Source organism: Lamprobacter sp. (assembly GCF_034860625.1).
Taxonomy (GTDB): Bacteria; Pseudomonadota; Gammaproteobacteria; order Chromatiales; family Chromatiaceae; genus Lamprobacter.
Genome location: NZ_JAYESN010000002.1, coordinates 1 through 55576, shown reverse-complemented (window position 1 = coordinate 55576; position 55576 = coordinate 1). Strand labels below are relative to the sequence as shown.

The window sequence follows — 55576 nt, the reverse complement described above, 5'->3', positions numbered from 1 at the left end:
GAGCTCACGCTGTCTGAGGACGCCGCCTACCTGCACTACACGCCGAATGAGACGATCGAGGGCGTGGAGTTCCCTTACATCCCCGAGTCCTCGGTGCCACTGGTGGCCGATATGTCCTCGACCCTGCTGTCGCGGCCGATCGATGTCTCGCGCTACGGGTTGATCTACGCCGGTGCGCAGAAGAACATCGGGCCGGCTGGGCTGACCATCCTGATCGTGCGTGACGACTTGATCGGCGAGCCGCTGAGTGGCACCCCGACCATGTTCGACTATCGTGTCCACGCCGACAGCGGCTCGATGTACAACACGCCGCCGACCTATGCCTGGTATCTGGCCGGTCTGGTGTTCCAATGGTTGAAGGATCTTGGTGGGCTTGAGGGCATGGGCGAGATCAACCGACGCAAGGCCGAGAAGCTCTATGCGGCGATCGACGGCTCCAGCTTCTACGCCAATCCGGTCGAGCCGGCGTCGCGCTCCTGGATGAATGTGCCCTTCACGCTCGCCGATCCTGAGCTGGATGCCGATTTCCTCGCTGGGGCCAAGGCGGCCGGGATGCTGACGCTGAAGGGCCATCGCTCGGTCGGCGGCATGCGCGCAAGCATCTACAATGCGATGCCAGAGGCCGGTGTCGATGCGCTGATCGCCTTCATGGCTGAGTTCGAGCGGACCAAGGGGTGAATGGGGTGTACAAGATCCAGACACTGAACAACATCTCGGTGGCGGGCCTCAATCGGCTGCCACGCGAGCAGTACGAGATTGCATCCGAATTCAGCCACCCTGATGCGATCCTGGTGCGTTCGGCAAAGATGCACGATCTGCCGGTGCCCGCGAGTCTGAAGGCGATCGGCCGCGCTGGTGCGGGCGTGAACAACATCCCGGTGCCAGCGATGACCGAGCGCGGCATCGCGGTGTTCAACGCCCCCGGCGCCAATGCCAATGCGGTCAAGGAGCTGGTGCTGGCCGGCATGCTGCTGGCGGCGCGCAATATTGCCCAGGGCTGGCAGTTTGCCCGCGAGCTCGAGGGCGATGATGCTGCGATCGGTAAGGCGGTCGAGGCTGGCAAGAAGCAGTTCGTCGGCTTCGAGCTGCCGGGCCGGACCTTGGGCGTGATTGGACTGGGGGCGATTGGCGTCTTGGTCGCCAATGCCGCACGGGCGCTCGGCATGAAGGTGATCGGCTTTGATCCCAGCATCACCGTGCGCAGTGCCTGGAAACTGGAGGCCGATGTCGAGCGGGCGCTGTCGATCGACGACCTGGTCTCGCGCTCTGATTTCATGAGCTTCCATGTGCCATTGACCGACAAGACCCGGCACATGATCAATGCCGAGCGCATCCAGAGCATGCGCGATGGGGCGGTTCTGCTTAACTTCTCCCGCGATGGCATTATCGATGACGATGCCGCGGTCACCGCGCTCGATGCCGGTAAGCTCTACGCCTATGTCTGCGATTTCCCCAGCAATCTGTTGAAGGCGCATCCGCGCGTGGTCAGCCTGCCGCACTTGGGCGCTTCGACCTGCGAGGCGGAGGAGAATTGCGCGGTGATGGTGGCGAATCAGGTGCGCGCCTATCTCGAAGATGGCAACGTCAGCAATTCGGTCAACTTTCCTGAGATCCATCTGCCGCGCAACGGTGGGCATCGGATGGTGGTGGTGAATCGCAACGTGCCGAATATGCTCGGGCAAATCTCGACCGATCTCGCCGAGGATGGCTTGAATATTATCGATATGCTGAACCGCTCGCGCGACGATCTGGCGGTGACGCTGATCGATATCGACAAGCCCTGTCAGGAGCAGACGGTTCAGCGCATTGCCGGCATTGATGGTGTGTTGTCAGTGCGTTGCCTGCCTGATGCCGTGCAAGCCTGAGACGATGTTGGCCCAGGGTGATCGAGCGGAGGTTTCTGTGATCAACAGGTGTTACCGGGACTCATGACCAGCGACGATCAGCTCCAACAGGTACGCGAGCGGATCAACGCTATCGATGCTGATCTGTTGCGGCTGATCTCCGAGCGCGCTGCTTGCGCCCAGGCTGTGGCAAAGATCAAGGATGCTCACGGCGACTCGGTCAAATACTACCGACCCGAGCGCGAAGCCGAGATCTTGCGCCGGATCAAGGCCGAGAATCCCGGCCCGCTCGACGGCGAAGAGGTCGCGCGGCTGTTCCGCGAGATCATGTCGGCCTGTCTAGCGCTCGAGAAGCCCCTCAAGGTTGGTTACCTAGGACCTGAGGGTACTTTTACTCAGGCTGCGGCGCTGAAACATTTTGGCCATTCGGTCCATGCCCAGCCGTTTGGCGCCATCGGTGACATCTTTCGCGAGGTGGAGGCGGGCGCCTGTGACTATGGCGTGGTACCGGTCGAGAACTCGACCGAAGGGGTCGTCAATCACACGCTTGACATGTTCATGCGCTCGCCGCTGCTGATTGCTGGCGAGGTGACGCTGCGCATTCATCATCATCTGCTGTCGAATGCTCAGGATCTGAGTGCGGTGCGCAAGGTCTACTCGCATCAGCAATCATTGGCCCAATGCCGCGGTTGGCTTGATCGGTATCTGCCCAATGCAGAGCGGGTAGCGGTCAGCACGAATGCCGATGCGGCCAAGTTGGCGGCAGCGGACACCCATGTGGCGGCGGTGGCAAGCGAGGCGGCGGCAGAGCTCTATGAGCTGCAGGTACTTGCTCAGCGCATCGAGGATGAGCCTGGCAATACTACCCGGTTCTTGGTCATCGGCCCCGAGGATTCGCCGCCGAGCGGGCATGACAAGACCAGCATGCTGCTGTCCTGCCGCAATGAGGCGGGCGGTCTGAATCGATTATTGACGCCCTTTGCCAAGCAGGGCCTGAGTCTGACCCGAATCGAGTCGCGCCCTTCGCGCCAAGGCGTGTGGGATTATGTCTTTTTTGTCGATGTCTGCGGGCACCGGCAATCGCCCGAGGTTGCGGCCGCGCTCGCTGAGCTGAAGGGGGCGGCTAACCTCTGCAAGGTGCTTGGCTCCTATCCGGAGGCGGTGCTTTAGGAAGAGTGAAGGGTACGTTGTCGCTGCTGAGAAGTGTTATCCGTGACGAATCAGTTTTTGGACCTTGCCGTGCCGCAGATTGCGGAGCTAACGCCTTATGTGCCGGGAAAGCCGGTGGCTGAGCTTGAGCGTGAGCTCGGTATTTCTGGCTCGATCAAGCTGGCGTCCAACGAGAATCCGCTGGGTTGCGGTGAGGCAGCACGCGCTGCCTATGTGGCGGCGGCGGCTGAGCTGGGCCGCTATCCGGATGGTGGCGGGTTCGCGCTGCGACGGGCGATCGCGTCGCATCATGGCGTCGAGCTGGAGCAGGTGACGCTTGGGAATGGGTCTAACGACGTACTCGATTTGGTCGCGCGCGTCTTCTTGCAGCCAGGCCGGGAGTCGGTGTTCTCCGAGTACGCCTTTGCCGTCTACCCGATCGCGACCATGGCCGTTGGCGCGCGCGCGCGCGTGGCTCCGGCGCAGCATTTTGGCCAGGATCTCGAGGCGATGGCGGCACTGGTCAACGAGCGCACTGGGGTGGTCTGGATTGCCAACCCGAACAACCCGACTGGGACCTGGCTCGCTGCCGAGCCGCTGCGTGCCTTCTTGTCGGCGCTGCCTCGGCACTGTATGGCCGTGGTCGATGAGGCCTATTTCGAGTATGTCGACGAGGCCGATTATCCGGATACGACGCGCTGGCTGAAGGCTTTTCCGAACCTCATCGTTACCCGCACCTTTGCCAAGATTCATGGCCTTGCCGCGCTACGGGTCGGTTACGGCCTGAGTCATCCGCATGCTGCCGAGCTGATGAACCGGGTGCGGCAGCCCTTTAATGTGAATGCCCCGGCACAGGCTGCAGCGGCGGCGGCACTGGCTGATCTTGAGCACGTTGAACGCTCGAGAGCGCATAATCGCCTCGAGATGGCGCGTTTGAAGGCGGGTCTCGATGATTTGGGCCTCGATTCGATTCCATCGGTGGGTAATTTTTTGACACTCGACCTTGGCCAGCCCGTGGGCCCCATCGATCAGGCATTGCTGCGTGAGGGCGTGATCTGTCGGCCGGTTGCGAATTATGGCTTATCGAGGCATCTGCGCATTAGTATAGGCCTGGCCGAAGAAAACGACCGCCTGCTGGCGGCACTCGCTCGGGTGCTCGACCAAATGAACGCTTCTGGAGCTGGGTGATGATCAAGCGCCTCGCAGTGATCGGCGTTGGCCTCATCGGTGGGTCATTGGCGCGAGCCTTACGGGCGGCTGATGCCGTGGGTGAGATCATTGGCTGCGGTCGCTCTATAGAGAACCTTGAGCTTGCGCTAGAATTGGGTGTGATTGACGATTACGCTCGAGATCCAGCGGATGCCGTCGCGGATGCCGACATGGTGTTTATCGCTGTGCCTTTGGGGGCGATCGCAGGGGTTTTTGCGCAGATCAAGGAACGGCTTCCGGCACATGCCGTGGTGACCGATGGTGGCAGCGTCAAAGGTAGCGTTTTGGTCGATGCTCATCGCGTCTTCGGTCGGGTTCCGCCATGGCTAGTGCCTGGACATCCAATCGCAGGGACCGAGCGCAGTGGTGTCAGCTCGTCTTTTCCTGAGCTGTACCAGAATCGACGGGTGATCCTGACGCCAGTTCCAGAGACCGACCCATGGGCGGTCGCACGGGTGCGAGCGATGTGGGAGCAGGTGGGCTCCGAGGTGACCGAGATGAGCGTCAAGCATCACGATGAGGTGCTTGCCGCGACCAGTCACCTGCCGCACATGTTGGCGTTTTGTCTGGTCGACAGGCTCGCACGGATGCAGAGTCATGATGACATTTTTCGCTATGCCGCAGGCGGCTTTCGCGATTTTACTCGCATCGCGTCATCGAGTCCGGAAATGTGGCGTGATATCTGTCTTGCGAACGCCGATGCCTTGAGCGCGATGCTAGGTTGCTTTGGCGACGAGATCCGTGAGCTCGCAAACACCATAGACTCTGCTGATGCGGAGGGCCTGCTTGCGCTCTTTGAGCGCGCTCGCGCGTCGCGCGAGCGTTATGTCGATGGGCTAGAACCTTCCTCCGGTGGGGAGTCAGGGATGCTTGGTTAATGCCGGCATTCGTCCATGTGCCTTGAAACGCCTGGGATTAGGGCGACTAGAAAGGTCACTGCTAGGAGTAGCGCAGCAGACAGGACCAACACCAAGGCGAACTGGCTGGTCGGTATACTGAGCGCTGTCGTCATGGCGATGACCCCAAGCAGGACGCCAGTCGCCAGTAGCGCGGCAGAAAGCAGGACGGCAGCACGCATGGTTCGACAATTGATCAACATTGCCAGCCTCCGGTTTGTTAGTGAATAAGTAAATACTAATTCACTGATGCGCTTTTGTCCAGAACCCTTGCTCGCAAACACTCAAGATTGTCGACCCGTTCAAACTTTCAGCGCGATTGCCAGAGCGCGAGCCCTGCAGTAGCCTAGCGGGCGGTGTCGTAGGTGCCGACTGCTGATCGTTCGGCGGGGTGCTTTGGATGCTGCCTGTAACCTTGATGCGGGAACGTTGTGATGATCCGGCAACAGGGTGTCTTACCACATTGCGATCAGGCCGCCTCAGCGAAGGGCCGATCCTCTAATAGCGGGAATCGATTGCTGATGGAGAACGAGACTAACATTACCTGGCACGAGCATCGGGTGACCCGTGAAGAGCGTGAGCGCTTGCATGGCCACCGTGGTTGCGTGATCTGGTTTACCGGCCTCAGTGGATCGGGCAAGAGTACGCTGGCGAATGTGCTCGACCACATGCTCTCAGCCCGTGGGGCCAAGAGTGCCGTGCTTGATGGTGATAACGTCCGACACGGACTGAATGCGGGCCGTAGCCTTCTGAAGGAGACTCATGGCGACGAGTTTGCCGAGCGCTTTGGCTTGGGCTTTACCGCCGTTGATCGGGAAGAGAACATCCGTCGTATCGGTGCCGTGGCGCAGTTGTTCTGCGAAGCCGGGACCATTGCGTTGACAGCCTTCATCAGTCCCTACCGGGTGGACCGGGACCGCGTTCGGGCGACGATGCGCGACGGAGACTTCATCGAGGTGTTCGTCGATACGCCGCTTGAGATCTGTGAGCAGCGAGATCCCAAGGGGCTCTATAAGAAGGCGAGGGCGGGCGAGATCAGCCACTTTACCGGCATTGATGATCCCTACGAAGCGCCCGAGGCGCCCGAGTTGACCTTAAAGGCGAGCGAACAGACCCCAGAAGCCCTTGCAGGCGAAGTCATTGATTATCTTGTCGATCGGGGCATCCTCAAGGCGTCCGCGACTTGAACGATCGGGCCTGAATACTGGGTTGACTGGGGTTGAGTGATCCTCATGAAGATCTGCATTGTTTCGGACAGCCATGACCGCGGTCCCATGCTTGCGACGGCGATTGCCGAGGCTAAGACCCGTGGCGCGGAATGCGTTCTGCATTGTGGCGATCTGATTGGGACCAACACACTACTGGCGTCGCTTAAACTGAACCTGCCGATTCATGTGATCCACGGCAACAATCTTGGTGATCCAGTCTCGATTTCGCGTCTGGCGTGCCGCTCAGAGGGGCAGCTCTCCTACTATGGTAACGATGCGAGTCTCGAATTGGCGGGGCGGCGTATTTTCATGACCCACTACCCGCACATTGGTCAGGCCTTTGCCTGTGCGGGCGACCATGATCTCGTCTGTTGTGGGCACAGTCATGAACCGGGGGTCAGCTGTGTGGATACGGTAAAAGGCGGCAAGACCTGGCTCGTCAATCCTGGCACCGTAGCCGGACTTGGCGCCCCCGCTGCGACCTGGATCTTCGGCGATCTTGAGCAGATGGCATTCGCTATCCAACAGCTCGAGTAAGGCCTGAGTCACTGTCCACTCTCTCCTTCCTGATGATGACCGGACAGAGGCTCTCAAATTGGGAAGTCGTTGATGGATGCTTTCTTGGAAGGCTCTGGCCGCGCGAGCGATGTTGATCGCGCGGCGGATGGACTTATGGGCGTTTGGGCGTCGAGTACTTTTGCTCCTTCTGAAACGACTCCCAGATTGTTTCATAGCCGACAAAGCCTTTTTCATTGGCGTCCTTCTGGCGCGTGATCAGATAGCGCGCGCTGCCCTCGGGAACCTTGGGTCGGGTTTTGGGTGCTTCGCTCATAACCTACCTCTATAAAAGGGTGAAAACGGGAGGATCGGAAAGTTGACGCCAGCCCCTCCCAGATGACTGACGATCCCATGAGAATGTGGCCATGCCGGTGTATCTGGTACCGGTCAATGGAGTTCGCGCAGCCTGCCTTTGAGAGCGAAACCGGTGAGATCAGGGCCTGGATCAATCTTGCCACCTGCTTCTCGCTCCTCTTGCGTTGCATCCCGAACCTTGATGACCTCCAGGCGAAAAATGACTTCTCTGCCGCACAGCGGATTGTTGCCGTCGATCGTTAATGTCGTGTCATCTTTCCGGGTCACCAAAAAGCGCTTGGTTTCACCCCTGTCATTTTCCATAAGAATCGTCGTGCCAAGCTCCCGGTATTCCTCGGGAACATTCTCGATGTAGTCGGTAATGACCAAGGATTCATCTCTTGGGCCATATAAGCTGTCCCCATCGATGGGCACTTCAATGATGTCGCCCGCCGATTTGCTGGCCAGCTCGTCCGCGACGGCAGGTGATAAGACTTCGTTGGCTCCATGCACATAGCCGATCGGAAATTCGACCCCAGTCAAGACCTGTCCGGTTTTTCCATCGAGAACCTGGTAGGTTAGCTCCACGTACTTATTGTCTTCAATCTTTTCAGGCATGGTCATTAAAAAACGGATGCAGCAAAGATCTTTACTTCGTCGTTTTCGTAGCCTAGAACCATGCGTCCGAGCCATTCGCCTTCTTTCTTGGTGCTGCGGACGCGAAATAGGCAGCTCACATGCTCGCCACGACGAATAAAGCCAAGAAAATCATAGTCTGTTGAAAGGCTCCTTGTGAGCTCGCTTTTTGCGAACTGCTTGCCTACTTCGACTTCGTTGAGGCCAAGTAATAGGTGATAGGAAAAATGACGGATAAATTTGCCATACTGGCCCTTATTTGAGTACTTAATCAGGTCATCCCACATCGGGATGGCGATCTCCAGTAACTCATCGTCGGTTTTCTCAATGATGTTCATTGGCAAATCTCAATCCGCAAACAGGCTGGCAGCCGATCCTAATCTCAAGACCATGACAAAAGCGCCATTAATCTTGCTTCTGAGCGAGGCCTGACAAGGCCCCCGAGTGATCGGGGGCCCCAGTCGACTCAGTCGGCCCTCAGGCTGACGATTTAGGCAGCCTCGGCCTCAGCCTCATCGACCAAGTGGTAGCAAGGCGCCTTTTCCATGGTGTACTCGCCGGTGTTCGGATCACGACGCGACACCGTCAGTACATGCCAGTTCTCATCATCCAGCTTCATCGCATCGCCGCGGTAGTAGTAACCGGGCCAGCGTGTCTCCTTGCGGAATAAGGTGTGCTGCAGCACGGACTCAGACGTCCGCATGCGGTGCTTCAACTCCCATGCGCGCATCAGCTCATGGATGTCTTCTGCTGCGATTTTCTCAAGATCTTCCTCGAGCAGCTTGATCTTCTTGAGACCGATATTCAGCAGCTTTTCGTTGGTCATGTAGTTGACCGTGACACCGCCAGCGTACTCGTCCATCAGCTTCTGCAGGCGATCCAGGCCCTGACGCGGGTTGATATAGTTCGGATTGACCGAGCCAGCCGTGATCTCGTTCCGATAGACCTTGTAATGCTCCATCGGCTTAAAGATCTCTTGCTTGCGACGATTGATCTGCGCGTCGGAGACCTGAATGCCTTCCGCCTTGCCATCATCGATGTACTTGCAGGCGGCCTTGGCCGCAAGACGACCTTCAGTGAAGGAGCCCGAGGAGAAGGCATGCGGAGTGCCGCCGACGGCATCGCCGGCACCAAAGAGACCGGCCACCGTGGTCATGCGGTTGTAGCCCCAGAAGTACTCATCGGGTGAGACGTCTTCAGGGCCAGAGCACCAAGCGCCGCAACCGGTCGCATGAGAGCCCATCACATAGGGCTCTGAGGTCGTCAGCTCCGGGTTCTCGTATTTCGGGTCGACATCAGTCGCTGCCCAGAGTACGGCTTGGCCAACGGTCATGCCGAGGAAGTTATGCCAGCCGATCTCTTCGAGATGCGGGTCCTGGAAGGCTTCCATGGTCACCATGTGGATCGGACCGCGACCCGCATTGACCTCATTGATGAAGGCGTGGTTACGCAGGCAGGTGGGAATCGGGCGATGGGTTCTGTGCGAGGCCTCGACGTCGAGGTATTCCTTGCCCACCATCTCCTGAAGTGCCGGGAACCACTTGGATTCGTACTCTTCGCCCAGGCCATTCTGGGTATAGGTCTTGAGGTGCAGGAAGTAGGCGCCGACCGGGCCGTAGCCATCCTTGAAGCGCGCCAGGACGATGCGGTTCTCCATCTGTGTCATCTTGGCGCCGGCTTCAATCAGCAGACCATAGGCGGAGCCCGACGACCAAGGGGCATACCAGACACGACCGGCCCCTTCGCCGACCGAGCGTGGCTTGAAGATGTTCGATGCGCCACCGGCGCCAACAATCACCGTCTTCGACTTGAAGACATGATAGTTGCCTGTCCGAACGTTGAAGCCGACGGCGCCAGCCACGCGGTTCTCCTTGGCTTCGTCCATCAAAAGATGGGTCACGCAGATGCGGTTGAAGACCTTATCCGCAGACTTCTTCGCGGCCTCGGCGACGATCGGCTTGTAGGATTCGCCGTGAATCATGATCTGCCAGCGCCCTTCGCGCTGGTAGGCGCCGGTCTTAGGGTTGCGCATCAGGGGTAACCCCCACTCTTCGAACTGATGCACCGTCGAGTCAACGTGACGAGCCATATCAAAGAGCAGATCTTCGCGCACCATGCCCATGAGATCGATGCGCGCGTAACGTACATGATCTTCAGGGTTGTTCTCCCCGAACCGGGTTCCCATGTAACAATTAATCGCGTAGAGGCCCTGAGCGACAGCGCCTGAACGATCAATATTTGCCTTTTCGGCAATCACAATCTTTTTGTCTTTGCCCCAGTACCGAGCTTCAAAAGCGGCACCAGTGCCTCCCAGACCTGCACCGACCACCAGTACGTCAATGCCGTCTTCAACAATGGTTTCGTGACGCATCAGTAGTAAACCCCTTCTTTCATTTTCAGGCCGTTGGACTTGAGCGTATGCAAGCCGCCATCATCAAGACGAATGTATTTCGGCTCGTTGAAGAGTAGTTGACTGTCACGCGCCTCGTTGCTCGGTTCAGGTTCGTCAGCGAGTTTAGGAATACCTTGACCCCAGGGTTTCGTAGTGATTGGAGCCAGCAAATTCATGTCCTTTTTGCCATTGCGGAATTTGATCCGCCAGGCAATGACCCCTTTCTCTTCATCTCGAAGCACGCGCACCGAGTGGCCAAGTGGGGCGAAATCCGCATAGCCGCGCACGTCAATCGCCTGATGCGGGCAAGCCTTGACACAGGAGTAGCACTCCCAGCACATGTTCGGCTCGATGTTGTAAGCGCGGCGCACTGTCTGATCAATGTGCATGATGTCGGACGGGCAGATGTCGACACAGTTTCCGCAGCCGTCGCAACGCGTCATGTAGACAAAAGTAGGCATATGAATCCCCTTGATAGGTGTTCTTGGGCAGCCCTTTTAAGGTGCATAAAAGCAACATTTAAAATCAGCGACTTACGATTCCATGTGAATCTGCCGGTCACCGAACCACGCGATCCGTCGCAAGCACCTTGACGAAGAATCAGGGGCTTGCAGTCAGGTGAATTTCGTCACCTTAAAAGGGCTGGTGTTCTTGGGCGATCGTCTGATTAATAGTGACTCGGCGCTTCGCGATTGATGCCAAGCCCCATATAGGGTGGTTTCTCGCCCATGTATTCCGGAATATCCGGATACATTTCTTTGACTGCGGGGTCGGTGAGCTCTGGAATTTCTGGCAGATTCTCTCTCGAGCCATCGGCCTTGATCACCCGCTTCTGATAGGCCGCAGCGGGCTTGAAGAACATGTGCGCGAACTTCGACCAGTAAACAGTGCTAAATAGGAAGGTGGTCGCGGCGATGAACAACACGAAGAACAGGGTAGCGAGTCCACCGATACCAATGGATTGAAGCAGCGACCAGATCAAGCCGAAGGTGGCCATGGCAAGGAGCGACAGGATGAAGAGGTCCGCGCGCACAATGCGGTACCAAGGGTTGCCCTCGGCGGAGACGTCGACGCGGATGCGGAACCAGAACCAATAGCCTCCGAAGCAGAGCATCAGAGCGCCCAGATGCCAGAGAAGCGGCCAAATGGCAGGGGCTTGGTCAGCCGGCGTCGGGTAGCCAAAGATGAGGATCGCTGTGGTCGCCACGAACAGGATGAACCCGTACATGGTGAGCAGGTGGGAGAGCCTACGTTGTGGGTTAGCGAACTCGCCCGAGGTTAGGACCTCCTTGGCGAGTGTTTGAGCGGCGAGTGATGCCTTTTCGGCACCGCTCAGACTGCGCTTGGCTTGTGTTTTCGCCTTGCGCGTGTTCTCGAAAAAGTACTGGGCGTTCTTTTTGAGCACCATATCGACGATCGTTCCGCCAACGACCAGCAGGATCATCAGAAGGATATAACCCTGCATGATTGCAGTCGGAATGAAGGTGGAGACTTCAGCAAAAGGATTCGTGGTGAACATCGACGTCGGTTTCCTCTGTGACGGGTTTCCGAACCACCCATCGTGGCTGATCCGGTATCGGCATACAAGTCAATCTTTTTTTGGGCCGTATAAAACTTCCTGCAGAGCCCTGTGCGAAAAGATGGCTGTCGAGCCTCGGTGAGGGTGGGCGCGTTCTGCCTTGGCAGGGGTTAGCTGATCGACTGATAATAGTCCATCAGGATCTGCGCGACCTCGGGGCGCGAGAACTCGGGTGGCGGCGCCTCGCCACGACCCAGCATTTCCCTAACCTTGGTGCCAGACAACAGGATAAAGTCGTCTTTGGTATGGTCTGGGGCATCGCGCATCATGACCACGCGGTTGAGCTTCTTTGAGTAGGCCGTGTGGTCGGCACGGAACACCTCGATCGCAAGCGCTCCCTCTGGCACCTCCTCATCGAAGATGTTCTGGGCGTCGAAGGCCCCGTAGTAATCTCCAACCCCCGCGTGATCGCGGCCGATGATAAAATGCGTTGCGCCCATGTTCTGGCGGAAATAGGCATGCAGCACCGCCTCACGGGGGCCCGCATAAAGCATGTCGAAGCCGTAACCGGTGATCATGACCGTGTTGGGTGGGAAGTAGAGTTCTGCCATCTTGCGAATCGCAGCGTCGCGCACTGGCGCTGGAATGTCGCCAGGCTTGAGCTGGCCAAGGAGCATGTGAATCACGACGCCGTCGCCGTTGACCGCCTCCATGGCCATCTTGCACAGTTCCTCGTGCGCGCGGTGCATCGGATTGCGCGTCTGGAAGGCAACGGTCTTGGCCCAGCCGTGCTCCTGGATCTGGTTGCGGATCTCAACCGCAGTCCGGAACGTGTCTGGGAAGTCGTTCTGAAAGTACGAGAAGTTTAAGACATGAATAGGCCCCGAGATGGCCGTTCGGCCTTGACTATTGAAGGTCTTCACGCCCGGGTGCTCGGCGTCCAGGGTGCGATAGACCTTCTCGGTCATCAGTGCCATCTGGGCGTCAGAGAGGGTCTCGATCGCCTCCACCTCCATCACGGCCAGCACTGGGTGACCCTCGACGTTCGGATCGCGCAGGGCAATCCGCTCGGCGCCCCGAATGGCGTCTGCGGACTCCAGCAGGCAGAGCACGGGCACCGGGAAGAAGCGGCCCTCAAGCGTTTGCATGCTCTCGGCAACGCTGATGGCGTCGGCCAGTTTCATGAAGCCCTCGAGCGGACTGAAGTAGCCAGCCCCCATCATGACGGCATTGCCGGCAGCCTGGGAGCTGATCATGACTGATGGCAGGGACTCTGCCTCGTGGGCGAGCTGATGGTGGCGTTCTGAGTCGTAGACGAACCTCGGTTGAAGCTCGTCAGAGCCGATGGGCTTGATCATGGTGTTGGCCTCCTCATCAGGCACAGATGCGGACAGTGGTGATCACGCCCATACTGCAGGCGTGGCGTTAATTTTTGCATTCAAGCGCTTGTTATATAAGCTATAATGATATTTAGAGAAGACGACCGAATGGTTAAACTAGCAGAATTTAAAGGGTTGTGCTCAGCGATTCTTTTTTGCCGATGACAAGGCGAGCTTATGGGCTTCTGGCTTGCTGAGATCGTTGTCAGCGCGCAATGCGCCTTAAACTGATGAAGCGTCGGGGCCTGATCGAATCGATACTGCGGACCCCTGAATGAGGATCGACTCCTGAAACCACCATCGGACCCCAAGGCCTCAGCCAGTTGTCGAACGCCGACGCTAGCCGTTGTGATTCCTACCTTTAATGAGGTGGAGAATGTTCCTGTCCTGATCGATCGTCTGCAATCAGTGCTGAGTGGGATTGCGTGGGAGCTGATCTTCGTCGACGACGATTCACCAGACGGGACCGCAGAGCGCGTCCGGGCGATCGCCCGGTCCAACCCCCGCGTCCGTTTGATTCAACGGATCGGTCGCCGGGGGCTCTCGTCGGCCTGTATTGAAGGGATGCTCGCGACCTCGGCACCCTACATCGCTGTGATTGATGCCGATCTCCAGCATGACGAGTCGCTGCTACCCAGGATGCTGGAGAAGTTGCGCAAGGAGCCGCTGGATATCGTCATTGGCAGCCGCTACGTCGCTGGCGGTAAGGTGGGTGACTGGGATGCGCAGCGTGCATCAATGAGTCGGATGGCGACGCGCATCGGGCAATTCTTGATCAAGGCTGACCTCAAGGACCCCATGAGCGGTTTCTTCATGCTCCGCGCCGAGGTGCTACAGGAATGCATGCGGGAGCTGAGCGGGGTGGGCTACAAGATTCTGCTCGACCTGTTCGCTACCTATCCGAGGCCGCTGCGGTTTCTCGAGCTGCCCTACCAGTTTCGCGCGCGGTGGTCTGGCGAGAGCAAGCTGGACGAGGCAGTGCTCTGGGAGTACTTGCTGATGCTGATCCAGAAGTGGGTCGGCCCGATGATCCCGGCTCGCTTCATTGCCTTCTCGCTGATCGGTGGCAGCGGCGTGTTTGTTCACATGCTTGTGCTCTGGCTCAGCTTCAAAGGGCTCGGCACCAGTTTCCTGGTTGGCCAGAGTGTGGCGGCGTTGGTCGCGATGACGACCAATTTCTTCCTCAACAACCTGTTCACCTACAGCGACATGCGCTTGCGCGGCTGGGACATGCTCCGCGGCTGGCTCTCGTTTGTTGCGGCTTGCAGCGTCGGTGCGCTGGCCAATGTTGGTGTTGCTAGCTGGATCTTCGAGGCCCATTCGCTCTGGGTCCTGTCGGCACTCGCTGGAATTCTGGTGGGCGCGGTCTGGAACTATGCGGTGACGGCGGTGTACACCTGGAGGCGACCGAAGGCGGCCTGAAACCCCCGATGTGAAGCATTTGGAAACAGCTTGTAGCCGGCTGTATAAGGACGATACGGTTGCCACTGGCTGTTGCTAAGCGCTAACCTTGCTGCGCCGCACAAATCAGTCTAAGCCCAACTCTCGAGCGTTCAAGCCTCTCATGGTCAAATCTCGCCCCGTTTTCCTCGAGCTCTGGCGTATCCGGCTGCCGATACCCGGCGTCATCTCGATCCTGCACCGCATTAGCGGCCTGTTGATGGTGCTCGCGATTCCAGTGTTCGCCGCGCTGTTCGCGCAGGCCCTCTCCGGCAGTGCTGGGTTTGCCTCGGTCGAGGCATTAGCGGGCAGTGCCCTAGGACAGTTGGTCTTGCTGCTGCTGGGCTGGTCGCTCCTCCACCATCTGTTCGCCGGTATCCGCTATCTCGCGCTTGATCTCGGTTGGGGGCTCGACCGCCCGAGCGCCCGCAAGACCGCCTGGACGGTACTCTATGGCGCCTTGGCGCTGACCCTGATCGGGGCGGTGGTGCTGCGATGAGCCGGCGCGCTTCTGGCCTCAAAGCCTGGCTGGTGCAGCGTATCAGCGCCGTCTATCTGGGCCTGTTCGGGCTCTACCTGGCACTCTACTTTGCCTTCGCGCCGCCGCAGGACCATAGCCAGTTGGCCGCTTGGGCGAGTTCGCCCTGGGTGGCGGTCGGTCTACTGGTCTTCATCCCGCTGCTGCTGGCGCATGCCTGGGTCGGCATCCGTGATGTGCTGATCGACTATATCAAGCCGATTGGCCTACGCGTCGGGCTCTTATCGCTGTTCGCGCTGGTGTTCCTCGCCTCCGGCCTCTGGGCGCTGCAGGCCTTGATCTTGGTTCAGATTGGTTGATCCCTATGCCCGCTGTCCGCTCTCTTCCCCACCGACATTTCGACGCCCTGATCATTGGCGCCGGCGGCGCTGGCCTCAACGCCGCGCTGCGCCTCGCCGCCGCCAATCTGCGCGTCGCTGTGGTCTCGAAGGTGTTTCCGACCCGTTCGCACACGGTGGCTGCACAGGGCGGTGTCAACGCGGCACTGGCCAATGCACTGCCCGATAATTGGCACTGGCACATGTTCGATACCGTTAAGGGTTCGGACTACCTGGGCGATCAGGACGCGATCGAGACCATGTGCCGTGAGGCGATCCCGACCGTCTACGAGCTTGAGCATGCCGGCGTGCCCTTCTCGCGGCTCGACAATGGCAAGATCTACCAGCGTGCCTTTGGCGGCCAGAGCCAGAACTTTGGCGGCGAGCAGGCGGCACGCACCTGCGCCGCGGCGGATCGCACCGGCCACGCCATCCTGCACACGCTGTACCAGCAGAACCTGCGCGCCAAGACCCATTTCTTCGACGAGTATTTCGCGGTTGACCTGATTCGTGACGATGAAGGGGTTGCCATTGGCGCGCTGGTGTTGGATATCGAGAGCGGCGAGCCGCTGATCATCGAAGCCAAGACCACGCTGCTCGCCACTGGCGGCTATGGCCAGGTGTTTCGCACCAATACCAACGCCTTCATCAATACCGGCGACGGCATGGCGATGGCGCTGCGCGCTGGGGTGCCACTGCAGGACATGGAGTTCTATCAGTTCCATCCGACCGGCGTTGCCGGCAAGGGCATGCTGATCACCGAGGGTGCGCGCGGGGAGGGTGGCTATCTGGTCAACGGCGAGGGTGAGCGCTTCATGGAGCGTTACGCGCCGAAGGCGCGCGATCTCGCAAGCCGCGATATGGTCTCGCGCTCGATCGTCACCGAGATCCGCGAGGGCCGTGGCTGTGGACCCAATAAGGATTACGTGCTGCTCAAGGTCGATCACCTGGGCGCCGATGTCGTGCATCACCGCCTGCCTGGGATCACCGATATCTGCCGGGTGTTCCTCGGCATCGATCCGGCCAAGGAGCCGATCCCGGTGTTCCCGACCGCGCACTATGCGATGGGCGGCATCCCGACCGATCGCCATGCGCGCGTTGTTGCACCGGCTCGGCATGGTCCCGAAGAGGTGGTGCCTGGGCTCTATGCCGCGGGTGAGTGTGCCTGTGTCTCGGTGCATGGCGCCAACCGCCTCGGCGGCAACTCGCTGCTCGACATCCTGGTCTTCGGCCGCGCCGCAGGCACCGATATCCTGAGCTATGTCGCCGAGCATCCCAACCACCGACCGATGCGCGATGAACACATCGAGCCGGCGATCGCACGGTTAGCCCGCTGGGAACGCCAGGGCGAAGGCGAAAGGGTCGCGGATGTGAAGGCCGAGCTCCGCCGTTTGATGGAGGATCACTGCGGTGTCTTCCGCGATCAGCCGACCATGGCCGAAGGCGTCGAGAAGCTCAAGGCGCTGCGTGACCGGGTCGAGGGCGTGCGCCTGCGCGATCACAGCCAGACCTTCAACACCGCGCGGATCGAGGCACTCGAGCTCGATAACCTGGTCGATGTCGGTATGGCGACGCTGATGTCAGCGCTCCATCGCGATGAGAGCCGCGGCGCCCATTCGCGGGTCGACCACACCGAGCGCGACGATGAGCGCTGGATGAAACACAGCCTCTATCTGCGCGAGGGTGATCGCATGGACTACAAGCCGGTGCGGACCAAGCCGCTGACGGTCGAGTCTTTTCCACCAAAGCCAAGGGTCTATTGAGGCTTGACCAAATCAGGATCAGGTCGCATCACGATCAGCCTAGAGCAAGACTTGCCCCATTTCAGGACCGACCACGCATGTCCATCACGATCAGCGTCTACCGTTACCAGCCCGATAGCGACCCCGGCTCGACCCCGTCGGCCGCCGGCGCCAAGCCCTACATGCAGACCTTCGAGGTCGAGGCCGCGCCAGGCATGATGCTGCGCGAGGCCCTGCTCGCGATCAAAGAGCAGGACGAGACCTTCGCCTTCCGTCATTCCTGCGGCGAAGGCGTCTGTGGCTCCGACGGCGTCAACGCCAATGGCACCAACTGCCTGGCCTGCATCACCCCGGTTGCCGACCTCAAGCAGCCGATCCAGGTGCGTCCGCTGCCCGGACGGCCGGTGATCCGTGATCTGGTCGTCGACATGACCCAGTTCTACGAGCAATACCGCGCGGTCGAGCCCTATCTGATCCGCAAAGACCCGCTGCCCGAGCAGGAGATCCGTCAGTCGCCCGAAGACCGCGACAAGCTCGATGGACTCTACGAATGCATCCTCTGCGGCTGCTGCTCGACCGCCTGCCCCTCGTTCTGGTGGAACCCGGACAAGTTCCATGGCCCCGCGGCGCTGCTGCAGTCCTGGCGCTTCCTCGCCGACAGCCGCGACCAGGCCACCGAGGAGCGATTGGATGCGCTCGAAGGACCGTACAAGCTGTTTCGCTGCCACAGCATCATGAACTGCGTCGAGGTCTGCCCGAAGGGCCTGAATCCGACCAAGGCCATCGGCCAGATCAAAGAGCTGATGCTCGAGCAGTCGGTGTGACGAGCCCTAGCTGGATGCCTCGGCAGTTCCTTGACGGCCCAGCAAGCGCAGCGGTTGGTGGTTGACCCCTTGGACGCAAAGCCTGAGAGCCTTGCTGCTAACGCCTTAGACGCAGCGCGCGAGATCCAGCGCCTGCGCTGGCAATGCCGGCGTGGCATGCTGGAGCTTGACCTGCTGCTCAACCAGTTCTTGGAACAAGGTTATGCCGAGCTTGATCCCGCCGGGCGCGCCGATTTCGAGCGTCTGCTCGGCTACCAAGACCAAATCCTACAAGATTGGCTCATCGGGCAGGCTGTGCCCGCAGATCCCGCACTCAGCGGATTGGTGGTGTTGATTCAAGGCTGTCTGCTTGAGGCTGCGCGTCCTTAAGCTTTGTCGAGCCATCGCGTAAACAGATGGCTACTGGATAGCCTACTGCTGAGCCCTACTGCTTGAGCCTCACTGCTCTAGCCACTGGCGAGCGGTCTCGCTTCAGCGACCGGCGGCTCAGGGATTGGACGACCGATGAAATACCCCTGCGCGAAATCGATACCCAACTCGTAGAGCACCTTGAGGATGGCCTCTGATTCGACGAATTCGGCGATGACCTTCTTGCCCATCCTGTGCGCCATCTCGGTCGTCGCACGCACGAAGATGCGATCTTCCAAGTTCCGCTCTAGGTCGCGGATAAAGCTGCCATCGATCTTCACGTCGTCGACCGGCAATTGTTTCAGGTAGGCGTAAGAAGCAAAGCCGCTGCCAAAGTCATCCAGAGCGAAATGGCAGCCGAGTGCGCGCATGCTTTTGATCCGCGTGACTGCGGTACTCATGTTGTCGATGGCTGCCGTTTCAGTGATTTCGAGCGTCAGTCGCTGTGGATCGATTTTCGATGCCTGCAGCAGACGAGCCAGCTCGGCATCGATCGAGGTATCCGCGAGCGCCTTGGCGGACAGGTTGATGCCTAATGAGAGATGCGGATGGATGAGCAGTACCCGAATCGCCTCGGCTAAGACCCAGCGATCGATGGCATTGATGAGGCCGGTGCTCTCGGCGACGGGGATAAACTCATCGGGGCTGACCAGCCGTCCATCGGCGAGCTGCAGGCGCAGCAGTCCTTCGGCACGCCAGATTCTGCGGTCGGCAAGGGCCATGAGGGGTTGGTAGTAGAGTTGCAGCCGATCCGACTCGATCGCTTCGGTGATCTCTCGATTCCAGAGCACGCGCGCATTAGCGGCGGCGCGCGCGGAATCCTGGTTGGAGTAGAGGTGGCAGCGATGATGCTGCTGCGCCTTGGCTTGGTACATGGCCAGATCGGCATTCGCCATCAGCGTTTGCGGGTCGTTTCCATGCTCCGGAAAAAGCACGATGCCGATGCTCGCGGAGACTTGGTGTCGATGGCCTTTGGCTTGCACCCTGGTCGTGCGGATGCGTTCTTGCATCAGGTCGGCCAGCGTCAGCGCGAGCTCCGGCGTGGCCGCGGGGAGCAGCACAGCGAACTCGTCGCCTCCAAAGCGGCCGATCTTGTCTGCTTCGCCGAGGCATGCCGCTAGCCGTTTGCCGATGCGACAGAGCAAACGATCGCCGATCTGGTGTCCGCTGGTATCGTTGACATCCTTAAAGTTATTGAGATCGATGAACAGCAAGGCACCCTGCTGCGTATTATCTGCTGATTGCGCGATGGCCTTGGTCAGCTCTTCATCGAAGCGGCGACGGTTGAGCAGGGCGGTCAAGGGGTCATGATCGGCGAGCCAGCGCAGCTCCTGTTGCGCCGTTTCGCGCTCGGTCTGCATCTGCTCCATGCGCTGGTTCAGGCGCAGTGCGACATCCAGGGTTTCATCGATCTCATCGCGCAGCCGGGTCGTGCTTTGAGCCGTCTGGAGTTGCTCGGCGAGCGTCTCGAAACGGTTTTCGGCCAGTAACGGCAACAGCCGGGATAGCGTCCGGATGCGGTTGATGGGGCGTTGCATGATCAGCAGCAAGAGCATCTCGGCCACCAGCAGACCGAGGAGGCCGATCAGCAGGCTATGCTGGGACAGTTGGGTAAGGCGTTGCCGTTCGTCAGTGATCTCATTGACGATAAAGCCCATCAGGGCGTTGCCAGCCGGGTCGATGCGAAAGATCTCGAACCAGTGCTGTTCGAGTTGGACCCTCAGCGGGGCCTCTGAACGGCTGCTGAGTAACGAGGCTGTCGGAATCGATGTGAGCAAGGGCAGAACCTGCTCGGCCTGGGTCGCCCCGAAAAATTGCAGTTGGGGGGCCGGCAGGGCTGGGCTGGCTGAATCTTCATCGGCACGCCGAGCGATCGCGAGATCGGCATCGGTCAGCTCACGGAACGCCAGTAGGATGCTGGCCATGGTCCGCCCAAGGACCAGGCTACCGGCGGTTTCGCCCTCCCAGAGCACCGGCGAGGCCAAGTATTGGTGGCAGGCATCCTCAGTGCAGCGGATATGCTCGCTGATCTGTTCTGGCTGTTGCCGGACCTCGCGCAGCACCGAGGCCGGCAATGGCGATCCATCCAAGGGCCAGAGCGTGTGCGATTCATCACCGATGGGTATCCAGTGCACGGAGCGGATATCCCATTCCAGATCCAGCAGCGTGCCGTCGACCTGCAGCGCGTTGCGCAAGTGGTCGGTGGTCGAGCACTCGTTTGTCGAGGCTTCGATGCGCGGCACCATGCTGGCCAGCTGAGCCATCTGCTGAAAGCGATCGGCAATCAGGCTGGAGAGGTGCTCGGTCTGGCGGTGGCGCAGATAGGCTTGGTTGCGCTCGTATTGATCGACCAGGGCCTGCCGCGCGTAGAGCGTGAGAGACAGAATGACGGCCGCCATCGCCAGGCTGATGCCAGTCAGTACTTTCCAGCCGAGGCCGAAGAAGGGGCGAGGATCAGCACTGAGCTGGGTTGCGAAGGGCTTATCCACATCGCCTCCAGCGGGTGGCTGGCTTAGAACCTGAAGCCCGCTTGAACAGCGAACAAATCCCAATGCTTGTCGTATCGACTAAAATCGGGGTTCTCGATCTCAGACAGGATGAAGTTGCCGTTGTGGCGCTGATATTCGGTCTTGAGCATCCATTGATGGTTGATGTCCCAGCGAAGGCCGAGACTGAGGATGTGCGACGAGGTGGCATGACTGGGGACCAAGCCCAATGTCTGTCGCTCGAGTTGGCGGCCGCTGCGGTCGTCGCGGTCTGCAAAACCTTCCTCGTAGCGCAGCATGAGCTGCCATTTGGGCACCGGATTGTAGGTGACTTGTCCATAATAGCCTTCCGCGGTCGCGTTCTGATCCGGTAGCGCAGGGCCAAAGTCCCTCCATTCGATCGGTTCGGCCATATATTCCGCAGTGAAGCTCCAGCGCTCGCTGTTGTACTGAGCGGAGGCGACCCAATACAACACATCGACCTTGCCAGGCCCATAGGGAATCGGGCTGCCTTGTGTTGGATCGAACTTGAGGGAGACGGCAGCGCCGCTCAAGCCGAACTTCAAGCGCGTGTCATGGGATTGATACCAGAGGCCTGCGAGCCAACTATTATCGCGGGGCTCGATATCGCCGGGCTTATCGCCGAGCAAGAAGGCGGCTTCGACATTCTCGTCGACGACCGGTGATCCGGTCGCCAGGTTGAGCGAAAACAGGCCGAAGGGTTGGTAAGTCTCGGCATAGAGAACGACGCCGTCGGAAGACAGCACCAAGTTGCGGACCTTGTCGAAATAGACCACCTGAGGCAAGAAGATGCCGGGATGGGTAAAGGACACATCACGCGTCTCATTATAGAGACCAAGACGGTTCTTGATGCGGCCGATCCGGGTGCCGAAGCGGACGCGATCCGTGGTCATCAGCGTGATGTCCGCGAGCGCAAAATCGATCTCTGGCTGACCGTCGCTCATCTCACCTGCGCGACGCGAGAGCAGCTGACCGGCGAGTAGAAGCCGCGGGCTCAAGCGCCACGAGGCATTCAAGCCGATCTCGGTGAAGTCGAACGAGGTGTTTGGGCTGTCGCCGTAGAATCGGTTGGCGCTGGTACTCACCATGGCCTGACTGGCGAAGCCATGCAGTTGGATTCGGTCGTTGCCTGGCTCGGTTGCCTGGTCGGCGGCGCTGCTGCTGGCTGCGACCAACAAGAGCCAGGTCGCGAGAAAAGTGCGTATGCTCACAGCTATTCGACCTCGATGCCCTTGATCCCTGGTGTGCTCGGTAGCTGGCTCACATAGCCGATGGCGCCGGGCGTTTGCTGAACGCGCTGGAGCATTTCCGATTCACTGGCCACCTGAAGCGGCGCCTGGCCGGTGCCGGAAAAGACCTGCCGATCCCAGGTCTGCCGGAGTTGGTGCGGGAAGACGCCGAGGGCGCTCTTGGCGAATGTCTGGTGGAGTGGGGAGTCGTCCGGGAGGACGAAGACAGCGACGGGTCGTTGATCGGACCATTGGTTGATCCGCATGGTGAAGATCAGCCGTGCGCGATTGCGATCAATGGCGCTGATCCCGACATCCTGGTTGACGATGAGCTGTTGGCCCTGAGCGGGACCGAGTACGCAGAGGCCCAAAAAGAGGCCGAAAAGCAGCGACAAGATCAGCATTCCCTGCGGCGGTCGTGGTATGCGCGGCCGCAGTTGTTCGGGGGCATTCGAGAAATCCTTTAGGCGCACTGGCTAGGGCACATCCAAGCATCTCCGACTCAGTCAGGGCTGAAAAGCGCTTGCGATCCTGAGACCGTCCCGCTCGCATGGTCTGCTTCTCATTCGACCCCGGATTCGCTACAACTGTACTGATGAATAGCAATGTGATGCAAGCCTGTTGGATACCCTGGCCTATCGCAGCGACACCTTTAAGCCGTTGCCGGGCCGCTGTTGATGCCCTCCACTAATGTCCTCTTCAAGGTCGCTCTCAGCGCTTGGCTCCTGATCGCTAGCCGAGCCTTGGCCCTGAGCGGCGGAGCCCTGGATACCGAGCAGCATCATGCGGGCGTGTTGACGATCCGTGCCGACCCGCTGTTGGTCTGCTCGGCGGTGAAGATCGGCGCACGTACTCTGCTCACCGCTGCGCACTGTGTGGTCGATGAGCGCAGTGGCGAGCTCAAGTCCGCCTTTCGGACGGGCGCTGAGATCCTTGTGGACAACGCCACTCAGCAGGCCGACCACGAAAGCGCCAGTCGCGTTATCGTCGATGAAACCCGACTGCCGGAAGCCTATCGGGAAGGGCTGGCGAAGTTCGCCGACTATCGCCGTCGGCGCCTTGCTGAGCTGAAAAGCCAATCCTCGGCCTTGCCGATTGAGCAGCTCGAGCAGGGGTTGAGCATGCGTTATCATTTCGCCGAGCGTTATCCTGACCTGGCCCTGATTCAGCTCCGCACCACAACCCCGGAGATCCCGCACTACCAGTTGGATTTCACACCGCTTGAAGCCGGTGCCGAGGTGGAGTTGGTGGGTTTCGGCTGCAGCCGGCTGGGCGATCGCCTCTCTGCCGAGCGTCGCTCGGGCTGGTCGCGGGTGATCAGGGTTGATGCGGTCAACTTCTATACCGAAGCTGGTCAGCGGGTAACCCAGGCCCCATCGCTCTGTCCTGGTGATTCCGGCGGCCCAGTGTTGTACCAGGGCCGCGTGGTCGGCGTGCATGCTGTGGTGTATGGCCTCCATGCTCGGCATGGCGCGCGCTCGAATATGGCCGTCAACCTTGTGCCTCTGGCAGACTGGCAGGCTTGGCCTTGAGCCTGAAAAACGCCGCTCGCGAGGCATCGCCCTGCCACTGTTGTGCTCCGATCGAGACTCGACCCCTGGTGGGTCAGCGGTCTTTATCCGCAGTATTTGCAGGGTTAAAACGGGGGTGCCACTCCCGATCAGGCCGTGTATGTTCATCATCCTGTCATCGATAAAGGATCGAGCTTGCTGCTATGGTTCGTGTCGCCATTCCAATGAACTCATCGGTCGGGGCCGAGGCTCCCGGTCCGATTCCGCTGACCCATCATCAGATCCTAGAGCTGGTTGCTCCGTTCAGTCGGCAAGGTCGTCAGGTCGATCTGGCCGCCAGTGATCGTGCCCAGCGTCTGCTCAGGTTCAAGCCGGTCCGCCATCCGAATCTTCCGCTGGATGGTGAGTCGCTGACCGAGACTCTGATTCTTGAGCATCCAGAAGCGACCCATTTCCGCCTGCGTCGCATCCTCACCGACGATGCCGGACTCAGCTCGACCCTCGACATTGAGGGAACTGATCCTGGCCTGCTGCTGGCACAGGTGGAAGCCGTGGATATCTCTCGCCAGATCGTCGCCGTCGAAGAGGTCAACATTGCCCGCAGCTACCGGTTGCAACCGGTGGCAGCAAGCGAGCATCAGCCCGCCCACTGGCGCCCGCAACTGGTTACCGCAGAGACCAGAACCCAGGGCGCGGTGCTCAGCCTGAACGCCAAGACCGGGCGTAAGATGCCGGCTGACTTCGAACTGCGCGCCGAGGATGATCGGCGCCTGCGGGTGCCCGCTGACCTCTTCGCCGTGCTCGGTTGGGACTGGCGCCCGATGCGCCAACTCGGCAAGTTCTGGCGCGGCAGTGTGCGCATCGCTGCCGACGAGCCCGAGCGGACGCTGGATATCGAGGCCAAGTTGTCGCAGGCGGTCAGGCATCTGGCAAAGACCCTGCGGTCTGATCCAGGGGATTTCCATGCCCACTGGCAGTCGGCACGCTGGCGCGTCACCTTTCAGCGCGCCATCCCAATGCTGATTGGGGTCGGGCTGTTAGCCGCGGCACCCCTGATCCAGCTGTTTTCGCTCGAGACCGCGTCGTTAGCACGCATGTTTATCTTCCACGCGCCGCCATTGCTGCTGATCGGCATCTTCATGATGCGCGAGCTACCCGTGATCGAGATCCCGCCGATGCCACGGCGGCTGATTGGCCGGGACTGGATCATCGATGAGCGTAAGGGCCACATCGGCAACACGGCAGTCCAGGGTGCCGAGGCGGGATGAATATCCCACCGGTCTCCATTGCGGCCGCCAAACAGGCGCTGATCGAACAGTATGCCGACCCCATCCTGCGCCATCGCGCCTCGATGCTCTGGGGGACACGCGGGGTGGGTAAGTCCTCGATCGTGCGCCAGGTCGCCGAACATTTCGGCGTGCCGCTGATCGATCTGCGCCTGACCACCATCGAGCCGGTCGACATCCGTGGCGCCATCTATGCCGACGACAGCCAAGGCAAGACGGTCTGGTTTCCACCTGAATTCCTGCCAACCACCGATCAGCCCGAGGGCATCCTGTTCCTCGATGAGCTCACTGCGGCTGATCAACGGCTGCAGATCTCGGCCTACTCGCTGATCCTCGACCGCCGCGTCGGCCATTACCGGCTGCCCGAGGGTTGGCAGGTGGTCGCTGCTGGTAATGCGAGCTTTCACGGCGCGGTCAGCCACGATATGGGCACCGCACTCGCGGATCGGATGTTCCACTTCAACGTCCAGACCGTGATCGATGCCTTTCTCAGTCACGCCGTGATTCAGGGTTTTGCGCCCGAGGTCATGGCCTATCTCAAGGTACGCCCGGATAAGCTTGACGACACCCAGACCCAGCTCGCCAATGATCATTTGATCGGCGCCAGCCCGCGCGGTTGGGAAGACATCTCCAATGTGATTCGCTCCGGGCTCTCGGAGCAGGCCAAGCGGGTCTTCGTGCAAGGTCGGATTGGCGCCGCCAATGCGGCTGAATTCTTTGGCGTGCTCAAGGAAATTCGGGCCGGTGTTGATGTGGTCGCGCTGCTTGAGGCCGAGCCGGGCGAGGCCACGGCCGCGCTGCTGCCGACCAACCTGGATGCGCTCTATGGCATGATCTACGCACTCTTGGCCGCGGCCAGCGACCGGGAGCGTATGGCGCGCGCGCTCGCCATCATCGAGCAGCTTCCGGAGGCCCCGGCGCGGGAGCCGCTGCCGATCCGCGAGGCGCAGACGCTGGCGATGGAGCTGCTATTGGAGAAGGCGCTAGAAACCGGTCTTGAAGGCGTTGTGCTCGAGAGTCCGGCCTATCGGCGCTATAGCGAAGCGCGCGAGCAGGCTGGACTCAGTGGCTAGCCTCATCTACAGGCTGTCTCGAGACCCTCATCGCTGTCCATGCAAGCCTCCCTGCATACGCACCGCGGCACACGCGCGATCCAGAAGCTGGTCGAGTACGCACCCTCGACCGGCGGCTTGGCACTCTGGATTCGGCATCAGGATGTTGATGCGCTGCCGGTGGGTGCTGAGCATGATCCGGGGATGCCTATTGGCGTGAAGACCGCGTCATTACTCAGCGCCGCCAACGACGGCCGCACCATCTTCTACACCCCAGCCTTCGCGGCGCTCAGCCTGCCGCTCCAGATCGGCCAGGTCGCGCATCAGGTGCTGCATGTCGCGCTGCAGCACGCGCAGCGGGCGAGGGCGCTGGAGCGACTGCTCGGCGAGGTCGATCTTGGGTTGTTCAACATCTGTGCTGACGCCATCGTCAACAGCACCCTCAGCCATCTTGCTTGGCTGGAACTGCCCAGTACTGCGGTCAGCTTGGAAGGCCTGCTCGCTAGCACCCTGAATTGCCAACAGAGCCCGGCAGCCGCGCTACTGGAATGGGATCTCGAACGGCTCTACCGCGCCATCGACGATCGCCGTCCGCGCCTGCTCCTAGGCCGCGGCGATCAACACCGAGCCACCCCCCGGCGAGACGGCAAGCGTGGGCAGCGCCGTGGCTGCGACGGTCGCGATGCCGAGCATCAAACGCCAGGGCCAGACCAGCAGGCCAGACCACAGTCAGTTCAGCCGGCCGATCGCAACGCTTCCCGCGAAGACGGTGCCCGCGCCAGTCGCGTGCGCTGGCTCGGCGCCGACACGCCCCGCGATCTGCTCCCAGCCAACGAGGCGTCTCGTCCCGAGCAAGAAGCCGAACAGGCGCGCGAATGGCGCGAGCGTCTGATTCGCGCCCATGCTGGCGACGGCGCCCACTCGATGCTGCGCGAGCTCATTGCCGACCTGCCCAAGCTGCGCACACCCTGGGAGCATCTGCTGCGCACGCTGCTCACCCGTGGTCTGGCGCGCACCCCCGATCAATCCTGGTCACGTCCGTCGCGATCCTACCTGGCCAATCAGGGCCGAACCCCTGGCGGTCAACGGTTACCTTGGGAGCCGGGTCGCACCGCCTCGCGCGCGGTGCCGCGTTTGGTGGTCATGGTCGACCTCTCTGGCTCCATCGATCCGCCATTGCTGGAGCGCTTCGCCCGCGAGATCGAGGCCATCAGCCGCCGCCTCGAGGCCAGCCTGACCCTCATCGCCGGTGACGATCGCGTCAGCGGTGTTGCCCAGTTCGAGCCAGGTGGCTCCAACCTTCGGGAACTGGTCTTCGACGGCGGCGGTGGCACCGACTTCAGCCCGCTGTTGCGCGAGGCCGAGCGCTACGCCCCTGACATCGCCGTCTTTCTCACCGATCTCGACGGCCCCGCCGAGTACAAGCCCAGCTACCCGGTGATTTGGGCTGTGCCCGCGATCCATGCCAATGCCCGACAGCCCTTTGGGCGCAAGCTGGTTTTGGAGTAGTCGCCGAGCCGACGCTAGGCGCACACACATCGGCTCCCCTGGGCTGGGTCCTGGAACGAAGAGCAGGCCATTGGCGATTCGGTGATCGGCTTCAGGCCCTTGGGTGGACGCGCTCCTTGGACTCAATCGGCCGCGCTGCCCAAGGCTAAGATTAGAGAATCCCCTCTCTTGCCAATTGCTGGGTCAGCACTTCGATCTGGACGTCAAGGTCGTCGACATCCCGCTCCAGCAGCACCTGATGTTGTTCGCGGAAAGCCGCCTCCACGGTCTCCAATGCATGGCGGAAGCGTTGGTCCAGTTTGGGAGCGGCGACCTGCCCATGGGTCTTGGCGTAGCCTTCGACGACACGCTGCACGCCCTCAAGATAGACCGTCAGGAACTTGCGTGCTCGCCATAGATCGCGCGGATCATCCTCGACGCGTTCGAGGATCTGTCGAGCCAAGGCTGTAATGTTGGCGAGCCTTGTATCCAGCTCTGGCTGGCGGATCTCCAGCCGCGCCTGCTCGATAGCGGTAATGGTCCGCGCGGCCTCGCGCAGCGACGCTGCTCCTTGGGCGCCCAAGCCAGGCGGGCGCCGCAGCCGGCGCTGGAAGGAGACGTCGAGACCATAGACGAGAGACAGGCCCAGCAGTGTCACCAGCGCGAAGGCGAAGGCGATGCCCGGATGATGTCCGGCGCCGAGCCAGGCCGTGATGCCGCTGCCGAGCGCGAGTAGGAGTGCGCCAAAGGTTTTTGGCGGAAGGAGCCGCCAAAGCGCAACGCCGATGACCGCTCGTTGGTCAGCGAGGCCTCGCCGGACCAGCAGTGCACCACCCAGCATCAAGCTGTAGCCGATGAGGTCGCCAAGCAGCATCCCGAGCTGTCCGCCGATGAGGGCAGCGAGTGCTGCGACGGCTGCAGGCAGCGGTAATACAAACAGGAGCCAGTCCGGTTGGGCAACCGTTGAGGGAGCCATATCGCTCTCGGCCTTGCTCTGTCCGCTCAGTCGCCGCCACAGCAACGCAAGTATCACGAGGATGATGACCAAGAACAGGACAATCAGCAGCAGGCGTTTCATCTTGGCTGCCTCATGCCGCAGTCGGGACCGAAGTGACTACGGCTGAGCCACTGCAAGAGGCCAGCAGCGCCTGCGAAGAGGCGATACCGAGGCCCACAATCAAGAGCAACAGGCCGAGGATGCGGCGCTGGCGATCCGACATGACGACAATCTCCTGCACGATTAAGGTCGACGCTTAGGCGGGTGACGACGGTGACGAGGACGCATTGGGAATTGCTGGCGCGGCGCGCGGATGGATGCTGGATGACGCTAGAAAGGCTACACTAGCGCATTTTTCGCGTTATTGCGTAGCCTATTCATCGCCGCATTGCCATGAAGACAGATTCCAAGATCACTGATGTGGTCGCCTATGTCGCTGACGTCGGGCGCCGAGCGCGCTCTGCCGCGCGCGCGATGGCGCGCGCTGAGACGCGTGCCAAGAACGCAGCGCTGCAGGCGATCGCCAATAACCTCAACACGCAGCGCGAGATCCTAACGCGGGCCAATGCCGCCGATCTCGAGGCGGGCGCGGCCAAGGGACTGGACACTGCTCTGCTCGATCGCTTGGAACTGACTCCGGGCCGCATCGACGCGATGATTGCCGGACTCGAACAGATTGCCGCGCTGCCCGATCCGATTGGCGCCATCACCGACTTGGACTATCGTCCGTCGGGGATTCAGGTGGGGCGTATGCGGGTGCCGCTTGGGGTCATCGGCATCATCTACGAATCGCGGCCGAATGTGACCGCTGATGCCGCCGCGCTCTGCCTCAAGGCCGGCAACGCGACCGTTCTGCGTGGTGGCTCCGAGGCCTTTGAGTCGAATCAGGCGATCGCTGCCAGCATTCACCGTGGTCTGCGCATGGCGGGTCTGCCAGCGGATGCGGTGCAGGTGTTGGCCACCACCGATCGCGCTGCCGTTGGCGCCATGATCACCAATCCAGAGCATATCGACGTCATCATCCCGCGTGGCGGCAAGAGCCTGATCGAGCGGATCAGCCGCGAGGCGAGGGTGCCGGTGATCAAGCATCTGGACGGCATCTGCCATGTCTATATCGATGACAAGGCCGATCCAGACAAGGCGGTGGCGATTGCAGTGAATGCCAAAACCCAGCGCTACGGCACCTGCAATACCATGGAGACCTTGCTGGTCGCCGAGGCCGTCGCGCGGCCGCTGCTCTCGCGCATCGGTGCGGCGCTGGTAGCCAAGGGGGTCGAGATTCGCGGCTGCGAAAAGACCCGTGAGATCCTCGCGGATGCGCGTCCTGCGACGGATGCTGACTGGGGGACCGAGTATCTGGCGCCGATCCTCTCGGTGCGCGTCGTTCCTAGCATGGACTCGGCCATCGAGCACATCGAGGTCCATGGCTCACATCATACCGATACCATCGTCACCGAAGACTACAGCCGCGCTCGGCGCTTTCTGCGCGAAGTCGACTCGAGCTCGGTGATGGTTAACGCTTCTACTCGCTTTGCCGATGGGTTTGAATACGGGCTTGGTGCCGAGATCGGCATCAGTACCGACAAGTTCCACGCCAGAGGCCCGGTTGGCCTTGAAGGCTTGACCTCGCAGAAGTTCGTGGTGCTGGGCGATGGTCAGATTCGCGAATAGCGGCGGCTTGATCATTGCGTTCGGCTTCCAGCCCTCTGGTTCTCGATGATCGGTCTGTTCGGAGGGACCTTCGACCCCATCCACTTTGGCCATCTGCGTGTGGCGCTCGATGTCGTTCAGCACCTCGATCTTGAGCAGCTGAGGTTGCTGCCGCTGGCTGCTGCCGTGCATCGGCGGCAACCCCTGGCCTCGCCGGAGCAGCGCATGGCGATGCTGCAAGCTGCAATCCGCGATGAGCCCTGTCTGGTTGCGGATGATCGAGAGCTCAAGCGCGGCGGACCCTCGTACACGGTTGACACCCTAGTTGCAGTTCGCGAAGAGTTGAGTGCTCAAGCCCCTCTCTGCTTGTTGGTTGGCGCTGATGCCTTTGAAGGCCTGCCAGACTGGCATCGGCCGCTGGATATCCTTGAGCTCGTGCATCTGGTCGTGATGCAGCGGCCTGGGGCGCCGACCGCCCGTGATCCTTGGCTCCGCGAGCAGGTTGAGCAGCGCCGTACCGATCATCCCGCGGCCTTGCGCCTTCAAGCCGGTGGGCTTATCTATTTCCAGACGGTGACGCAGCTCGACATCTCGGCAACCCGCATCCGCCGGCTGCTGGCGCGGGGCAAGAGCCCGCGCTATCTGCTCCCGGATGCCGTCTTGGCAATGGCGCGTGTCCAGGATTGCTATGCTGTACAGCAGGACCAGGCCTCATCAACCTTGTAAGGCCTGATCATTCGATCGACGTTGCTCGCCAGATGGTCGACGTTGTCAAACCCAATTCAGCGCGCCGGCGCCCCGCACTCGGACGCCTTTAAGAGGACTGTTAATGCAGCTAGAGCACTTGAAAGACCTCGTGGTCGAGGTTTTGAACGACATGAAGGCCCGCGACATCAGCGTGATGGATGTGCGCGGCAAGACCGCGGTGACCGATTATATGATCGTCGCATCAGGGACCTCTGACCGGCATGTGAAGGCCATCGCTGAGACGGTTGCCTATAAGGCCAAGGAAGCCGGTGAGGCCCCGCTTGGCACCGAAGGTGTGCAGGAAGGCGAATGGGCGCTGGTCGACCTTAACGGCGTGGTCGTGCATCTGATGCTGCCGAAGGTCCGCGACTTCTACAGCTTGGAGCGGCTATGGAGCGCGCCCTCACTCGTGTCGCGCCCCGCCGCCAGTGTCTCGGCCTGAGATCACCCTGATCGCGGCGATGGCGCGCGGGCGCGTCATCGGCCGGAACAATGCCATGCCTTGGCACCTGCCGGCCGATCTTGCGCACTTCAAGCGCCTGACCTTGGATAAACCCATCATTATGGGCCGGCGCACCTGGGATTCCCTGCCGGGCCTGTTGCCGCGACGGCGGCATCTGGTGATTTCCGCTGATCCTGATTTTCGAGCGGCCCTCACCCAGGCCGAAGCCGCGAGCTCCCCCGAGAGTGCCTTGGAGCGTGTCGGCTCCGTGCCGGAGGTCATGATCGTCGGCGGTGCGAGCATCTACCAAGCCTTCCTGCCCTTGGCCGATCGTCTGCTGTTGACCTTGATCGACGCCGAGATCGCGGGTGATACAGCGTTCCCAGCCTGGTCGGCAACGGAGTGGCAAGAAACGAAGCGTCAGTCCCGTTCCCGTGATGCGGCTAATCCATACGATCTTGAATTCGTCACGCTAGAGCGTGCAGTAGCGCTTCCTCAACCCGGTGTCAAATAGCCCGCGCAGTCGATCTCGATCAACTTCAGCGGCTTCTTGCGCCGGACTCTCAGTGCGCTGAGTCGCCCACCCCAGAGGCAGCCGCTGTCGAGTGCCCAGCAGTTGTTCTCGGCGAGAAAACCGATGGTTGACCAGTGGCCAAAGAGGATACGCTCTGCGCATGTGCGCCGATCGGGCACGCGAAACCAGGGCAGGGCACCAGGCGCAGGCTGTTCGAGACCACCTTTTTCTTTCAGCAATAGCTCACCCTCGGCGGTACACCAACGCAAGCGGGTGAAGCAGTTGGTGATGAATCTCAGGCGGTCCATGCCGACCAGTGCCGGGCTCCAGTGTCTAGGCTCATTAGCGTACATCTGCTGGAAGAAGGCGATGTGCTCCGGGCCCTGGAGGACCGCTTCGAGCTCATTCGCACAGGCCTGGGCTTGGGCGAGATCCCATTGTGGCGGTAGCCCGGCATGGATCATGGTGAAGCCCTTGTGCTCGCTGTGATGCAGCAGCGGGCGGTGGCGCAGCCAGTGCAGCAGTTCATCGCGATCGGGCGCCTTAAGGATTGCATCCAGGGTGTCCTTCTTGCTCGGCCGGGCGCCGGTGAGGGCAACCGCTAGCAGGTGCAGGTCGTGATTTCCGAGCACGACCAGAGCGCGCTCGCCAAGGCCCTTGATCCAACGCAGTACGGCGAGCGAATTGGGACCGCGGTTGACCAGGTCGCCGACACACCAGAGCTGATCCTTGGTCGGGTCGAAGCCGGCCTTATCGAGTAGGTGGCGCAGTTCGTCGTAGCAGCCCTGGATGTCGCCAATCGCGTAGGTCGCCATAATCGTTTGTCGGCCTGTGCCGCCAGTCGAGTCGTCAGCCAGTCGCGATGCGACTCCCAAATGGTCTTAGTGTAGACCGCTGCGGTCACCGAGCGAGAACGGGCGAATCACGGCGTCGAAACGGGTTCCATCATCGGCGATCATGTCATAGCTTCCGTGCATACTGCCGAGTGGCGTCGCGATCTGGGTGCCGCTGGAGTACTCGAAACTCTCGCCAGGCTGCAGATGCGGTTGCTCGCCAACAACACCGGCCCCCCGTACCTCCTGCGTTTTACCGTTGGCATCGGTGACGATCCAGTGCCGGTTCAAGAGTTTCGCTGGCACCTCGCCTTTGTTGCGGATGGTGATGGTGTAGGCGAAGGTATAGCGGCTGCTAACCGGGTCCGACTGCTCGGGGAGATAGCGCGTGAGCGCCTGGACATCGATCTGATAACGTTCGTTTGTCTCGTCGTGGGCCATGGTTCTCGGTCCGTCATACGGAGGTCTGAGCGCTCGCGGCAGCGAGCGGCTCGGTTTGTTCGTCAGGATCTATCACCTCTGCCAAAGCCGATCACACCGCGCTTGGAGGCCTCGATGAAGCCGACGATCTGATCCGTCTCTGGACTTGGGTAACGATCTTTAGCCTCGCTCAACCCTTCCGCGAGCCGCCGACCTGAGCGGAAGATCAGCCGATAAACGGCCTTGATCAGGGTGCGCTGTTCAGCCGTGAAGCCGTTGCGTTTCAGCCCCACCAGGTTGAGCCCGACAAGCAGGGCGCGCTGGCCGTTGGCGATCACAAAGGGTGGGACGTCTTTTGTCACGCCAGTGAGTCCGCCGATCATACTGTAGGCACCGATGCGCGCGAACTGATGCACCGCTACCTGTCCGGAGATGAAGCAATGATGCGCCAACTCGACATGGCCGGCGAGGGTTGCGGTATTGGCGAAGATATTGTCATCGCCAACCAGGCAGTCGTGTCCGGCGTGACTGTAGGCCATGAAATAGTTGCGGTTGCCGATGCGCGTACCGGCTTCGCTCTTGATCCCGCGGCTGATGTTCACGCACTCACGGAAGCAGTTATCGCTGCCAATAATGAGCGGTCGGCCACGCTCTGAGGTGAAGCCCAGATCCTGCGGCTCGCTGCCGAGCGTGGCGCCATGGCAGACCCGGTTGCGCGGGCCGAGTCGGGTGTCGGTGTAGATGCGCACACAGCTCTCGATGCGGCACTCGGCGCCCACGACGGCGCCGGCCTCGATCAGCGACCAGGGGCCGATCTCGGCGCTCGGATGGACCTCGGCGCCGTCTTCGATGATCGCGCTTGGATGCACCGCCATGGATTGGACTTTGTCTCTAGGAGTACTGCTGGGACGAGTGCTTGTGGCCTAGTGCCTGCGGCCTAGTGCCGGAAATGCCGCATGCCGGTGAAGAGCATGGCGATGCCGTGCTCGTCAGCCGCTGCGATGACCTCATCGTCGCGCATTGAGCCTCCAGGTTGGATCACCGCGCGAATACCGGCTGCTGCGGCCTGATCGAGTCCATCGCGAAACGGGAAGAAGGCATCCGAGGCCAGCACGGCTCCAGCGACCTCGAGTCCGGCCTGCTCGGCCTTGATGCTGGCAATGCGGGCTGAATTTACGCGGCTCATCTGACCGGCGCCAACGCCGATGGTCATGCCATCGCGCGCATAGACGATGGCGTTCGACTTGACGAATTTCGCCACGCGCCAAGCGAACAGCAGATCCGCGCGCTCGGCCTCGCTCGGCTCGCGTTGGGTCACGCAGTTGAGCGTTGCCGTCAGATCGAGATCGGCGCCTTGCACCAAGAGGCCGCCGCGCACGCGTTTGAAATCACGATAGGGCTGGCGCTCCACCGGCCAGGGGCCGCAGCGCAACAACCGCACATTCTTCTTCGTCGCGACTGCCTCCATGGCCTCGGGGCTAACCTCGGGTGCAATGATCACCTCGACGAACTGGCGCTCGACAATGGCCGTGGCGGTTGCGCCATCGAGCCGCTCATTAAAGGCGATGATGCCGCCAAAGGCCGATTCCGGGTCGGTGCTGAAGGCGCGCTCATAGGCGCCGAGCAGGGTTTCACCGACGGCGACACCGCAAGGATTGGCATGCTTGACGATCACGCAGGCCGGTACCTCGCTGAACTGCTTGACACATTCGAGTGCGGCGTCAGTATCGGCGATATTGTTGTAGCTCAGCTCCTTACCCTGCAACTGCTCGCTGGTGGCCAGGCTTGCCTCGCAGCCGCCACGGCCGACATAGAAGGCGGCGGTCTGGTGCGGATTCTCGCCGTAGCGCATCGTCTGGCGCTTACGAAACTGCATGTTGAAGGTGCGCGGCAGACCTTTCGGCTTGCCCTCTGGATGCTCGATGATGGCGCCCAAATAGTTCGCGATCGCGCCGTCGTAATGCGCCGTGTGCTCAAAGGCGCGCACGGCTAGATCGAAGCGGGTCTGATCATCCACCGCGCCGCCATTCGCCTCCATCGTGGCGATCACCCGATCGTAATCGGCTGGATCGCACACCACGGTCACATCGCGATGATTCTTAGCCGCGGCGCGGATCAGCGTCGGGCCGCCGATGTCGATGTTTTCGATCGCGGTCGCCAGGTCGCAGTCAGGACGTGCAACGGTGTCCTCGAACGGATAGAGGTTGACCACCACGAGATCAATCGGGCGGATCTCATTCTCGCGCATCACCTGGTCATCTTCACCGCGCCGCCCGAGGATACCGCCATGGATGCGCGGATGCAGCGTCTTCACGCGCCCGTCCATCATCTCCGGAAAACCGGTGTACTCGGCGACCTCGATCACCGGCACGTCTTGCTCGGTGAGCAGCCGCGCCGTGCCGCCGGTGGAGAGGATCTCGACGCCGCGCTGACTCAATGCAGCGGCAAAGGTGGCGACCCCTGTCTTGTCAGAGACGCTGATCAGCGCCCGCTTGATTGGTTTCATTCTGATTTCTCCAGGTGCGATTCGCGCCCGGCGCGCACCTGCGCTGCCAAGCCTAGTCGGTGCATTGCTTGAGCTTCTTGCGCAGGGTGCCACGGCTGATGCCCAAGATCGCTGCCGCGGCGGACTGGTTGCCCTTGGTGTGCTCGAGCACAGCCTCGAACAACGGCTGCTCAACCTCGTCCATCACCAGTCGGTAGAGCCCCTGGATATCATGGTCGCCCATGCTGCAGAGGTAGCTACGCAAGGCGTTCAGTACGCATTCTCGCAGCGGCTGACTGTGGTTCTGCGCATCATCCAGAGCGTCTGGCACCGCAAAGCTGTGCATGTCATTCATCAATTGACCCCTTGCCGACCGTTCCGGTTGATAGCGCGCGCCAGCGATCCGGGGTCGACTTGGCATCGGTTGAGTGGGCCGCCTGAGCAAACGCTTCCGACAAGCGACGTTCGGCGAAATGCTCGCTTAGCAGAGCGCACTGGGCCGCCGCCGCTGTTGTTGCCATCAAACGGTGACGCAGACGTTCGAACTCGGCGCACGAAACAGAGGTGCCGCCCAAGTGATCCAGATACCAGCCGATATGCTTGCGTGCGATCAACACACCGCGTTGTTCACCGTAGAAACGGTAGAGTCGGTCCAGGTGCTCCAGCAAGAGAGTCCCAATCCACGCCAGCGAGGGTGCCCTTGGCACCTCGGAGATCGGGGTTGGGAGCTCGGCATTGGCCGATTGCTCCGGAACAGCAAGCCTCTGAAGTTCGGTTGCGATGCTGCCAAAGATCCATGGCCGACCCAGTGCGGCGCGCCCAATCATAATAGCATCGGCGTCAGTCCTGTTCAGCACCTCGATCGCCTTCGTCGCCCCATCGATGTCGCCATTCGCCACCAACAGCAAATCGGGGCACTGATCGCGGAGGCTGGCAAGGCTATCGAATTCTGCCTCGCCCCGATAGCCGCAGGCGCGTGTGCGGCCATGGACGCTGAGGAGCTGAATCCCGCTTGCCTGCGCAATGCGTGCGATTCGCGCCAGGTTTCGTGTCTCAGGGGACCAGCCGGTGCGCGTTTTCAGCGTCACCGGCACATCGACCGCGCTGACAACGGCCTCGAGGATGCGCCCAACCAAGACCTCATCGCGCAACAGCGCTGATCCGGCTGCTGCCTTGCAGACCTTCTTCGCCGGACAGCCCAGGTTGATATCGATGAGCTCGGCGCCGCGGTCGGCGTTATGGCGCGCGGCTTCGGCCATCTGCCGCGGATCGGCGCCGGCGATTTGCACGGCCATAGGGCCAGGTTCGCCGCGGTGGTCGCTGCGCTCACGGCTCTTGCGCGTGTCGCGCAGTGCCGGGTTGGCAGATAGCATCTCAGAGATCGTGAGGCCGGCACCCAGCCTTTGGCAGAGGCCGCGAAAGGGTTGATCAGTAACGCCGGCCATGGGTGCCAGGATCAACCGATTCGGGATGCTGACGGAGCCGATTTGCAACGGCTGCAAGAGCTTGCTGGCATTGACAGCAGAGGGGTCAGCAGCGTGCATGATGTTCCATCCTATCGCCGTTTTCAGCGCTGAGAAGCCGTGCATCAGCATCTTCAGGCATCGCGGGTTGCCGTAGGCGATCAGCCTGATGGAGACACTGAGCAGCTTGGACGGCTGCATTGCTGGCTCGCGCAAGCGGCCAGGTCGCGCGTTGCGCCGTGCGCTTGCGGACGTGGCAGTGAGCAGCGGACCTGCTATCGCTGCTGGGTCGATGCGCTAGGGTTTGGTCCGACGTCGGCCGCTGATCAAGACCCAATCCTCGCGCACAAGCGGGGGGTCGAGGGCAAATTCGGTGCGATAGGCCTCACTGACAGTCTCGGCCTGATGCTGCAAGATGCCTGACAACGCGAGCAGCCCACCTGGCTGGATGAGCGGGCTCAGCGTCGGCGCTAACGCGACTAAGGGGCCAGCGAGGATGTTGGCCACGAGCAGATCGGCCGCCTCCCTCGGCATCCGCTCCGGCGCGTCGGTCGCGATGCGGTCGGCAACGCCGTTCACCCGCGCGTTTTCAAGGGTTGCCTCCAGCGCCTGCGGATCATGATCAATGGCCAGTGCCCGCGCTGCGCCGAGCTTCAATGCGGCGATGGCGAGGATGCCCGAGCCACAGCCAAAATCGATCAGTGTGCGACCGGTAATGGCTGAGCGATCCAGCCATTCAAGGCAGAGCGCCGTGGTGGCATGATGGCCAGTTCCGAACGCGAGCCCAGGGTCGAGATCGATCACCACTGCATCGGCTGCCGTAACAACCTGGCCGCGCGGACAGACCCAGAGTCGGTGACCAAAACGCTGCGGCTGCAGCCCATCGAGCCAGAGCCGCTCCCAGACTTGGTCTTGGAGTCGATGCAGGCTCGGTGGGGCGAGCGCCTGTGCTGCGAGCATTCGTGCGGCCGCTTCGGCCTGCGCGCTGCCTTCTGGGCTGGCGTCGAATAGGGCGGTGATGCGCAACTGGCACCAAAGCGGCGTCTCGCCGGGGGCGGGCTCGAGCACCTGCTGTTGAGCCACAGAGCCAGCATCAGTGCACCCGTCGTCACCCTCATCGAGGGTCACTGCCAATGCCCCGGCGTTCTCCAGCGCGGCCTCCATTAGTGGCGCCAGCTCGCGATCCGCCAGCAGCTTGAGCTCGATCCAGGCCATGGCAAGGGCAGCCGGTGCCGCGGTCAGAGACCGAGCTTCTTTTCGAGATAATGGATATTGATGCCGCCCTGCTGGAAGGCCGCGTCCTTGAGCAACTGCCGATGCAGCGGGATGTTGGTGTTGATGCCTTGGATGATGGTCTCGCGCAGCGCATTGTTCATCCGTGCCAGTGCCGACTTGCGATCCTCTCCGTGGGCGATTAGCTTGCCGATCATCGAGTCGTAGTAGGGCGGCACCACATAGCCGGCATAGATGTGGGTATCGATGCGCACGCCTGGGCCGCCTGGGGCATGGAACTCCTCAATCGGGCCCGGGCTTGGCATGAAGGTCTCTGGATGTTCGGCATTCAGTCGGCACTCGATGGCGTGGCCACGCGGAACGATATCGCTCTGCTGATACCGCAGTCGCTCGCCGCTGGCGACGAGGATCTGCTCCTTGATCACATCCACGCCCGTGATCATCTCGGTGACCGGGTGCTCCACCTGCACTCGGGTATTCATCTCGATGAAATAAAATTCATCGTCTTGGTATAAGAACTCGAAGGTGCCGAGTCCACGATAGCCGATCGTGCTGCAGGCCTCGGCGCAACGCTCACCAATCCGCTGCCGTTGCTCGGGCGTGATGCCTGGCGCCGGCGCCTCTTCAATGACCTTTTGATGCCGGCGCTGCATGGAGCAGTCGCGCTCGCAAAGATGGATGGCGTTGCCAAAACTGTCGGCCAGCACCTGGAACTCCACATGGCGTGGGTTCTCCAGGTACTTCTCCATGTAGACCACGTCGTTGCCAAAGGCGGCGCCGGCCTCGGCCTTGGTCAGCGAGATCGCATTCAGTAGCGTAGCATCCGAGTGCACCACGCGCATGCCGCGCCCGCCGCCGCCGCCAGCGGCCTTGATGATGACCGGATAGCCGATCTCGCGCGCCAATTGCAGCGTGTGCTTGGCGTCGTCATCGATCGGGCCATCGGAGCCGGGTACGCAAGGCACGCCAGCCTGCTTCATGGCGCGGATCGCCGAAACCTTGTCGCCCATCAGCCGAATGGTGTCCGGTCTCGGGCCGATGAAGACGAACCCGGAGCGCTCGACACGCTCGGCGAAATCCGCGTTCTCCGACAGGAAGCCGTAGCCAGGATGAATAGCGACGGTATCGGTGACCTCGGCGGCGCTGATGATCGCCGGGATATGCAGGTAGCTGTCGCGCGACTGGGCCGGGCCGATGCAGACCGACTCATCGGCCAACAGCACATGCTTCAGCTCACGGTCGGCCTCGGAATGGACAGCGACAGTTTTGATGCCCAGCTCGCGACAGGCGCGCTGGATGCGCAGCGCGATCTCGCCGCGATTGGCGATAAGGATCTTCTCGATCATTCGATCACGAACAGCGGTTGGTTGTACTCAACGGGCTGGCCATTCTCGACCATGATCTTTTTGATCACGCCAGCACGCTCCGACTCGATCTGATTCAGGATCTTCATCGCCTCGATGATGCAGAGAATATCCCCGACCTTCACCTCTTGACCCTCCTCGACGAACGACTTTGCACCAGGTGAGGGTGATCGGTAGAAGGTGCCGACCATCGGTGAGCGCGCGAGGCAGGCATCGTCAATCTCCGGGGCGCGGGGCGCGGAGGCTGGCACTGCGCCTGCTGCTACCGGGCTCGCGGCGGCAGGAGGTGCCTGCATCATGAACTGGGGGGCCCCGCTGCCATGGCGACTGATGCGCACAGATTCTTCACCTTCGTGAATCTCGATCTCTGCGACGTTCGACTCATCGAGCAATTCGATCAGCTTTTTGACCTTGCGGATGTCCATGACAGTTGATCTTCTCGCCGTGGATTAATGCTTGTTGTGAGAGATGCGGTGCTTTCGGCGGCGTTGGTTGCCTGCGGTCAGGCAATCGCCAGCCTAGGCTGAGCCACCGAGCCGGTGCAGCGCCGCGGTTAAGGCCAGGCGATAGCCCTGAGCGCCCAGCCCAGTGATCACGCCAGCGGCGATATCGGAAAAATAGGAGTGGGCTCGGAACGGTTCGCGTTTATGCACATTCGACAGGTGTACTTCGATGAACGGGATGCCAACGGCGAGCAGTGCGTCTCGTAAGGCAATGCTGCTGTGGGTGAAGGCCGCAGGATTGAACAGAATAAAGCCGACCCCGTCCGTGCCGGCTTGATGAATGGCCTCAATCAGGCTGTGCTCGGCGTTGCTTTGTACTATCTGCAGCTCGTGTCCAGCGGCCTCGGCGTTGGCGCGGAGGCTGTTGCCGATGCTCGCCAGCGTCTCACGCCCGTATTGACCCGGCTCCCGGGTGCCAAGCAGGTTCAGGTTTGGGCCGTTTAAGCAGAGGATCTTAGCCATGGCAGGTGTCGAAATCGCGGCCAATGGCTGCGAACCGTCGAAAAAAAAGCCTATTGCGTACGCTCAGACCGAATGCGCACAGGGTAAGGTATTCGGCGGCATTTTACAAAGCCGTCGTTGCACATCGAGTAGCGAACACCGCTTTATCGACGCCGTTGCCGACCGGTTAAAGCTTGTTTAGCCGACCCCTGTTGGGCCGACCCCTGGGTTAGTTGACGCCTAGCAGCCGCGGTCCCACCTCGGTTTCGAGCACGCGAGCGTCGAGTTCGCCGGTATGGCTGAAGATGCGCCGACCCAGCGGATCAAAGCCAACCGTGAACGGCAGGCCGCCGGTGCGGTTGCCGAGCGCGCGCGCGAGCTCGACGCTGTCGCGCTTGCCAATCAGGATGGGATAGTTGAGGACATTGTCCTCAAGGAAGGCGGCGACCTCATCCGGGCGGTCAATCGCGATGCCGACCACCTGCAGCCCCTGATGTCCATAAGTCTGCTGCCAGGCGTCGAGCAACGGGATTTCGCGCAGGCAGGGCGCACACCAGGTGGCCCAGAAGTTCAGCACCACCACCTTGCCAGCCCAGTGATGACTGCTCAGCTCACGGCCATCAAGGGTGGGCAGACGCAAGTCGGGGAGGCTGTCCAGTAGGCCCTGCTGAGGGCTTCGCCGACGCGACTCCGTCTCCTGGTCAGCAATCTCGAACCAGCGTTCGCCGAAAAGGGCCAGGCCGATGCTGACCGACCCTGCCAGCACCGTGACGGCGAGTACCTTAGCGGCATTCACTGAGGGAACTCGTTGAGATGAGCCGCAAACTCCTTGGCGGGAACAAATCCGACCAGACGCCAGCCGCGCTGCTCTTGCCCGCTGCTGTCGAAGAACATCATGGCTGGTGGCCCAGGAAGACCGAAGCGTTCCTGCATCAGCGCCTTATCCTCGGCATCGTTCGCGGTCACGTCTGCTTGGAGGAGTACAAAGCCTTGCATGGCCTGTTGCACCGCGGGGTCTGGGAAGGTATAGCGCTCCATCTCTTTGCAGGACACACACCAGTCTGCATAAAAGTCCAACATCACTGGCTTGCCGCTGGCGCTGGCCTCGGCCACCGCCTGGTCGAGATCAGCCACAGTTTTAATACGTTGGAACGCTGGATGCGCGGACACCGTCCCGGCTCCGCCGGCGGCTGGCGCCAAGCCACGCAGTGGCTGAAGGCTGTCCTTGCCGCCGGCAGCAACGCCGACCAGCATCAGCACGCCATAGACCAGCAAGGCGATGCCGAGTGACTTCCACAGCTTCGACCAGCCACTGGCCTCGGCGCCTTGCTGGGTGAGGGCGCCTAGGTAGACGCCAGCGCTGATCAACAACAGGCCCCAGAGTGCCATCGCGAAGGCTACTGGGATCACGCGCTCGACCAGGAGCACTGCGACTGCGAGTAGCAGTACACCGAATACCGCTTTGACCGCATCCATCCAAGCGCCAGCACGCGGCAACAACTTGCCTGCCGAGGTGCCGATCGCGAGCAAGGGCGCGCCCATGCCAAGACCGAGGCCGAGCAGGGCGAAGAAGCCGAGCACCGCATCACCGGTCTTGCCGATGAAGATCAGCGCGCCCATCAAGGGTGGGGCAACACAGGGGCCAACGATCAGTGCGGAGAGGGCGCCCATGATGGCGGCGCCAGTGAGCGTGCCACCTTGCTGCTTGTTACTGAGCTGGGTGAGCTTGGTCTGAACGCTGCTCGGCAGCTGTAAGTCGTAGAAGCCAAACATCGACAGCGAGAGCGCCACGAAGATCGCGGCAAAGGAGGCAAGAACCCAGGGGTTTTGGAACGTTGCCTGCAGGTTGGCACCAAACAGGCCGGCAATAACGCCGACGATGGCATAGGTGAGCGCCATCGCGAGGACATAGGCAAGCGAGAGGAAGAAGGCCTTGCGGGTGGTGATCTGGTCGCCCTGACCGGCAATGATACCGGAGAGGATCGGGATCATCGGAAAGACACAGGGCGTGAACGCGAGCAGCAGCCCGAGTACGAAGAAGATCGCCAAGGCACCAAAGATGCCGGTATTGGCGAGGCGTGCGGCGATCTGGTCCTGTTCCGAAATGCGCTCTGGTGGCGCTGATTCGCCCGCCTCTCCAGCGGATGGGGAAGCGCGGGCAGGCGCTGCAGTTGCTGGCTCGGTCAGCGCCACAGTGGTCTCGGCAGGCGGAAGATCGAGCGTCAACCGATCAGTGACCGGTGGATAACAAATACCACGCTCGGCACAGCCTTGATATCGTGCCACCAAGGTCACGCTGGTCGCCTCGGCGCTGCCGCGCAGTAAAGGCACCCTCAGATCGACCTCGCCCTGATAGATCGCGATGTCGCCGATGGTTCCATCCGGGCGCACCGTTTCAGGCTTGATCTCGGCCTCGGGCAGCTCGTAGGTGCCGATCTGGACGCCCTCAGCATCCTCGAGCGAGAGTTTGATCTCTTGCTGATAGAGATAGGTCTCGGGCGCAACCCGCCAACGCAACGCTAGCGTTTGCGCATCCTCGACCATGGCCTCGAGCTGGAACGCCTCCTCGGCTGAGAGGATGTCATCATCAAAGCCGAAACCGAGCGCTTGCGCTGGCAGCGCGGTCAAGCGCGCGCCTGTGCTGTTGCTGGCTAATGCCTCTGAGGATTCATGACCATCGTCCGTCAGCCCCATTGGGGCTGCTGTCGATGGCTCAACGGCGGCGAGACGTGGTAGCTCGAGCAGGATGCTCTGGCGCTGCGGCGGATAGCATAACCCCGCGTCGGCGCAGCCCTGTGATTGGGCCTCGATCCGCACCACATCGCCTGCATCGTCGGCGCGGGAAACCGGTAGCCTTGCCTCGACCCGATCTCGATAGATCTCGACCTCGCCGAAAAACTGATCCGTCTTGGTCTCCGCGGGCGGTAGCTTGGCCTGACCAAGCACGAACCCTGGCGTTTTGCTCTCGAATCGGAACTTGGTGGCGTACAGATAGTAGCCTGCCTCGATATCCCAGCTCAGGGTCACCGCGTCTGGACCCTGTGCCCTACCGCCGATCCGGAAGGCTTGATCGGGCTGTAGAAACTCGTCCTCGGCTACAGCTCCTGTTGACAGTGCCAGGCCAAGACTCAGGAGCAGCAGCCCGATGAGGCCAAACGCGGCGCGGAGATATGCCGGGTGGCTTGGGGTGTTCTCCCGCTGCTCGACGGCTTGGTTGCGGGCGCGCTGCCGCCAGTCAGGAGTGGGATCGATCAATCGTTGTTCGCAGTGCATTGGCGGACCCAGTCGAGATAGTGCTTGTTGCCGGTGGTAATGGGATGACTGATCACCTCGGGGACCTCGTAGGGATGCAGCGTCTCGATGCGTGCTGCAAGCGCGGCGACTTGGCGTTCTGTCGTCTTGATGATCAGTAGCACCTCGGTGTCAGTCTCGATCTTAGCCTGCCAGCGATACACCGAGACTAGGCCGGGTACCAGGTTGACACAGGCGGCCAACCGCTCGGAAACCAGGCTCTGCGCGAGCGACTGAGCCGTCTGTGTATCGGGGCAGGTGCAGAAGGTCAAGTAGACCGCTTCAGGGGGCGTTTGAGTTCCCATCGGGTGGCATTGAATATGATTGAAGGGCTGCGGTTTTAAGGGCGGCGGATGAGGCGCATAGGATGATGCGCATAGCCTAACGGAAACCGAGCCTCGGGGCTGCGGTGTTTGAATCGGGCAAATCCGGACAAACGTCCGGGTCATTGCGTCGGCCGAGTGATGCCAGGCGCCTGACTAGCGAGACCTGATCAATGTGGATTTTCCTTCTTCTGTTCATTTTTGCACCGCTGATCGAGTTGTACTTCCTGATCCAGGTTGGCTCCGTGATCGGTGCGCTACCGACTATTCTGCTGTCGATTCTGACCGCGGTCATGGGCGGCTACCTGGTGCGTCGGCAGGGCTTGACCGTACTGATGCGGGTGCGCGCAATGTTGGATCGCGGCGAGACGCCGGCGTTAGCGCTTCTTGATGGTGCCGTACTCTTACTCTGCGGCTTTGCCCTGATGTTGCCTGGGTTCATCACCGATGCGGTCGGCTTCTTACTGCTGGTGCCGCCGGTTCGCCATGCGTTGATCCGTCGCTATGTTGATCTGGTGCCAGTCCAAGGCGAGGTCATCGTTCGCGAGGAGCGCTCGAGCCAGCGCACGATCGAGGGCGAATGGCGCCGCGACGACTAAGGGCCTGTTCGCATCCCAAGCGATGCGATCTGAGGCGCTGTGCTGGCACAGGCACAGGCACAGGTTGGCATGGGCACCGGATGAGGCCGAGGTTTCTGTTTGCGCAAAAAGTACAACTGCCCCTTGACACAGGGCAGATGCTGCCTATTATTAGCACTCGCTCGAGATGAGTGCTAACACCCGACCGCGATGGTCGGTTGTGGGCAGCACCAACAGTTCGACGCCGGCGTCGGGCAGAGCCCGTCCCGGTTCACCATCCCTATCGTCAACTAACGACCCTGAGGACTTCCACTCATGAAGATTCGTCCCTTGCATGACCGCATCGTGGTCCGTCGCATGGAAGAAGAGCGTACCTCCGCTGGTGGTATCGTGATCCCTGATTCGGCGGCTGAGAAGCCGATCCAAGGCGAGGTCATCGCTGTCGGCAATGGCAAGATCATGGATAACGGCGACACCCGCGGCCTCGACGTGAAGGTCGGCGACAAGGTCTTGTTCGGCAAGTACTCCGGCACCGAGGTCAAGCTCGACGGTGAGGAGTTGCTAGTGATGCGCGAAGAAGACGTCATGGGCGTCGTCGAGGGCTGAGCGGCAAGCTTGCCACATCCGCATCTCTATCCGCATCTCCACCCGCATCGCAAACGATGCGTATTCGATAGCGTTCGACACCACACAGATTTGATTGAGGAAACAACGCGATGAGCGCAAAAGAAGTCAAGTTCGGCCTAGATGCCCGTAACCGTATGGTCGAGGGTGTGAACATCCTAGCCAATGCTGTCAAGGTCACCCTGGGCCCCAAGGGCCGCAACGTGGTGCTGGAGAAATCCTTCGGCGCCCCGACTGTCACCAAAGATGGCGTCAGCGTTGCGAAGGAGATCGAGCTTTCCGACAAGTTCGAGAACATGGGCGCGCAGATGCTCAAGGAAGTCGCCTCGCAGACCAGCGATATCGCGGGCGACGGCACCACCACCGCCACCGTGCTGGCGCAGGCGATGGTTCGCGAGGGCATGAAGGCGGTCGCCGCTGGCATGAACCCGATGGACCTGAAGCGCGGTATCGATAAGGCGGTTGAAGCAGCCGTTGGCCAGTTGAAAGAGCTGTCCAAGCCCTGCTCGAACAACAAGGAGATCGCCCAGGTTGGCACCATCTCCGCCAACTCTGACGACTCGATCGGCGAGATCATCGCTGAGGCGATGGAGAAGGTGGGTAAGGAAGGCGTCATCACCGTTGAAGAAGGCAAGTCACTGCATAACGAGCTCGACGTCGTCGAGGGCATGCAGTTCGACCGCGGCTACCTGTCGCCGTACTTCATCAACAACCAGCAGAGCCAGACCGCTGAGCTGGAAGATCCCTACATCCTGCTGCACGACAAGAAGATCTCCAATATCCGTGATCTGCTGCCCGTGCTCGAAGCGGTTGCCAAGGCCGGTCGTCCGCTGATGATCGTCGCCGAGGACATCGAGGGTGAGGCCCTGGCCACCCTGGTCGTCAATAGCATCCGTGGCATCATCAAGGTCTGCGCGGTTAAGGCTCCAGGCTTCGGCGATCGCCGCAAGGCCATGCTGCAAGACATCGCCATCCTTACTGGTGGTACCGTGATCGCTGAAGAGGTCGGCCTGTCGCTCGAGAAGGCGACCCTGAACGAGCTCGGCTCCGCCAAGCGCGTGCAGATCAGCAAGGATGAGACCACCATTATCGATGGCGCCGGCTCCGACTCCGAGATCAAGGGCCGTTGCGACCAGATCCGCGCCCAGGTCGAGGAGACCACCTCCGACTACGACCGCGAGAAGCTGCAAGAGCGTTTGGCCAAGCTGGCTGGTGGCGTGGCGGTGATCAAGGTTGGCGCCGCGACCGAAGTCGAGATGAAGGAGAAGAAGGCGCGTGTCGAGGACGCACTGCATGCGACCCGTGCAGCTGTCGAGGAAGGTATCGTCGCCGGTGGTGGCGTTGCGCTGGTCCGCACGCTGAACAAGATCCGCGGTCTGACAGGGATTAATCACGACCAGGATGCCGGTATCAAGATCGCCCTGCGTGCGATGGAAGAGCCGCTGCGTCAGATCGTCATGAATGCCGGTGACGAAGCCTCGGTGGTGCTGAACAAGGTTGCCGAGGGCGAAGGGAACTACGGCTACAACGCTGCAACCGGCGAGTACGGCGACCTGGTCGACATGGGTATCCTAGACCCAACCAAGGTCACCCGTACCGCGCTGCAGAACGCCGCGTCGATCGCTGCGCTGATGATCACCACCGAGGCCATGGTCGCCGAGGAGCCGAAGGACGAGCCGGCGATGCCGGGTGGCGGTGGCATGGGCGGCATGGGCGACATGGGTATGATGTAAGCCCAAGCCGGGTGAGAGCCTAGAGGCTGCAGTCTATTGGTTATCGCTAGGCTGTGCTGCATTGGCACTCCAAATAAGCCCCGCTTCGGCGGGGCTTTTTTGCGTTCGGCCTCTGATCCCATGCCTTTGTCTGGCAGTGGCTAGACAGCAAGCCTGGTGTGCCTGTGTGCCAGAAACGCAACATGAAAAGGTGCAGAAATGTGCCATAATTTGTTGCAGACTGCTTTTTGAAACCGATACCTACGGAAGTGTCCTCAGATGCCTTCTCGTTGCTTGAGCTGGTTTAGGCTGGCTGCATTGGCATTGCTGCTGGTTGCGCTCAGCGCGCAAGCGGCCGGCCCCGAGATCCATTCTGGCGCCGTGTTGATCATTGATCACGAGGGCAATCGGCTCTTCGAGCGCAATCCAACCGAGGTTCGGCCGATCGCCTCAATCACCAAGCTGATGACAGCCATGGTGGTCATCGATGCCGAGGTTCCGCTGGAGGACCGTATCACCATCACCGAGGCCGATCGTGATCGGCTGCGCTGGAGTCGTTCGCGGCTGCGCATCGACGAGGCCAAGTTGTCGCGCTTAGACCTCTTACGCACGGCACTGATGTCTTCTGATAACCGGGCTGCTGCGGCCCTTGGGCGAACCACCTTCGCCGGAGGTACCCCAGCCTTTGTCGAAGCGATGAACGAGAAGGCGCGTGCTCTCTCGATGCTTGACACCCGCTTCGCGGACGCAAGCGGCCTTGATGGTGGCAACCAGTCGACAGCCGAAGATCTCGTGCGTCTGCTCAATGCCGCCGCAGGCTACCCCTTGATCCGTGAGATCACCTCCACCGGCGAGGTCCACATTAGCCCGCATGCTGGACAGGGTCCGCTGCAGTATCGCAACACCAACCCGCTCACCCGCGATGCGCGTTGGACGGTGGAGCTGTCGAAGACCGGCTACCTCAACGAAGCAGGGCGCTGCCTGGTGATGCAGGCAGTGATCGAAGATCGACGCGTCTACGCCATCTTCCTCAACGCCCAGGGCAAGCTCACCCCGATCGGCGATGCCAACCGATTCCGTGAATGGCTTGCTGAAGCGCACCAGTTAAAGAACGCCAGTCTCAGCGCTCGACACCAATGAGTTTAGATATCGCCCAAGGTCGTGCATTGTTACTCATTTTGGTGGCTGGAGCTGGAGCTGCTGGTAACGGTAGCGCCACATGAAACTGCTGGTCGAGATCGGCAACACCAGCCTGAAGTGGGCGCCGCTTGAAGCCCATGCCCATGCGCCAGGGCCGATGACGGCAGCACGACACTCTGCTGCACTGCCCATCGATGTACTGGCCAGCTGGGAGCAACTCGAGTTTGTCGAGGCGGTGCTGGTTGCCAGCGTTGGCCCGGCGTCCGTGGTTGAGGCAGTCAGTTCCGCAGCATCTGCCTATTGGCAGTGTCCTCTGGACCGTATCGAGACCCAAGCCGAAGCCTGGGGGGTTCAGATTGCTTATCAGGAGCCGGCGCGGCTCGGCGTCGATCGTTTTCTCGCGCTGATCGGGGCCCATTGGCTGACTCAGCGGCCCGACCTGATGCAAGCCAAGCCTGATTCAAGCCCAACAGCGATGGACACAGCAGATGCTGGTTTGGAGCCGCCACGGAGACCCGATGAGGGTTGTGCAACCCTGATCATCGATGCGGGTACGGCAATCACGTTCGATGCACTGCTCGCCAATGGCCGCCACCGAGGTGGTCAGATCATGCCGGGCATCACCCTGTTGCGCGAGAGTCTGTTGCAAGGAACCCGACTGCCCCCGCATCAGGCCCAAGATCATCACGACCCCTGGGGCCTAGACACCGGTCCAGCGATCTCAGCCGCCAGCCTCCAAGCCCCAGCTGCACTTGCCGAACGCCTAGGCAACAGGCTCCAACAAGAAACAGGCAAGGTTCCGCGCCTGATCATCACCGGCGGCGACGCAAACCGGCTTCTACCCTTGCTGCGCCGAGAAGCCTACCTACAACCCGACCTCGTCCTGCTTGGGCTTGCCCGCTTCGCATGATGCAGCCGTGTTGGTTCCGCGCTTGGTCCGGCAGAGCCTGTCCTATACAGCAGAATCCAAGAGCGCAGAATGGCAATAACCAGCGCCTGCACATTGAGCGAAAGGCGCGTCTCGCTTAAACTCTCAACCGAAATAGATGCCAATCTAAACTTCCACCCGCAAACCGCCAGGTTTGCGTACCCGAGCATTGCTGGCGTAGCTCAGTTGGCAGAGCAGCTGATTTGTAATCAGCAGGTCGTCGGTTCGAATCCGTCCGCCAGCTCCATATAAAACAATAACTTAACCAGAGTTCACCGGTAGCCGTTTCTGGCTGCTGCCTATCTGGTAGCCGTTCTGTAGCCGTTAGTGCGTTGGCTTCCACCCCGCGTCTCCTTGGAAGAGGATGGCCCTGATTGGACCAAATCACTTCCCAGGTCGACATCGACTGCTGCACCCAGTCCCATTAGTCCCTCTGACGTCGAGTCGGAAAACGACGGGAGCACGCACGAAAAGCGTTAGCATCCTGTAACCCGTCGCTGAACCATCGCGCTCATGATCCGTCGTCACCGAAAGACCCTCGAAGACGAGATCGCCCGCACGGAAGCGCGACTGTCGGAACTCGAGCGCGAGCGGGATCGCGTGTCTCGCCATCTCACCGAGCTTCGTCAACAGCTATTGGCGGAGACCTCGGTTCAGGATCGAGCAGATCGGCAAGCGCCTGCATCCATCCCGCAGTATCCAGTCCCAACGACCCCTGACGAGAAGATCGCCCTGTTCATGGATCGCTTCCAGGGCCGCCGCGATGTCTACCCCAAGCTCTGGATCAACGCGAGCAAGGGACGCAAAGGCTACTCACCGGCGTGCGGCAACGAGTGGGCTCGCGGCCTCTGCGCCAAGCTCGACAGCAAGCCCAAGGTGAAATGCGGCGACTGCCAACATCAGGCGTTCCTGCCAGTCACTAAACAGGTCGTCCGCGATCATCTGCAAGGGCGTCATGTCATCGGGGTCTACCCGATGCTTGCCGATGAAACCTGTCGCTTTCTTGCGATCGATTTCGACAAGGCCGGCTGGCAGAACGACGTTGCCGCCGTTGCCGAGACCTGCCGGAACCACGCGGTGCCCTCCGCGATCGAGCGCTCGCGCTCCGGCAATGGCGCCCACCTCTGGGTCTTCTTCAGTGCTCCCTTACCTGCGACGACAGCCCGAAAACTCGGCTGCTTCCTGCTCACTGAAACCATGGCGCGGCGCCATGAGCTGCCGATGGCCTCGTACGATCGCCTGTTTCCAAACCAAGACACCCTGCCCAAAGGTGGGTTCGGGAATCTTATCGCGCTGCCCTTTCAGCACGAGCCCCGGCAGCAAGGGCACAGCGTCTTCATCGACGAGCAGGGAACGCCTTATCCAGATCAGTGGCGCTTTCTGGCCTCGATTCCTCGCCTGTGTCCTGATCAGGTCGACGCCCTCGTCCAAAAGGCCACAGAGAGCGGACACATCATCGGTGTTCGCCAGGGTGGGTTGGGCGATGATGAGCAGGCGACGGTTCCTTGGCAGCGGCCACCGTCTCACCGAGCACCTTGGTTAGACATCACTGAGAAGCTCCCGCCGCACATTCGCGCCGTCTCCTCTCAGCTCCTGTTCGTCGAGACTGCTGGTCTGCCGTCTGTGCTCATCAACCAGATCAAACGCCTCGCGGCCTTTCAGAATCCTGATTTCTACAAGAAGCAGGCGATGCGCCTATCGACAGCGCTCACACCGCGCATCATCAGCTGCGCGGAAGAACATCCAGCGCATCTAGGCCTGCCGCGTGGCTGTCTGGATGCGCTGCAAGCGTTGCTCAGTGAGCACCCTGTCGAACTCATCGTCGACGATCAGCGTACCGATGGAACAGCGCTCGAGGTTGCCTTTCAAGGGGAGTTAACCGCGCTCCAAGCGCAAGCGGCTGAGACCATGGCCGCCCATGACATCGGCGTGCTGATCGCACCGCCCGGATCGGGCAAGACCGTCATTGGCGTCAACCTGCTGGCGAGACGACGACGAAGTACCCTCATTCTGGTGCATCGCACCCAACTCCTCGAGCAGTGGGTCGCGCAGCTTGCGGTGTTCCTCGGTCTGGCGCCCAGTGAAATTGGACAAGTGGGAGGCGGGAAGCGCAAGCCGAATGGCCAGTTGGATGTCGCGATGATCCAGAGCCTAGTCAGCAAGGAGCGCGTCGACGATCTCGTCGCCCGCTACGGCCAGGTCATCGTTGATGAATGTCACCATGTGCCGGCCGTTTCCTTCGAGCGGGTGATGCGCGAGGTCAAGGCCCGCTTTGTCATCGGGCTGACCGCAACGCCGCAGCGACGCGATGGGCACCATCCGATCCTGACACTCCAGCTCGGCCCGGTTCGCTTTGCCATCGACGCCAAGCACCAGGCTGCAGCCCGACCCTTTGCGCACCGGCTGGTCTTGCGTGAGACCGACTTCCGGCTCGCCGACACGGACGGAGACATCGGCATCCAGGAGATCTACCGTCAACTCGCTGCGGACGATGCACGCAACCAGATGATTCTGCATGACGTCACGCAGGCGTTGAGTGACGGGCGCTCACCGATCGTCTTGACCGAACGCCGAGACCATCTGGCCCGCCTCGCCGAACAGCTGACGGGCGTGGCAAAGCACCTCATCGTGCTGCAGGGCGGGATGAAGACCAAGGAACGTCAGGCTGCCGTCGCGCGACTCGCGTCGATCCCCGCAAGTGAGCCAAGGTTAGTGCTCGCCATCGGCAAGTTCATCGGCGAGGGGTTTGACGATACGCGTCTGGATACCCTGTTCTTGGCGATGCCGTTCTCCTGGAAAGGGACCCTGGTCCAATACGTCGGTCGCCTGCACCGGCGCCATGAGGCGAAGACCGAGGTCCGCGTGATCGACTATGTCGACCGCCAAGTGCCGATGTTGGCGAAGATGCTCGACAAACGGATGCAGGGCTATCGCAGCATGGGCTACCAGACGATGGACCATAGGAGCGATGACCGCTGAGATCAGCGCTCTTCCGCTGATGATGCATACGCGCCCGCGTAAGAATCGCTCGCTACTGATCGATCCGGACGATCCGGAATGGGTCGCTCATCCTGCGCTTGATGCGCTCCTGCGCAGCTGCGCGAAGTTGCGCTTCAGCATCGTCATCTCCGCCTTCAAGTGCTTCACGTACAGACGCTGGTCTTTCTTGATCGTCTGCTCAAGCGAGTCACGGATCTCGTCCCGGAGCTGCTCGAGTTCAGCGCTCAGCGCTTGGGCCTCCTGAGCCTCGGGCAAGCGTCGTTCGATGGCCCGAATCTCCTCGATCAGGCCTGAGCGCTCGACGAGCCTGATCCACGCATTCAGTCGTTCCGCCTGCTCCAATGGAACGATCCAGCAGCGAACCTCCTGACCCCACAGGGCGCTAGGAAACGACCGCCTGAACAGATCCTTCAGCAAGAAGGGTAAGGACACCAACAGCTGATCGCTCATGATCCTGTAGCTGATCGACGAGCTGCACCAACGGGGACGCGATCTCCTGCTCACCCGGTCGTACAGGTCGAGGGCAAAGGCGGGTAACGGATCAGACATCGCAGGGTTCTCTGGGTGTTGAGGCGTTGGCAGAATCATCACCCAACGATACGCCCGTCATCCGCGCATGGCCGCAACGAAAGACACCGATTTTGGCCGCTCTTTTCGCGCTAGGTACTTGACCATGATCGAAATGCTTGCGCTCCGGGCATCCTCGGTGCTAGCGTTTCACCTATACCCGTGCGGCAGGGTCAAGCCGCTGGTCGCTCGCCATCAACGTAGCCACTCGCTGCCTCGTGCAGAAGACTCCCTCGGAGTCACCCACGTCGATCCAAGGCTAATTGGCCTTCTGGTCAGGGTTCGATTCGAGCTTATCCTGACCCGCAACGCCTCCGTGTCCGCCACCGACGCGACACCTGGCGCCTAGACCTCCCCACGTCTGTTCGCCGCAGGCGGCGCTGCCCTGTGCCCATCTGTTCTGATGGTCTCCCTGTCCAACGGACACCCGATGAGACGTTTCTGCGTCTCGTTTTCCGCTCCACCGCGGCATCTCCGACCTCATCAGGTTCCCCGCCCAGACACAGAGACGGGTCAAGCGAATGGGCTTCCAGACCTTGAGCCATCAGCCTTTGGCAACATCGAAGCGACCTCAAAACCCACGTCAAAACCCACTGCGAGCAGGATCAGGCGTCCATCCCGGACACCAGGGCGGCACCCTGGCAGGCATGATCCACCGCAAGGGCAACGACCATTCCTTTCTCCACGCGCCACCGCGCCAATCGTCAGCACCTCGCCGCGAGCGTCCATCGCGGCCGCATCCCCCGCCGCCCGAAAGGGTCCAGCGGATGCGGTGCTGACAAACCGAATCCCCGCTCCGGATGGTAGGAGCCGCAACGGCGCTGCGTCAGGCGCCAGTCCCCACGCCGGCAGCGGGCGCAAACGCTGTTAACACTGAACACCGCAAGGGCGGGACCCTGGGGACGACCGGAACCGACCAAGATCATCGGGTGCCGCGCGCGACAGCGCTCGCCCCGGGGTCCCGCCAGCGGTGTGTCGAGGCCGGTCAACTGACGCGTTTCTATCTGATTTTGTTGGGTTCGGTTTTGTCCATCCAGAGGCGGAACCTCAAGAGGAGCATCTGAGAACATGAGAGATCAAGGCGGCCATCAGGCCCGCAACCAAGGCTGGGGCCGGGATCTGGCCTATGCCGGCAAGCAGATCCTGCAGGCCCGCTTCGGCGGTGGACACTTCGCCAGTGTCGCCAGTCATGCCGAGCGCTGGCGCTGCTTTGCCACCTGGGCCAAGGCCGAAGCCGGTGTGCGCGATCTGCGCCAGGTGACACCGGAGCTGGTGGGCCGCTACGCCGAGGTCATCAAGGGGCAGGGTAGAGCGGTGTCGACGATTCAGAACCGTCTTAGTACCATCAATGTGATCCTGAGCTATGCGCGCGAAGGCCATTGGGACTCGGTCTCGCCGCGTGAACTGGCCGGTGCCGCACGCTCGGCGGTCCGAACCGAGATACCGGCAGCGCTGGATCTGGAGGCCGTGGCAACGGCACAGACGGCCTTACGCGATGCAGGACTGGATCGCGCTGCAGCGGTGCTTGGGCTTGCACGCGCCTTTGGAATGCGCTCAGAGGAGGCCGTCAAAGCCAACCTGGAGCGCCTGGCTAAGGAGGCGGAGCAACAGCAGAGGATCAACATCCTCGATGGCACCAAGGGCGGTCGGACCCTGCCACGCTGGGTGGCCGTCACTGCATGGGGGCGTCAAGCGCTCGACGCGGCACTAACTGCGCGTCCGCCGGGGTCAGTGAACCTGCTGCGCGTCGATGAGACCTACCAAGGTTGGCGCCAAGGTGAGCTGCGCGCCGGTCGTCGTCTGCTGAAGGCCGCTGGACTGCGTGGTTATCACGATGCCCGCGCGGCCTATGCTTGCGAGCGTTATCAGGCATTGACCGGCTATCAGGCGCCTGTGGTTGCAGACGGCGAGCGTGAGGCGGATCGGGAGGCTGATGGCACTGCCCGGGAAGTCATCGCCGTCGAACTCGGCCATGGCCGCACCGATGTGGTGGCGGCCTATATCGGCAGCGCCCGATGAGCGCGATTCGGCGCCTGCTCGAACGTGCGCAGCCGGGCAGTGCCGGTGGCATCGCGCAGCATATCCGTCGCGGTGAGCGCTTGGCTTCCTTGATTCATGCGCGCTGGCAGATTCAGCGGCCCGAGCAATGGCGCGTGAAGCATCTGCACTGGGTGCTGGAGCGTGGACTGACGGAGTTGAGTCCGGCATCGCGCTATCACTACTATCGGACCGCGCGTGTTCTCGCCGCGACGCTTGGGCATTGGCCGGATTGGGAGGTGGCGCTGCGGGGGGCTTGGACGCATCCGGCAGGGCTTAGAAAGCCGAAGACCCGTGATGCGGCAGCGCGGGGTGGGCGTCCGCCGAAGCTGGCGCATCGCGCAAAGTTGCGGCGCTGAACTGATCCGGTTAGTGGTGTGGATTCCTTCGGCTACCGGACCAGCGGCTTGATCTTTGGTCTGACGATGATCAACGCTGAGGTGGCTTGCACGACTAGCGAACGACTGCAGCACGACAACAGAGCAACGAGCGGCTGGAACCATCAGTGTTGTACTGCGCTTGCACGACTACAGAACGACTGCAGCACGACAGGCCGTCGCCAGGCCAAGCCAGCTCTCGAACTCGGCGACCCTTTTGGGAAGGTTCATGCGTCGGCTGTGGTCGTGAATCTCAGCCATTTGGCCGATATGGGGTAGCACGGTAGCTCCAGAGGTCGGAGACGTAGCACGGCTAAATTGCCTGCCTGATCAGTCCGGTAGCACAGGGAGCACGGGTAGCACGATGCGAAGTGACAACTTCTCGGGATTTGGCTCGCCACCTCGTTTCATCGCTCGAACAGTGGTGTCGCTTCTGGCCGATTTTCGCAAGCGTGGTTGTCTATTATCGGCGAACCTTGGT

The 55576-nt window shown here is 61.1% G+C and carries 57 protein-coding genes and 1 tRNA gene (1 of these 58 cut by a window edge); 31 read left to right on the top strand and 27 right to left on the bottom strand.

All coding sequences use genetic code 11. The annotated features are described in order from the left end of the window. The 5 genes from serC to VBE63_RS00815 all read left to right on the top strand — a co-directional run. On the top strand, positions 1 to 678 hold the 3' portion of the coding sequence (serC, locus tag VBE63_RS00835) for a 3-phosphoserine/phosphohydroxythreonine transaminase (RefSeq protein WP_323681089.1). Its footprint begins 402 nt before the window's first position; only the last 678 of its 1080 coding nucleotides appear in the window; its start codon lies off the left edge, out of view; the stop codon is at positions 676 to 678. 5 nt (positions 679 to 683) lie between these two features. Next, positions 684 to 1865 carry a phosphoglycerate dehydrogenase gene (locus tag VBE63_RS00830; protein WP_323681151.1) on the top strand — a complete coding sequence of 394 codons (1182 nt, stop codon included), beginning with the start codon at positions 684 to 686 and terminating at the stop codon, positions 1863 to 1865. Positions 1866 to 1928: 63 nt separating this feature from the next. Next, positions 1929 to 3014: a prephenate dehydratase gene (gene pheA / locus VBE63_RS00825; RefSeq protein ID WP_323681088.1), complete on the top strand. Its 1086-nt coding sequence runs from the start codon at positions 1929 to 1931 to the stop codon at positions 3012 to 3014. 42 nt (positions 3015 to 3056) lie between these two features. Further along, positions 3057 to 4181, top strand: a complete 1125-nt coding sequence (gene hisC / locus VBE63_RS00820; RefSeq protein ID WP_416274487.1) for a histidinol-phosphate transaminase — start codon at positions 3057 to 3059, stop codon at positions 4179 to 4181. Then, entirely contained in the window at positions 4181 to 5080 is a 900-nt protein-coding gene (locus tag VBE63_RS00815; RefSeq protein WP_323681086.1) for a prephenate dehydrogenase, read from the top strand. The genes hisC and VBE63_RS00815 overlap by 1 nt, the downstream gene beginning before the upstream one ends. Here the strand turns inward: VBE63_RS00815 and VBE63_RS00810 are convergent. Next, positions 5077 to 5301, bottom strand: a complete 225-nt coding sequence (locus VBE63_RS00810) for a hypothetical protein (protein ID WP_323681085.1) — start codon at positions 5299 to 5301, stop codon at positions 5077 to 5079. The genes VBE63_RS00815 and VBE63_RS00810 overlap by 4 nt on opposite strands. 315 nt (positions 5302 to 5616) lie before the next feature. On the opposite strand from VBE63_RS00810, the gene cysC reads away from it, so the two are divergent. Beyond that, positions 5617 to 6285 (top strand): adenylyl-sulfate kinase, encoded by a 669-nt coding sequence (gene cysC / locus VBE63_RS00805; protein ID WP_416274491.1) that lies wholly within the window; start codon positions 5617 to 5619, stop codon positions 6283 to 6285. Between the two features lie 45 nt (positions 6286 to 6330). Further along, the gene (locus VBE63_RS00800; protein WP_323681150.1) at positions 6331 to 6843 is read left to right on the top strand and encodes a metallophosphoesterase family protein; all 513 of its coding nucleotides are present in this window, start codon (positions 6331 to 6333) and stop codon (positions 6841 to 6843) included. Between the two features lie 133 nt (positions 6844 to 6976). Here VBE63_RS00800 and VBE63_RS00795 read toward each other — a convergent pair whose 3' ends face one another. From VBE63_RS00795 to sat, 7 genes are all read right to left on the bottom strand, one after another. Then, positions 6977 to 7138, bottom strand: coding sequence for a hypothetical protein (locus tag VBE63_RS00795; RefSeq protein ID WP_323681083.1), 162 nt, complete (start codon positions 7136 to 7138; stop codon positions 6977 to 6979). Between the two features lie 113 nt (positions 7139 to 7251). After that, a complete protein-coding gene (locus VBE63_RS00790) occupies positions 7252 to 7776 on the bottom strand; it encodes a peptidylprolyl isomerase (protein ID WP_323681149.1) in 525 nt (174 codons plus the stop codon). A 5-nt stretch (positions 7777 to 7781) separates the two neighbouring features. Next, positions 7782 to 8132, bottom strand: a complete 351-nt coding sequence (locus tag VBE63_RS00785) for a hypothetical protein (protein ID WP_323681082.1) — start codon at positions 8130 to 8132, stop codon at positions 7782 to 7784. 152 nt (positions 8133 to 8284) lie between these two features. After that, positions 8285 to 10165: an adenylyl-sulfate reductase subunit alpha gene (gene aprA, locus VBE63_RS00780; RefSeq protein WP_323681081.1), complete on the bottom strand. Its 1881-nt coding sequence runs from the start codon at positions 10163 to 10165 to the stop codon at positions 8285 to 8287. Beyond that, positions 10165 to 10647 carry an adenylyl-sulfate reductase subunit beta gene (gene aprB / locus VBE63_RS00775; protein ID WP_323681080.1) on the bottom strand — a complete coding sequence of 161 codons (483 nt, stop codon included), beginning with the start codon at positions 10645 to 10647 and terminating at the stop codon, positions 10165 to 10167. The genes aprA and aprB overlap by 1 nt, the downstream gene beginning before the upstream one ends. 206 nt (positions 10648 to 10853) lie before the next feature. Then, positions 10854 to 11705 carry an adenylyl-sulfate reductase gene (locus VBE63_RS00770; RefSeq protein WP_323681079.1) on the bottom strand — a complete coding sequence of 284 codons (852 nt, stop codon included), beginning with the start codon at positions 11703 to 11705 and terminating at the stop codon, positions 10854 to 10856. A 170-nt stretch (positions 11706 to 11875) separates the two neighbouring features. Then, positions 11876 to 13063 (bottom strand): sulfate adenylyltransferase, encoded by a 1188-nt coding sequence (gene sat / locus VBE63_RS00765; RefSeq protein WP_323681078.1) that lies wholly within the window; start codon positions 13061 to 13063, stop codon positions 11876 to 11878. A 369-nt stretch (positions 13064 to 13432) separates the two neighbouring features. Between sat and VBE63_RS00760 the strand changes: the two genes are divergently transcribed. From VBE63_RS00760 to VBE63_RS00735, 6 genes are all read left to right on the top strand, one after another. Beyond that, entirely contained in the window at positions 13433 to 14506 is a 1074-nt protein-coding gene (locus VBE63_RS00760) for a glycosyltransferase family 2 protein (protein WP_323681077.1), read from the top strand. A gap of 142 nt (positions 14507 to 14648) precedes the next feature. Next, on the top strand, positions 14649 to 15023 hold the full coding sequence (gene sdhC / locus VBE63_RS00755; protein WP_323681076.1) for a succinate dehydrogenase, cytochrome b556 subunit: 375 nt from the start codon (positions 14649 to 14651) through the stop codon (positions 15021 to 15023). Then, positions 15020 to 15361: a succinate dehydrogenase, hydrophobic membrane anchor protein gene (gene sdhD / locus VBE63_RS00750; protein ID WP_323681075.1), complete on the top strand. Its 342-nt coding sequence runs from the start codon at positions 15020 to 15022 to the stop codon at positions 15359 to 15361. Before sdhC ends, sdhD begins: the two co-directional genes overlap by 4 nt. 5 nt (positions 15362 to 15366) lie before the next feature. Next, positions 15367 to 17142, top strand: coding sequence for a succinate dehydrogenase flavoprotein subunit (sdhA, locus tag VBE63_RS00745; RefSeq protein ID WP_323681074.1), 1776 nt, complete (start codon positions 15367 to 15369; stop codon positions 17140 to 17142). Between the two features lie 83 nt (positions 17143 to 17225). After that, entirely contained in the window at positions 17226 to 17945 is a 720-nt protein-coding gene (locus tag VBE63_RS00740; RefSeq protein ID WP_323681148.1) for a succinate dehydrogenase iron-sulfur subunit, read from the top strand. 30 nt (positions 17946 to 17975) lie between these two features. Further along, positions 17976 to 18314, top strand: coding sequence for a succinate dehydrogenase assembly factor 2 (locus VBE63_RS00735; RefSeq protein WP_416274486.1), 339 nt, complete (start codon positions 17976 to 17978; stop codon positions 18312 to 18314). A gap of 77 nt (positions 18315 to 18391) precedes the next feature. Here the strand turns inward: VBE63_RS00735 and VBE63_RS00730 are convergent, their stop codons facing one another. The 3 genes from VBE63_RS00730 to VBE63_RS00720 are packed head-to-tail and all read right to left on the bottom strand — an operon-like array spanning position 18392 to position 22493. Next, entirely contained in the window at positions 18392 to 20842 is a 2451-nt protein-coding gene (locus tag VBE63_RS00730) for a putative bifunctional diguanylate cyclase/phosphodiesterase (RefSeq protein WP_323681073.1), read from the bottom strand. A 23-nt stretch (positions 20843 to 20865) separates the two neighbouring features. Next, entirely contained in the window at positions 20866 to 22071 is a 1206-nt protein-coding gene (locus VBE63_RS00725) for a hypothetical protein (RefSeq protein WP_323681072.1), read from the bottom strand. A gap of 2 nt (positions 22072 to 22073) precedes the next feature. Then, positions 22074 to 22493, bottom strand: a complete 420-nt coding sequence (locus tag VBE63_RS00720; protein ID WP_416274490.1) for a hypothetical protein — start codon at positions 22491 to 22493, stop codon at positions 22074 to 22076. 273 nt (positions 22494 to 22766) lie between these two features. Between VBE63_RS00720 and VBE63_RS00715 the strand changes: the two genes are divergently transcribed. From VBE63_RS00715 to VBE63_RS00700, 4 genes are all read left to right on the top strand, one after another. Beyond that, positions 22767 to 23621, top strand: a complete 855-nt coding sequence (locus VBE63_RS00715; RefSeq protein WP_323681070.1) for a trypsin-like serine peptidase — start codon at positions 22767 to 22769, stop codon at positions 23619 to 23621. Between the two features lie 182 nt (positions 23622 to 23803). Then, positions 23804 to 24868 carry a hypothetical protein gene (locus VBE63_RS00710; protein ID WP_323681069.1) on the top strand — a complete coding sequence of 355 codons (1065 nt, stop codon included), beginning with the start codon at positions 23804 to 23806 and terminating at the stop codon, positions 24866 to 24868. Further along, positions 24865 to 25959, top strand: coding sequence for an AAA family ATPase (locus tag VBE63_RS00705; protein ID WP_323681068.1), 1095 nt, complete (start codon positions 24865 to 24867; stop codon positions 25957 to 25959). The genes VBE63_RS00710 and VBE63_RS00705 overlap by 4 nt, the downstream gene beginning before the upstream one ends. 39 nt (positions 25960 to 25998) lie before the next feature. After that, entirely contained in the window at positions 25999 to 27447 is a 1449-nt protein-coding gene (locus tag VBE63_RS00700) for a DUF2201 family putative metallopeptidase (RefSeq protein WP_323681067.1), read from the top strand. Between the two features lie 151 nt (positions 27448 to 27598). On the opposite strand, the gene VBE63_RS00695 is transcribed toward VBE63_RS00700, so the two are convergent. Further along, positions 27599 to 28504 carry a 5-bromo-4-chloroindolyl phosphate hydrolysis family protein gene (locus tag VBE63_RS00695; protein WP_323681066.1) on the bottom strand — a complete coding sequence of 302 codons (906 nt, stop codon included), beginning with the start codon at positions 28502 to 28504 and terminating at the stop codon, positions 27599 to 27601. A 10-nt stretch (positions 28505 to 28514) separates the two neighbouring features. Continuing rightward, a complete protein-coding gene (locus VBE63_RS00690; protein WP_323681065.1) occupies positions 28515 to 28646 on the bottom strand; it encodes a hypothetical protein in 132 nt (43 codons plus the stop codon). A 170-nt stretch (positions 28647 to 28816) separates the two neighbouring features. Between VBE63_RS00690 and VBE63_RS00685 the strand changes: the two genes are divergently transcribed. The 4 genes from VBE63_RS00685 to VBE63_RS00670 all read left to right on the top strand — a co-directional run bounded on the left by VBE63_RS00685 (position 28817) and on the right by VBE63_RS00670 (position 31776). Then, the gene (locus VBE63_RS00685; protein ID WP_323681064.1) at positions 28817 to 30094 is read left to right on the top strand and encodes a glutamate-5-semialdehyde dehydrogenase; all 1278 of its coding nucleotides are present in this window, start codon (positions 28817 to 28819) and stop codon (positions 30092 to 30094) included. A gap of 45 nt (positions 30095 to 30139) precedes the next feature. Then, on the top strand, positions 30140 to 30799 hold the full coding sequence (gene nadD / locus VBE63_RS00680; protein ID WP_323681063.1) for a nicotinate-nucleotide adenylyltransferase: 660 nt from the start codon (positions 30140 to 30142) through the stop codon (positions 30797 to 30799). 103 nt (positions 30800 to 30902) lie between these two features. Further along, entirely contained in the window at positions 30903 to 31262 is a 360-nt protein-coding gene (gene rsfS, locus VBE63_RS00675) for a ribosome silencing factor (protein ID WP_323681062.1), read from the top strand. Further along, a complete protein-coding gene (locus tag VBE63_RS00670; protein ID WP_323681061.1) occupies positions 31249 to 31776 on the top strand; it encodes a dihydrofolate reductase in 528 nt (175 codons plus the stop codon). Before rsfS ends, VBE63_RS00670 begins: the two co-directional genes overlap by 14 nt. Here VBE63_RS00670 and VBE63_RS00665 read toward each other — a convergent pair. From VBE63_RS00665 to aroQ, 10 genes are all read right to left on the bottom strand, one after another. Continuing rightward, positions 31758 to 32591, bottom strand: coding sequence for a symmetrical bis(5'-nucleosyl)-tetraphosphatase (locus VBE63_RS00665; protein WP_323681060.1), 834 nt, complete (start codon positions 32589 to 32591; stop codon positions 31758 to 31760). The two genes, VBE63_RS00670 and VBE63_RS00665, sit on opposite strands and share 19 nt — an antisense overlap. Positions 32592 to 32657: 66 nt before the next feature. Further along, positions 32658 to 33050, bottom strand: coding sequence for a Co2+/Mg2+ efflux protein ApaG (gene apaG, locus VBE63_RS00660; RefSeq protein WP_323681059.1), 393 nt, complete (start codon positions 33048 to 33050; stop codon positions 32658 to 32660). Between the two features lie 62 nt (positions 33051 to 33112). Next, positions 33113 to 33904 (bottom strand): acyl-ACP--UDP-N-acetylglucosamine O-acyltransferase, encoded by a 792-nt coding sequence (gene lpxA / locus VBE63_RS00655; RefSeq protein ID WP_323681058.1) that lies wholly within the window; start codon positions 33902 to 33904, stop codon positions 33113 to 33115. A gap of 62 nt (positions 33905 to 33966) precedes the next feature. Then, complete coding sequence (gene purH / locus VBE63_RS00650) at positions 33967 to 35535, bottom strand: bifunctional phosphoribosylaminoimidazolecarboxamide formyltransferase/IMP cyclohydrolase (protein ID WP_323681057.1); 1569 nt, start codon at positions 35533 to 35535, stop codon at positions 33967 to 33969. A gap of 52 nt (positions 35536 to 35587) precedes the next feature. Further along, positions 35588 to 35869: a helix-turn-helix domain-containing protein gene (locus VBE63_RS00645; RefSeq protein WP_323681056.1), complete on the bottom strand. Its 282-nt coding sequence runs from the start codon at positions 35867 to 35869 to the stop codon at positions 35588 to 35590. Beyond that, positions 35862 to 37016 carry a tRNA dihydrouridine synthase DusB gene (dusB, locus tag VBE63_RS00640; protein ID WP_416274489.1) on the bottom strand — a complete coding sequence of 385 codons (1155 nt, stop codon included), beginning with the start codon at positions 37014 to 37016 and terminating at the stop codon, positions 35862 to 35864. The genes VBE63_RS00645 and dusB overlap by 8 nt, the downstream gene beginning before the upstream one ends. Before the next feature lie 258 nt (positions 37017 to 37274). Then, positions 37275 to 38192: a 50S ribosomal protein L11 methyltransferase gene (gene prmA / locus VBE63_RS00635; RefSeq protein ID WP_323681054.1), complete on the bottom strand. Its 918-nt coding sequence runs from the start codon at positions 38190 to 38192 to the stop codon at positions 37275 to 37277. 23 nt (positions 38193 to 38215) lie between these two features. Then, positions 38216 to 39556 (bottom strand): acetyl-CoA carboxylase biotin carboxylase subunit, encoded by a 1341-nt coding sequence (accC, locus tag VBE63_RS00630; protein ID WP_323681053.1) that lies wholly within the window; start codon positions 39554 to 39556, stop codon positions 38216 to 38218. Next, the gene (gene accB, locus VBE63_RS00625; RefSeq protein WP_323681052.1) at positions 39553 to 39999 is read right to left on the bottom strand and encodes an acetyl-CoA carboxylase biotin carboxyl carrier protein; all 447 of its coding nucleotides are present in this window, start codon (positions 39997 to 39999) and stop codon (positions 39553 to 39555) included. Before accB ends, accC begins: the two co-directional genes overlap by 4 nt. A 93-nt stretch (positions 40000 to 40092) precedes the next feature. Continuing rightward, on the bottom strand, positions 40093 to 40539 hold the full coding sequence (aroQ, locus tag VBE63_RS00620) for a type II 3-dehydroquinate dehydratase (protein ID WP_323681051.1): 447 nt from the start codon (positions 40537 to 40539) through the stop codon (positions 40093 to 40095). Between aroQ and VBE63_RS00615 the strand changes: the two genes are divergently transcribed. Continuing rightward, positions 40538 to 40720, top strand: coding sequence for a hypothetical protein (locus VBE63_RS00615; protein ID WP_323681050.1), 183 nt, complete (start codon positions 40538 to 40540; stop codon positions 40718 to 40720). The two genes, aroQ and VBE63_RS00615, sit on opposite strands and share 2 nt — an antisense overlap. Positions 40721 to 40747: 27 nt before the next feature. Here VBE63_RS00615 and VBE63_RS00610 read toward each other — a convergent pair whose 3' ends face one another. Genes VBE63_RS00610 through cutA form a run of 3 tightly spaced genes read right to left on the bottom strand, consistent with a single transcriptional unit; the run spans position 40748 to position 44114 of the window. Further along, on the bottom strand, positions 40748 to 41314 hold the full coding sequence (locus tag VBE63_RS00610) for a TlpA disulfide reductase family protein (RefSeq protein WP_323681049.1): 567 nt from the start codon (positions 41312 to 41314) through the stop codon (positions 40748 to 40750). Beyond that, a complete protein-coding gene (gene dsbD, locus VBE63_RS00605; RefSeq protein WP_416274485.1) occupies positions 41311 to 43773 on the bottom strand; it encodes a protein-disulfide reductase DsbD in 2463 nt (820 codons plus the stop codon). The genes VBE63_RS00610 and dsbD overlap by 4 nt, the downstream gene beginning before the upstream one ends. Then, a complete protein-coding gene (cutA, locus tag VBE63_RS00600; RefSeq protein ID WP_323681048.1) occupies positions 43770 to 44114 on the bottom strand; it encodes a divalent-cation tolerance protein CutA in 345 nt (114 codons plus the stop codon). Before cutA ends, dsbD begins: the two co-directional genes overlap by 4 nt. 191 nt (positions 44115 to 44305) lie before the next feature. On the opposite strand from cutA, the gene VBE63_RS00595 reads away from it, so the two are divergent. The 7 genes from VBE63_RS00595 (at position 44306) to VBE63_RS00565 (ending at position 52093) form a co-directional block, all read left to right on the top strand. Next, on the top strand, positions 44306 to 44731 hold the full coding sequence (locus VBE63_RS00595) for an FxsA family protein (protein WP_323681047.1): 426 nt from the start codon (positions 44306 to 44308) through the stop codon (positions 44729 to 44731). Between the two features lie 294 nt (positions 44732 to 45025). Next, a complete protein-coding gene (groES, locus tag VBE63_RS00590) occupies positions 45026 to 45316 on the top strand; it encodes a co-chaperone GroES (RefSeq protein ID WP_200242840.1) in 291 nt (96 codons plus the stop codon). Between the two features lie 110 nt (positions 45317 to 45426). Continuing rightward, entirely contained in the window at positions 45427 to 47067 is a 1641-nt protein-coding gene (groL, locus tag VBE63_RS00585) for a chaperonin GroEL (RefSeq protein WP_323681046.1), read from the top strand. Between the two features lie 258 nt (positions 47068 to 47325). Continuing rightward, positions 47326 to 48186 (top strand): serine hydrolase, encoded by an 861-nt coding sequence (locus VBE63_RS00580; RefSeq protein ID WP_323681045.1) that lies wholly within the window; start codon positions 47326 to 47328, stop codon positions 48184 to 48186. 79 nt (positions 48187 to 48265) lie between these two features. Further along, positions 48266 to 49096, top strand: coding sequence for a type III pantothenate kinase (locus VBE63_RS00575; protein WP_323681044.1), 831 nt, complete (start codon positions 48266 to 48268; stop codon positions 49094 to 49096). 189 nt (positions 49097 to 49285) lie between these two features. Next, positions 49286 to 49361: transfer RNA gene (locus VBE63_RS00570), tRNA-Thr, on the top strand. A gap of 266 nt (positions 49362 to 49627) precedes the next feature. Further along, positions 49628 to 52093, top strand: coding sequence for a TOTE conflict system archaeo-eukaryotic primase domain-containing protein (locus tag VBE63_RS00565; protein ID WP_323681043.1), 2466 nt, complete (start codon positions 49628 to 49630; stop codon positions 52091 to 52093). Positions 52094 to 52180: 87 nt separating this feature from the next. Here VBE63_RS00565 and VBE63_RS00560 read toward each other — a convergent pair whose 3' ends face one another. Then, positions 52181 to 52564: a hypothetical protein gene (locus VBE63_RS00560; protein ID WP_323681042.1), complete on the bottom strand. Its 384-nt coding sequence runs from the start codon at positions 52562 to 52564 to the stop codon at positions 52181 to 52183. Positions 52565 to 53749: 1185 nt separating this feature from the next. Here VBE63_RS00560 and VBE63_RS00555 point away from each other — a divergent pair. Beyond that, positions 53750 to 54700 carry an integrase domain-containing protein gene (locus tag VBE63_RS00555; protein ID WP_323681041.1) on the top strand — a complete coding sequence of 317 codons (951 nt, stop codon included), beginning with the start codon at positions 53750 to 53752 and terminating at the stop codon, positions 54698 to 54700. Continuing rightward, positions 54697 to 55077, top strand: a complete 381-nt coding sequence (locus VBE63_RS00550; RefSeq protein ID WP_323681040.1) for a hypothetical protein — start codon at positions 54697 to 54699, stop codon at positions 55075 to 55077. Before VBE63_RS00555 ends, VBE63_RS00550 begins: the two co-directional genes overlap by 4 nt. Positions 55078 to 55576 lie beyond the last annotated feature (499 nt).

What these genes read in the sequence shown, in the direction of transcription:
- VBE63_RS00665 (WP_323681060.1), bottom strand. Translation starts at nt 32,591, where the DNA reads ATGGCGACCTACGCGATTGGCGACATCCAGGGCTGCTACGACGAACTG.
- groL (WP_323681046.1), top strand. Translation starts at nt 45,427, where the DNA reads ATGAGCGCAAAAGAAGTCAAGTTCGGCCTAGATGCCCGTAACCGTATG.
- VBE63_RS00720 (WP_416274490.1), bottom strand. Translation starts at nt 22,493, where the DNA reads ATGCTGATCTTGTCGCTGCTTTTCGGCCTCTTTTTGGGCCTCTGCGTA.
- nadD (WP_323681063.1), top strand. Translation starts at nt 30,140, where the DNA reads ATGATCGGTCTGTTCGGAGGGACCTTCGACCCCATCCACTTTGGCCAT.
- VBE63_RS00565 (WP_323681043.1), top strand. Translation starts at nt 49,628, where the DNA reads ATGATCCGTCGTCACCGAAAGACCCTCGAAGACGAGATCGCCCGCACG.
- VBE63_RS00685 (WP_323681064.1), top strand. Translation starts at nt 28,817, where the DNA reads ATGAAGACAGATTCCAAGATCACTGATGTGGTCGCCTATGTCGCTGAC.
- pheA (WP_323681088.1), top strand. Translation starts at nt 1,929, where the DNA reads ATGACCAGCGACGATCAGCTCCAACAGGTACGCGAGCGGATCAACGCT.
- groES (WP_200242840.1), top strand. Translation starts at nt 45,026, where the DNA reads ATGAAGATTCGTCCCTTGCATGACCGCATCGTGGTCCGTCGCATGGAA.
- VBE63_RS00575 (WP_323681044.1), top strand. Translation starts at nt 48,266, where the DNA reads ATGAAACTGCTGGTCGAGATCGGCAACACCAGCCTGAAGTGGGCGCCG.
- VBE63_RS00560 (WP_323681042.1), bottom strand. Translation starts at nt 52,564, where the DNA reads ATGAGCGATCAGCTGTTGGTGTCCTTACCCTTCTTGCTGAAGGATCTG.
- aprA (WP_323681081.1), bottom strand. Translation starts at nt 10,165, where the DNA reads ATGCGTCACGAAACCATTGTTGAAGACGGCATTGACGTACTGGTGGTC.
- VBE63_RS00705 (WP_323681068.1), top strand. Translation starts at nt 24,865, where the DNA reads ATGAATATCCCACCGGTCTCCATTGCGGCCGCCAAACAGGCGCTGATC.
- VBE63_RS00615 (WP_323681050.1), top strand. Translation starts at nt 40,538, where the DNA reads ATGGCAGGTGTCGAAATCGCGGCCAATGGCTGCGAACCGTCGAAAAAA.
- sdhD (WP_323681075.1), top strand. Translation starts at nt 15,020, where the DNA reads ATGAGCCGGCGCGCTTCTGGCCTCAAAGCCTGGCTGGTGCAGCGTATC.
- VBE63_RS00810 (WP_323681085.1), bottom strand. Translation starts at nt 5,301, where the DNA reads ATGTTGATCAATTGTCGAACCATGCGTGCTGCCGTCCTGCTTTCTGCC.
- VBE63_RS00815 (WP_323681086.1), top strand. Translation starts at nt 4,181, where the DNA reads ATGATCAAGCGCCTCGCAGTGATCGGCGTTGGCCTCATCGGTGGGTCA.
- accC (WP_323681053.1), bottom strand. Translation starts at nt 39,556, where the DNA reads ATGATCGAGAAGATCCTTATCGCCAATCGCGGCGAGATCGCGCTGCGC.
- VBE63_RS00595 (WP_323681047.1), top strand. Translation starts at nt 44,306, where the DNA reads ATGTGGATTTTCCTTCTTCTGTTCATTTTTGCACCGCTGATCGAGTTG.
- aroQ (WP_323681051.1), bottom strand. Translation starts at nt 40,539, where the DNA reads ATGGCTAAGATCCTCTGCTTAAACGGCCCAAACCTGAACCTGCTTGGC.
- sdhA (WP_323681074.1), top strand. Translation starts at nt 15,367, where the DNA reads ATGCCCGCTGTCCGCTCTCTTCCCCACCGACATTTCGACGCCCTGATC.
- VBE63_RS00580 (WP_323681045.1), top strand. Translation starts at nt 47,326, where the DNA reads ATGCCTTCTCGTTGCTTGAGCTGGTTTAGGCTGGCTGCATTGGCATTG.
- aprB (WP_323681080.1), bottom strand. Translation starts at nt 10,647, where the DNA reads ATGCCTACTTTTGTCTACATGACGCGTTGCGACGGCTGCGGAAACTGT.
- VBE63_RS00800 (WP_323681150.1), top strand. Translation starts at nt 6,331, where the DNA reads ATGAAGATCTGCATTGTTTCGGACAGCCATGACCGCGGTCCCATGCTT.
- prmA (WP_323681054.1), bottom strand. Translation starts at nt 38,192, where the DNA reads ATGGCCTGGATCGAGCTCAAGCTGCTGGCGGATCGCGAGCTGGCGCCA.
- VBE63_RS00795 (WP_323681083.1), bottom strand. Translation starts at nt 7,138, where the DNA reads ATGAGCGAAGCACCCAAAACCCGACCCAAGGTTCCCGAGGGCAGCGCG.
- rsfS (WP_323681062.1), top strand. Translation starts at nt 30,903, where the DNA reads ATGCAGCTAGAGCACTTGAAAGACCTCGTGGTCGAGGTTTTGAACGAC.
- VBE63_RS00785 (WP_323681082.1), bottom strand. Translation starts at nt 8,132, where the DNA reads ATGAACATCATTGAGAAAACCGACGATGAGTTACTGGAGATCGCCATC.
- VBE63_RS00715 (WP_323681070.1), top strand. Translation starts at nt 22,767, where the DNA reads ATGCCCTCCACTAATGTCCTCTTCAAGGTCGCTCTCAGCGCTTGGCTC.
- VBE63_RS00555 (WP_323681041.1), top strand. Translation starts at nt 53,750, where the DNA reads ATGAGAGATCAAGGCGGCCATCAGGCCCGCAACCAAGGCTGGGGCCGG.
- sat (WP_323681078.1), bottom strand. Translation starts at nt 13,063, where the DNA reads ATGATCAAGCCCATCGGCTCTGACGAGCTTCAACCGAGGTTCGTCTAC.
- VBE63_RS00770 (WP_323681079.1), bottom strand. Translation starts at nt 11,705, where the DNA reads ATGTTCACCACGAATCCTTTTGCTGAAGTCTCCACCTTCATTCCGACT.
- purH (WP_323681057.1), bottom strand. Translation starts at nt 35,535, where the DNA reads ATGAAACCAATCAAGCGGGCGCTGATCAGCGTCTCTGACAAGACAGGG.
- VBE63_RS00695 (WP_323681066.1), bottom strand. Translation starts at nt 28,504, where the DNA reads ATGAAACGCCTGCTGCTGATTGTCCTGTTCTTGGTCATCATCCTCGTG.
- VBE63_RS00690 (WP_323681065.1), bottom strand. Translation starts at nt 28,646, where the DNA reads ATGTCGGATCGCCAGCGCCGCATCCTCGGCCTGTTGCTCTTGATTGTG.
- lpxA (WP_323681058.1), bottom strand. Translation starts at nt 33,904, where the DNA reads ATGGCGGTGCATCCAAGCGCGATCATCGAAGACGGCGCCGAGGTCCAT.
- VBE63_RS00710 (WP_323681069.1), top strand. Translation starts at nt 23,804, where the DNA reads ATGGTTCGTGTCGCCATTCCAATGAACTCATCGGTCGGGGCCGAGGCT.
- VBE63_RS00550 (WP_323681040.1), top strand. Translation starts at nt 54,697, where the DNA reads ATGAGCGCGATTCGGCGCCTGCTCGAACGTGCGCAGCCGGGCAGTGCC.
- sdhC (WP_323681076.1), top strand. Translation starts at nt 14,649, where the DNA reads ATGGTCAAATCTCGCCCCGTTTTCCTCGAGCTCTGGCGTATCCGGCTG.
- VBE63_RS00790 (WP_323681149.1), bottom strand. Translation starts at nt 7,776, where the DNA reads ATGCCTGAAAAGATTGAAGACAATAAGTACGTGGAGCTAACCTACCAG.
- accB (WP_323681052.1), bottom strand. Translation starts at nt 39,999, where the DNA reads ATGGACATCCGCAAGGTCAAAAAGCTGATCGAATTGCTCGATGAGTCG.
- VBE63_RS00645 (WP_323681056.1), bottom strand. Translation starts at nt 35,869, where the DNA reads ATGAATGACATGCACAGCTTTGCGGTGCCAGACGCTCTGGATGATGCG.
- VBE63_RS00700 (WP_323681067.1), top strand. Translation starts at nt 25,999, where the DNA reads ATGCAAGCCTCCCTGCATACGCACCGCGGCACACGCGCGATCCAGAAG.
- apaG (WP_323681059.1), bottom strand. Translation starts at nt 33,050, where the DNA reads ATGGCCCACGACGAGACAAACGAACGTTATCAGATCGATGTCCAGGCG.
- cutA (WP_323681048.1), bottom strand. Translation starts at nt 44,114, where the DNA reads ATGGGAACTCAAACGCCCCCTGAAGCGGTCTACTTGACCTTCTGCACC.